General features: G+C 67.2%; 49 protein-coding genes (2 of these 49 running past the window's edge). 16 read left to right on the top strand and 33 right to left on the bottom strand.

What is annotated here, in order from left to right; genetic code table 11:
- Window positions 1–1,347, top strand: the 3' portion of a protein-coding gene (locus tag SNE35_RS24335) for a hybrid sensor histidine kinase/response regulator (RefSeq protein ID WP_320425612.1). The gene continues 222 nt to the left of window position 1, outside the view; 1,347 of the gene's 1,569 nt are visible here — the last part of the coding sequence; the start codon falls outside the window, past its left edge; it ends in the stop codon at window positions 1,345–1,347.
- A 155-nt stretch (window positions 1,348–1,502) separates the two neighbouring features.
- On the opposite strand, the gene SNE35_RS24340 is transcribed toward SNE35_RS24335, so the two are convergent.
- The 20 genes from SNE35_RS24340 to SNE35_RS24435 all read right to left on the bottom strand — a co-directional run bounded on the left by SNE35_RS24340 (window position 1,503) and on the right by SNE35_RS24435 (window position 24,166).
- Complete coding sequence (locus SNE35_RS24340) at window positions 1,503–2,123, bottom strand: hemerythrin domain-containing protein (RefSeq protein WP_320425613.1); 621 nt, start codon at window positions 2,121–2,123, stop codon at window positions 1,503–1,505.
- 239 nt (window positions 2,124–2,362) lie between these two features.
- On the bottom strand, window positions 2,363–3,433 hold the full coding sequence (locus tag SNE35_RS24345; RefSeq protein WP_320425614.1) for a sigma-54 interaction domain-containing protein: 1,071 nt from the start codon (window positions 3,431–3,433) through the stop codon (window positions 2,363–2,365).
- Window positions 3,430–4,440 (bottom strand): sigma-54 interaction domain-containing protein, encoded by a 1,011-nt coding sequence (locus tag SNE35_RS24350; RefSeq protein ID WP_320425615.1) that lies wholly within the window; start codon window positions 4,438–4,440, stop codon window positions 3,430–3,432. The genes SNE35_RS24345 and SNE35_RS24350 overlap by 4 nt, the downstream gene beginning before the upstream one ends.
- Entirely contained in the window at window positions 4,437–5,570 is a 1,134-nt protein-coding gene (locus tag SNE35_RS24355) for an LLM class flavin-dependent oxidoreductase (RefSeq protein WP_320425616.1), read from the bottom strand. The genes SNE35_RS24350 and SNE35_RS24355 overlap by 4 nt, the downstream gene beginning before the upstream one ends.
- Window positions 5,567–6,412: an LLM class flavin-dependent oxidoreductase gene (locus SNE35_RS24360; RefSeq protein ID WP_320425617.1), complete on the bottom strand. Its 846-nt coding sequence runs from the start codon at window positions 6,410–6,412 to the stop codon at window positions 5,567–5,569. Before SNE35_RS24360 ends, SNE35_RS24355 begins: the two co-directional genes overlap by 4 nt.
- A 15-nt stretch (window positions 6,413–6,427) precedes the next feature.
- Window positions 6,428–7,477, bottom strand: coding sequence for an aldo/keto reductase (locus tag SNE35_RS24365; protein ID WP_320425757.1), 1,050 nt, complete (start codon window positions 7,475–7,477; stop codon window positions 6,428–6,430).
- 44 nt (window positions 7,478–7,521) lie between these two features.
- A complete protein-coding gene (locus SNE35_RS24370) occupies window positions 7,522–8,595 on the bottom strand; it encodes an ABC transporter substrate-binding protein (RefSeq protein WP_320425618.1) in 1,074 nt (357 codons plus the stop codon).
- A 31-nt stretch (window positions 8,596–8,626) separates the two neighbouring features.
- Complete coding sequence (locus tag SNE35_RS24375) at window positions 8,627–9,727, bottom strand: LLM class flavin-dependent oxidoreductase (RefSeq protein ID WP_320425619.1); 1,101 nt, start codon at window positions 9,725–9,727, stop codon at window positions 8,627–8,629.
- The gene (locus tag SNE35_RS24380; protein ID WP_320425620.1) at window positions 9,717–10,109 is read right to left on the bottom strand and encodes a 2Fe-2S iron-sulfur cluster-binding protein; all 393 of its coding nucleotides are present in this window, start codon (window positions 10,107–10,109) and stop codon (window positions 9,717–9,719) included. Before SNE35_RS24380 ends, SNE35_RS24375 begins: the two co-directional genes overlap by 11 nt.
- On the bottom strand, window positions 10,103–11,833 hold the full coding sequence (locus SNE35_RS24385; RefSeq protein WP_320425621.1) for an FAD-dependent oxidoreductase: 1,731 nt from the start codon (window positions 11,831–11,833) through the stop codon (window positions 10,103–10,105). Before SNE35_RS24385 ends, SNE35_RS24380 begins: the two co-directional genes overlap by 7 nt.
- Window positions 11,830–13,560, bottom strand: a complete 1,731-nt coding sequence (locus tag SNE35_RS24390; protein WP_320425622.1) for an ABC transporter ATP-binding protein — start codon at window positions 13,558–13,560, stop codon at window positions 11,830–11,832. The genes SNE35_RS24385 and SNE35_RS24390 overlap by 4 nt, the downstream gene beginning before the upstream one ends.
- Entirely contained in the window at window positions 13,557–14,516 is a 960-nt protein-coding gene (locus SNE35_RS24395) for an ABC transporter permease (protein ID WP_431312784.1), read from the bottom strand. Before SNE35_RS24395 ends, SNE35_RS24390 begins: the two co-directional genes overlap by 4 nt.
- A gap of 2 nt (window positions 14,517–14,518) precedes the next feature.
- Window positions 14,519–15,496, bottom strand: coding sequence for an ABC transporter permease (locus SNE35_RS24400; protein ID WP_320425623.1), 978 nt, complete (start codon window positions 15,494–15,496; stop codon window positions 14,519–14,521).
- Between the two features lie 140 nt (window positions 15,497–15,636).
- Window positions 15,637–17,232 (bottom strand): ABC transporter substrate-binding protein, encoded by a 1,596-nt coding sequence (locus SNE35_RS24405; protein WP_320425624.1) that lies wholly within the window; start codon window positions 17,230–17,232, stop codon window positions 15,637–15,639.
- Between the two features lie 17 nt (window positions 17,233–17,249).
- Window positions 17,250–18,368 (bottom strand): rhodanese-like domain-containing protein, encoded by a 1,119-nt coding sequence (locus SNE35_RS24410; protein ID WP_320425625.1) that lies wholly within the window; start codon window positions 18,366–18,368, stop codon window positions 17,250–17,252.
- A 27-nt stretch (window positions 18,369–18,395) separates the two neighbouring features.
- Window positions 18,396–19,571, bottom strand: a complete 1,176-nt coding sequence (locus SNE35_RS24415) for an LLM class flavin-dependent oxidoreductase (protein ID WP_320425626.1) — start codon at window positions 19,569–19,571, stop codon at window positions 18,396–18,398.
- 25 nt (window positions 19,572–19,596) lie between these two features.
- Window positions 19,597–22,119, bottom strand: coding sequence for a TonB-dependent receptor plug domain-containing protein (locus SNE35_RS24420; RefSeq protein WP_320425627.1), 2,523 nt, complete (start codon window positions 22,117–22,119; stop codon window positions 19,597–19,599).
- A gap of 67 nt (window positions 22,120–22,186) precedes the next feature.
- Complete coding sequence (locus tag SNE35_RS24425) at window positions 22,187–22,618, bottom strand: ExbD/TolR family protein (protein WP_320425628.1); 432 nt, start codon at window positions 22,616–22,618, stop codon at window positions 22,187–22,189.
- Window position 22,619: 1 nt separating this feature from the next.
- Window positions 22,620–23,399, bottom strand: coding sequence for a MotA/TolQ/ExbB proton channel family protein (locus tag SNE35_RS24430; protein WP_320425629.1), 780 nt, complete (start codon window positions 23,397–23,399; stop codon window positions 22,620–22,622).
- A 26-nt stretch (window positions 23,400–23,425) separates the two neighbouring features.
- Window positions 23,426–24,166 carry a TonB family protein gene (locus SNE35_RS24435; RefSeq protein WP_320425630.1) on the bottom strand — a complete coding sequence of 247 codons (741 nt, stop codon included), beginning with the start codon at window positions 24,164–24,166 and terminating at the stop codon, window positions 23,426–23,428.
- Window positions 24,167–24,540: 374 nt separating this feature from the next.
- Here SNE35_RS24435 and SNE35_RS24440 point away from each other — a divergent pair, with 374 nt between their 5' ends.
- From SNE35_RS24440 to SNE35_RS24460, 5 genes are all read left to right on the top strand, one after another.
- Window positions 24,541–25,749: a JmjC domain-containing protein gene (locus tag SNE35_RS24440; protein WP_320425631.1), complete on the top strand. Its 1,209-nt coding sequence runs from the start codon at window positions 24,541–24,543 to the stop codon at window positions 25,747–25,749.
- Window positions 25,750–25,927: 178 nt separating this feature from the next.
- Window positions 25,928–27,493, top strand: coding sequence for an ABC transporter substrate-binding protein (locus SNE35_RS24445; RefSeq protein WP_320425632.1), 1,566 nt, complete (start codon window positions 25,928–25,930; stop codon window positions 27,491–27,493).
- A complete protein-coding gene (locus tag SNE35_RS24450) occupies window positions 27,490–28,785 on the top strand; it encodes an FAD-dependent oxidoreductase (RefSeq protein WP_320425633.1) in 1,296 nt (431 codons plus the stop codon). The genes SNE35_RS24445 and SNE35_RS24450 overlap by 4 nt, the downstream gene beginning before the upstream one ends.
- A complete protein-coding gene (locus SNE35_RS24455; RefSeq protein ID WP_320425634.1) occupies window positions 28,782–30,050 on the top strand; it encodes an MFS transporter in 1,269 nt (422 codons plus the stop codon). Before SNE35_RS24450 ends, SNE35_RS24455 begins: the two co-directional genes overlap by 4 nt.
- Before the next feature lie 19 nt (window positions 30,051–30,069).
- Window positions 30,070–31,332: an acyl-CoA dehydrogenase family protein gene (locus SNE35_RS24460; protein ID WP_320425635.1), complete on the top strand. Its 1,263-nt coding sequence runs from the start codon at window positions 30,070–30,072 to the stop codon at window positions 31,330–31,332.
- A 15-nt stretch (window positions 31,333–31,347) separates the two neighbouring features.
- Here SNE35_RS24460 and SNE35_RS24465 read toward each other — a convergent pair whose 3' ends face one another.
- The gene (locus SNE35_RS24465; RefSeq protein WP_320425636.1) at window positions 31,348–33,108 is read right to left on the bottom strand and encodes an ABC transporter ATP-binding protein; all 1,761 of its coding nucleotides are present in this window, start codon (window positions 33,106–33,108) and stop codon (window positions 31,348–31,350) included.
- A complete protein-coding gene (locus SNE35_RS24470; RefSeq protein ID WP_320425637.1) occupies window positions 33,105–34,961 on the bottom strand; it encodes an ABC transporter ATP-binding protein in 1,857 nt (618 codons plus the stop codon). Before SNE35_RS24470 ends, SNE35_RS24465 begins: the two co-directional genes overlap by 4 nt.
- A gap of 213 nt (window positions 34,962–35,174) precedes the next feature.
- Here SNE35_RS24470 and SNE35_RS24475 point away from each other — a divergent pair, with 213 nt between their 5' ends.
- Window positions 35,175–35,753, top strand: coding sequence for an NAD(P)H-dependent oxidoreductase (locus tag SNE35_RS24475; protein ID WP_320425638.1), 579 nt, complete (start codon window positions 35,175–35,177; stop codon window positions 35,751–35,753).
- 573 nt (window positions 35,754–36,326) lie between these two features.
- Here SNE35_RS24475 and SNE35_RS24480 read toward each other — a convergent pair.
- Window positions 36,327–37,181 (bottom strand): LysR family transcriptional regulator, encoded by an 855-nt coding sequence (locus SNE35_RS24480; RefSeq protein ID WP_320425639.1) that lies wholly within the window; start codon window positions 37,179–37,181, stop codon window positions 36,327–36,329.
- A gap of 108 nt (window positions 37,182–37,289) precedes the next feature.
- Here SNE35_RS24480 and SNE35_RS24485 point away from each other — a divergent pair, with 108 nt between their 5' ends.
- The gene (locus tag SNE35_RS24485; RefSeq protein ID WP_320425640.1) at window positions 37,290–37,874 is read left to right on the top strand and encodes a DUF4865 family protein; all 585 of its coding nucleotides are present in this window, start codon (window positions 37,290–37,292) and stop codon (window positions 37,872–37,874) included.
- A 361-nt stretch (window positions 37,875–38,235) separates the two neighbouring features.
- Here SNE35_RS24485 and SNE35_RS24490 read toward each other — a convergent pair whose 3' ends face one another.
- On the bottom strand, window positions 38,236–39,216 hold the full coding sequence (locus SNE35_RS24490; protein ID WP_320425641.1) for a PEP-CTERM sorting domain-containing protein: 981 nt from the start codon (window positions 39,214–39,216) through the stop codon (window positions 38,236–38,238).
- Window positions 39,217–39,278: 62 nt separating this feature from the next.
- Window positions 39,279–39,461: a PEP-CTERM sorting domain-containing protein gene (locus tag SNE35_RS32125; RefSeq protein ID WP_431312789.1), complete on the bottom strand. Its 183-nt coding sequence runs from the start codon at window positions 39,459–39,461 to the stop codon at window positions 39,279–39,281.
- A gap of 413 nt (window positions 39,462–39,874) precedes the next feature.
- Between SNE35_RS32125 and SNE35_RS24495 the strand changes: the two genes are divergently transcribed.
- From SNE35_RS24495 to SNE35_RS24520, 6 genes are all read left to right on the top strand, one after another.
- The gene (locus SNE35_RS24495; RefSeq protein ID WP_320425642.1) at window positions 39,875–41,230 is read left to right on the top strand and encodes a CapA family protein; all 1,356 of its coding nucleotides are present in this window, start codon (window positions 39,875–39,877) and stop codon (window positions 41,228–41,230) included.
- 352 nt (window positions 41,231–41,582) lie between these two features.
- The gene (locus SNE35_RS24500; RefSeq protein ID WP_320425643.1) at window positions 41,583–42,137 is read left to right on the top strand and encodes an ECF-type sigma factor; all 555 of its coding nucleotides are present in this window, start codon (window positions 41,583–41,585) and stop codon (window positions 42,135–42,137) included.
- Between the two features lie 66 nt (window positions 42,138–42,203).
- A complete protein-coding gene (locus SNE35_RS24505) occupies window positions 42,204–45,080 on the top strand; it encodes a protein kinase domain-containing protein (RefSeq protein ID WP_320425644.1) in 2,877 nt (958 codons plus the stop codon).
- A gap of 214 nt (window positions 45,081–45,294) precedes the next feature.
- A complete protein-coding gene (locus tag SNE35_RS24510; RefSeq protein WP_320425645.1) occupies window positions 45,295–45,861 on the top strand; it encodes a hypothetical protein in 567 nt (188 codons plus the stop codon).
- A 287-nt stretch (window positions 45,862–46,148) separates the two neighbouring features.
- Entirely contained in the window at window positions 46,149–46,643 is a 495-nt protein-coding gene (locus tag SNE35_RS24515; protein WP_320425646.1) for a VOC family protein, read from the top strand.
- Window positions 46,644–46,895: 252 nt separating this feature from the next.
- Complete coding sequence (locus SNE35_RS24520) at window positions 46,896–47,045, top strand: hypothetical protein (protein ID WP_320425647.1); 150 nt, start codon at window positions 46,896–46,898, stop codon at window positions 47,043–47,045.
- A gap of 15 nt (window positions 47,046–47,060) precedes the next feature.
- On the opposite strand, the gene SNE35_RS24525 is transcribed toward SNE35_RS24520, so the two are convergent.
- Window positions 47,061–47,462 (bottom strand): SRPBCC family protein, encoded by a 402-nt coding sequence (locus tag SNE35_RS24525; RefSeq protein WP_320425648.1) that lies wholly within the window; start codon window positions 47,460–47,462, stop codon window positions 47,061–47,063.
- An 811-nt stretch (window positions 47,463–48,273) separates the two neighbouring features.
- Between SNE35_RS24525 and SNE35_RS24530 the strand changes: the two genes are divergently transcribed.
- Complete coding sequence (locus SNE35_RS24530; protein WP_320425649.1) at window positions 48,274–51,312, top strand: hybrid sensor histidine kinase/response regulator; 3,039 nt, start codon at window positions 48,274–48,276, stop codon at window positions 51,310–51,312.
- 85 nt (window positions 51,313–51,397) lie between these two features.
- Here the strand turns inward: SNE35_RS24530 and SNE35_RS24535 are convergent, their stop codons facing one another.
- The 3 genes from SNE35_RS24535 to SNE35_RS32130 all read right to left on the bottom strand — a co-directional run bounded on the left by SNE35_RS24535 (window position 51,398) and on the right by SNE35_RS32130 (window position 52,661).
- Window positions 51,398–51,817 carry a VOC family protein gene (locus SNE35_RS24535; protein ID WP_320425650.1) on the bottom strand — a complete coding sequence of 140 codons (420 nt, stop codon included), beginning with the start codon at window positions 51,815–51,817 and terminating at the stop codon, window positions 51,398–51,400.
- A gap of 143 nt (window positions 51,818–51,960) precedes the next feature.
- The gene (locus SNE35_RS24540; RefSeq protein WP_320425651.1) at window positions 51,961–52,191 is read right to left on the bottom strand and encodes a hypothetical protein; all 231 of its coding nucleotides are present in this window, start codon (window positions 52,189–52,191) and stop codon (window positions 51,961–51,963) included.
- Window positions 52,146–52,661, bottom strand: coding sequence for a HipA N-terminal domain-containing protein (locus SNE35_RS32130; RefSeq protein WP_431312790.1), 516 nt, complete (start codon window positions 52,659–52,661; stop codon window positions 52,146–52,148). Before SNE35_RS32130 ends, SNE35_RS24540 begins: the two co-directional genes overlap by 46 nt.
- 354 nt (window positions 52,662–53,015) lie before the next feature.
- Between SNE35_RS32130 and SNE35_RS24545 the strand changes: the two genes are divergently transcribed.
- On the top strand, window positions 53,016–53,168 hold the full coding sequence (locus SNE35_RS24545) for a hypothetical protein (protein ID WP_320425652.1): 153 nt from the start codon (window positions 53,016–53,018) through the stop codon (window positions 53,166–53,168).
- Window positions 53,169–53,560: 392 nt separating this feature from the next.
- On the opposite strand, the gene SNE35_RS24550 is transcribed toward SNE35_RS24545, so the two are convergent.
- The 4 genes from SNE35_RS24550 to SNE35_RS24565 all read right to left on the bottom strand — a co-directional run.
- Window positions 53,561–54,628: a GGDEF domain-containing protein gene (locus tag SNE35_RS24550; protein WP_320425653.1), complete on the bottom strand. Its 1,068-nt coding sequence runs from the start codon at window positions 54,626–54,628 to the stop codon at window positions 53,561–53,563.
- A gap of 395 nt (window positions 54,629–55,023) precedes the next feature.
- Entirely contained in the window at window positions 55,024–55,332 is a 309-nt protein-coding gene (locus SNE35_RS24555; RefSeq protein WP_320425654.1) for a Fic family protein, read from the bottom strand.
- 90 nt (window positions 55,333–55,422) lie between these two features.
- Window positions 55,423–56,202, bottom strand: a complete 780-nt coding sequence (locus SNE35_RS24560) for a Fic family protein (protein WP_320425655.1) — start codon at window positions 56,200–56,202, stop codon at window positions 55,423–55,425.
- A gap of 580 nt (window positions 56,203–56,782) precedes the next feature.
- Window positions 56,783–57,069: the final stretch of a lactonase family protein gene (locus tag SNE35_RS24565; RefSeq protein ID WP_320425656.1), read on the bottom strand. It continues 904 nt past the right edge of the window; the window shows 287 of its 1,191 coding nt (coding positions 905–1,191); the start codon falls outside the window, past its right edge; it ends in the stop codon at window positions 56,783–56,785.

Below are 57,069 nucleotides of genomic sequence, written 5' to 3' on the forward strand. Positions count from 1 at the left end.
CAACTGCAAGGCTCGGTCGCTGAGGTGAAGCTGGACGTCCGGCACAGGGACGGCCGCGTCCTGCCGATGCTGTTCAACGCCGTGCGCAGAATCGACGGTAACGTCACCTGCGATCACATCGCCGTCATGGTCGTCACGGACCGCGAGAAATACGAGGCTGAACTGGTGCGCGCCAGAACAAGGGCCGAGGCGGCACAGGCCCAGCTCGCGCATTCCGATCGACAGAAGGACGAGTTCCTGGCGACGCTGAGTCATGAGCTGCGCAACCCGCTCACGCCGATGCGCAATGTGACGGAGATCCTGAAGCGAAAAGATCTGACCGACCCGCAGTTGATCTGGGCACGTGACGTCCTGGGTCGACAAGTCGACCATCTGAGCCACCTCGTCAACGACCTGCTGGAAGTCTCCCGGTTCAGCCAGGGCAAGATCACGCTCCGACGACAAGTCATGGATCTGGCAGATGCGGTCCACGCCGCCGTCGAAGCCGTCGGACCGCTCATGCAGGCCGCCGCCCAGGAGCTCAGGGTGACGCTACCTGCCGAGCCGGTCCGCATCGATGCCGACCCGGTGCGAATGGCTCAGGTCATGCAGAACCTGCTGAACAACGCTTCCAAGTACACGCCCGACGGTGGCCGCATCTGGCTGGAGGTCGGCGCCGAGGGTGACGAGGCCGTGGCGCGCGTGCGCGATGGCGGCATCGGGATTCCGCCTGATCAGGTCGACCATGTGTTCGACATGTTTTCGCAATTGGAGCCGGCGCTCAAGCGGGCCCAAGGGGGACTGGGTATCGGGCTGTCCTTGGTGCGCTCGTTGCTTCAACTGCACGGCGGAACCGTCACCGCTCGAAGCGATGGATCCGGCCAGGGCAGCGAGTTCACGGTCCGCCTGCCGCTGTGCCGCCAGGCCATCCCCGATCCCCCGCTCGACGTCGCGCCGTCAGGTGGCCCGTCAGGGTGCCGGAGGATCCTGATCGTCGACGACAACGTCGATTCGGCCGAGACGCTGAGCGAGCTTCTCGATTTCTCTGGGCACCAGACTTCCACGGCTCACAACGGACCTGACGCCATCGAGCGTGCCCGACAGACCTTGCCGGATGCCATCGTCATGGATATCGGGCTGCCGGGCATGAGCGGGTATGAGGCGGCCGCGCGCATTCGTCAGGAGCCCTGGGGCAAGCAAATCCTACTGATCGCCCTCACCGGCTGGGGGCAGCCGCAAGACAAGCGGGCTGCGGAGGATGCCGGCTTCGATCACCATCTGACAAAGCCGCTTGACATTGAGGCCCTGGAAGTGCTCCTTAACGCGGCGAGCAACGGCAGCGATTCCGCGGCCGAACAGGATGGCTGAGACGAACGTTCCGCGACCAGCGGCTCTGCGCGCAGACCGCCCCTCAGATGTTGGCAGATCGCTAAGCAGTCAATTGCTCGATGAGCCGTTCCAACCGCCTTGGCAAACGGGTTGCGCGCTGCGTGAATTCGCGTCCAGCCGGCACGAACCTTTGGTTAAAGGGTGCGGCGCGGCTTGCTCCTACCGCGCAACGTAGCGCCAGCGTCGGCGCTGCCCCTGGCCGCAGGCTTGTTGGCCTCGGGCTTCGCGGGCTTGACCAAGCCGCTGGCCAAACTCACCGCGACGCTCTGGAATTCGGCTGCGTAGTGCTTGCGCATTCGCACGATCTCTTTGGCGTATCTCCGTCCAAGCTGTTCCTTCTTCATGTCCGACAACAGACGGCCGGCCACCTGAAAGAACTTCGATTCCTCTTCCTTCAGATGATGGCGCACCTTGAAGCTCAACAGCTTCGCCGTGCCAATCCAGCCGTCCTGCTTCTTGTCGCGCACCGACAACTCGTCCAGCAGCTCGTCGACTTCATGATGTTCATGAAGCGCATGGCGCGAGGCGTCGAGACCGCCATCCTCCATCAGCAGATGGACGTACAGGAATCGTTCTTCCGCCGCCGCATGCGCCATCAACTCGACTTTCAGTTGCAGGAACAGAAGTTCGCGCGCAGCCATATCGCTGCGCGACGCAGTGAGCTTGCGGCACAGGTCGCGCTGCAGGTCGTGGCTTTCACGAATCGCGTCGAAGATCAATCGAGTGGCTCCGAATGGCTGAAGGAAGGTGTTCAAGGCGTTCCTCTGTGACTGTCTGAGCACCGTGCCGCTCATGAACACAGAAAAGCGCCCGGTTCGACGTAGGACGACGGCGCGAAAGCATCTAGGTAGTCGCACCCAACCCCAGCCGTGTCCTTCAAATGCCCCAACGCAGTGAAGCGGGACGCATAAGGTTCCCCTCCCCCCAGCCGCCCGTTGCCCCCGCCCAGCCGGCGCAAATGCAAAGCGCTGCGCGAGCGCTCGTACTGATTGGGTTAGTCGACTTCGATGACCAGCCGCTCGCCCAGCAAGCCGAACCGCTTCAGCTGCGCCCGCAGGACGTTCCGCGACAGGCCCAGCTCGCGAGCCGTGCGCACTTGATTGCTGCCGCAGTGTTCGAAGGCCGTGCGCACGATCAGTTCTTCCAACGTTTCATGTAGCTGAGGGTGCCGCTGGTCCAACAACTGGCGCAGCGCCTGGGCAATCAGGTCCAGCCCGGCCGCAGGCGGCTGCTGGGCACCTGCTGGCGGCTGCGGGAGGCGCAGGTCCTGGCGCTGCACGACGTCGCCGCGACAGACGATCAGCGCGTAGTGGACGACGTTCTCTAACTCGCGTATGTTGCCCGGCCAGCCGTGCGCCAGCAGCGCCTGTTCCGCAGCCGGGGCCAGTGCGATCGAGTCGAGCCCGAGTCGGCGCCGGTAGGTGTCGGCGAAGTGGTGTGCCAGCGGCAGGATGTCGCCGGGTCGCTCGCGCAAGGGTGGCAGGTGCAGCACGGCCACGTGCAGCCGGTAGAAGAGGTCGGCGCGGAAGCGCCCGGCCTGCACCGCCTTGGCGAGGTCCACGTTGGTCGCCGCGATCAGCCGCACGTCGACCGGTATCGGGTGCCGCGCGCCGAGGCGGATCACCTGGCGCTCCTGTAGCACGCGCAGCAGCTTCACCTGCAGGTGCATCGGCATGTCGCCAATCTCGTCCAGGAATAGCGTGCCGCCATTGGCCGCCTCAAACCATCCGGCCCGCGCCTGACTCGCGCCGGTGAAGGCGCCGGCCTCGTGACCGAACAACTCGGCATCCACCAGCGATTCGCTGAAAGCGCCACAGTTGACGGCCACGAAGGGGCCGGCACGCTGGCTGCAGGCATGGATGTGCCGCGCCACCAGCTCCTTGCCGGTGCCCGTCTCGCCGATCAGTAGCGCCGTCGCGTGGCTCGGGCCGATCTGCTCGACCTGCTGCAGCAGCTGTACGGACTGCGGGTCGTTGAAGACCAGCGCCTTGGCGCGGATCGACAGCGCCAGCGTGTCGGGGTTGGGCAGCGTGAGGATCTTCGTGGGAGGACTGTGGTGGCTCATCGGCGTGTTGTCGACGTAGTGCCCAGGTCAAAGCGGCGCAGAAGCGTGCGCATCGTGTTGCGGGTGATGCCCAGCAGCTGGGCCGCCCGTACCTGGTTGCCACGGCATTGCTCGAAGGCCGTGCGCACCACCAACGCCTCAATCCGCTGGAAGGCCTGCGGCGTACGTGCCTCCAACATCGCGCCGATCGCGTCGGCCAGCTCGCGCGGCGCCGCCGCTTCGGCCACTTGCGCTGCAGCGGGCCTCGCCTGCTCGCCGGAATCGTCCGGCGGCACTGGTTCCTCGTTCAGCTCAATCAGTCGAAGGTCGGCGGGCCGGATCTCTCCGCCCTTGCACACAATCAGGGCGAACTGGATCACGTTCTCCAGCTCGCGGATATTGCCGGGCCAGCGGTGCGCCTCCAGCAGCGCACGAGCCTCCGCGCTGATCGCCACAGGAACGCGGTCCGGCGCATGCCGCTCAATGAAGGTGCTGGCCAGCGGGATGATCTCGGCGCCTCGCTCGCGCAGCGGCAGCAAGGCGATCGGCGCAACGTTCAGGCGATAGAACAGGTCGGCACGGAAGCGCCCGTCCGCCACCGCGGCGGCCAGGTCCACGTTGGTAGCCGCGATCAACCGTGCATTGACCGTCACAGGCCGGCGCGAGCCGAGGCGCACGACCTGCCCCTCCTGCAGCACCCGCAGCAGCTTGACCTGCAGGGCCAGCGGCATGTCTCCGATCTCGTCGAGGAAGAGCGTGCCGCCCTGCGCAGCCTCGAACCAGCCTGCGCGCGCGCGGTCAGCACCGGTGAATGCCCCGGCCTCGTGACCGAACAGCTCGGCATCGATCAAGGTCTCGCTGAAGGCGCCGCAATTGACGGCGACGAAGGGCCCGCGGCGGCCGCTCATGGCGTGGATGGCGCGGGCAGTCTGCTCTTTCCCGGTGCCTGTCTCGCCGGTCAACAGCACCGGCGCCTCGCTGCGTGCGATGCCTGCCGTTCGCTCCTCCGCTTTCAATGTTCGGCTCATGGCACTACTCCTTGCGTGGCAATGTAGGCATCCACGGCCGGGAGAGGAACGACGATTTCCTTCTGTGAATATCTGCTTAAACGCGGCAACACCTGTTCACCGACGCGCCTCAGCGCGTCGAGGTTGGGCACCCCCGACAGCACGAAGCTGCGCAGCCCCAGCGCCGCGTATTCGGCCAGTCGTTCGGCCACATGCTCGTAGGAGCCGACCAAGGTCGTTGTGCCGCGTACCAACGCGCTGCCGGCCCACAGGTTGGGCGACACCTCCAACTCGCGCAGCCCACGCAGCCTGCCCTGCCGATGCAGCGCCCGGATGCGGGCCAGTCCCACCGAACCCGACCGCCCGAACTCGCGCTGCGCCTGCTCGATCGCGCCGTCGGGAATGCCGGCCAGCAGGCGCCCCGCCTCCTCCCAGGCCTCATCCTCGGTCTCCCGCGCCAGTATGGCCACTCGCAAGCCCAGACGCAGTTCGCGCCCGCCCTGGGTCGCCAGCGCCAGCGTGCGCTGCACCCGCTGCGCGACCAGTGTTGGCGGCTCGGCCCACATCATGTGGACGTCGGCATGCCGGGCAACGAGATCGCTCGCGGCGTCGGACGCACCAAAGGCAAACACCTCCGGCTGCATATCAAGCGACCGGCCGCCGTCACGACGGTCAAGCAGGTAATGCGGGCTCGCGTGTTGCACCGGCTCGCCGCGCCACAGCGCCGTGGCGATCGAGAGGAACTCGTCAGCGCGGCGGTAGGCCTCGTCGTGCTCGATGAAGTCGCCGTAACTCTGCTGCTCGGTCTCGAAGCCGTTGAACAGGCAGACCTGGATGCGCGGCCCGCACAGCTGTTGCAGCGTCGCAATGCGCTGCGCGAAATGCGCCGGCAGCTCGGGCCCAGCGCGGAAAGACACCATCAGCTTCAACCGATCGGTGCGCGCGGCCAGCGCCGCGGCCAGCAACGCACCATCCTCGGTGGCCACGCCGGTCGGCAGCATCACGCCGTCGAAGCCCAGCTCCTCGGCGACGCAGGCGATGTGCAGCAGGTAGTCCAGATCACCACGCCGCTGCGGCCCGCGGCCCCCGATCAGTTGCGGCCCGTCCCCGCTGGTGGGCACCTGCCAATAAAAACTGAGGTTCCCCGTCATGAGCGGACTCCCTCGGTGAAGGCCGCCGTGCTGCGCAGGCGCGATACCGACCGGCGTCGCGCGAGCAGCCTCCGCTCCACGTCCAGCGGGTCGGCCTCGGACGACACCAGCATGAAGCTGTCGATGCCGGCCGCCTCGCAGTCGTCCAGTTGGCGGGCGAAGGTTTCCGGCGGCAAGCCGTCCAGCTGGATGCGGCAGCCGAAGCGCAGGCTGCGACCCTGCTGCAACGCGAGGATGCGCTGCCTCGCTATGCGCCCGACCAGCTCCCCAGCGGGCACCGGGCCGTGGAAGAGCACCTGGCCATGCTGGGCAGCGAGCCGCTCGGCGGCTGGCGTGGCGCCGCCGACGTACAGAAGCGGCGGTTCGGCGGGCGGCCGGTGCAACCCGCCGCCCTCGACGCGGTAGTACTCGCCGGAGACTGAGATGCCCACGCCGGCCGCGCCCCGCCCCTTGCCCAGTTGCCGCAGCAACTGCAGGAATTCAAAGGCCCGGACATGGCGATCGTCGTGGTTCAGCGGATCGCCGTCATGGCGAGCCGCCGCAGCGTCGACGTCGGTTGACAGGCACAGGACGAGCCGATGACCGCACAGCTGCTGCAAAGTGGCGGCGCGCTGCGCCGTGACCGCCGGCAACTCCAGCCCCGGGCGGAGGTCGACGAGGAAGCGGATGCGCTGGAGCTCCATCGCCAGCCTCGCCGCCAGCAGCCAGCCGTCGGGCCGGCCTGGCCCACTGGCCAGGCGCAGCATCTGGAAGCCCGCCAGCTCGGCCGCGCGCGCCTCGTTCACCCAGCGCCGAACATCACCGGCCTCGGTCCGCAGGGTCCAGATGAACTCGCTCGCCATCGCGCGACCGTCCGCTCAGGCGCCCACCAACGGTTCCGCCGGCGCGCCCACCCGACTGCGCGGCTGGCGACCGAAGAACGGGTGGCTCGGATCGTTGTAGCCCGGCGTGGACGAGTGCCCCGTCGTGACCAGGCTGTCGATGAAGGCCTCGTCCTCCGCCGTGAAGCGGTACTGCAGCGCCGGCAGGTAGTCGTCCCACTGCGCCTCGGTGCGCGGCCCGGCGATGGCCGAGGTGATCAACCTGTTGTTCAACACCCAGGCCAGCGCGAACTGGCCGGCGCTGATGCGGCGCCCTTCCGCGTGGTTCTTGATCTGCTGCGCCAGGTCCAGCGACTCGGGCCGCCACTCGGTCTGCAGGATGCGCTTGTCGCTGCGGCCGGCCCGCGTGTCGGCGCCGGGTTCCTTGTGCGGGTCGTACTTGGCCGTCAGCACGCCGCGGGCCAACGGGCTGTACGAGACCACGCCGATGCCGAAGTACTCCGCCGCCGGCAGGTGCTCGTTCTCGATCTGGCGATTGGCCAGGTTGTACAAGGGCTGGCTGGCCGCCGGGCGGTCCACGCCCAGCGCATCGGCCGTGCGGCTGAACTCGGCCAGCTTCCAGGCCCGATGGTTGGATAGGCCGTAGCTGCGGATCTTGCCGGCGCGGATCAACTCGCCCAGTGCGCGCACGGTCTCGGCGATCGGCGTGTTGTGGTCCTCGCGATGCAGGTACAGCAGGTCGATGTAGTCGGTGCCCAGGCGCTTCAGGCTCGCCTCGACCGACTGGATCACGTTGTGACGCGAGGCGCCGCGGTCATTCGGGCCACTGGCGCCCGGGTTCGGATTGACGAACTTCGTCGACAGCACCCACTGGCTGCGGCGCGGCGCGATCAGCCGGCCGACGACTTCCTCGGAAGCGCCCTTGGCATAGCCATTGGCGGTGTCGATGAAGTTGACGCCCTGCTCGAAGGCCTTGTCGGCGATGCGCTTCGATGTGGCCTCGTCGGTCTGGGCGCCAAACATCATCGTGCCCAGCGTGAGGGGCGAGACCTTAATGCCGTTGCGGCCGAGATTGCGGTATTCGATCGTGCTCATGGTGATGTCTTCGGTTGGAAAAGGAATAAACGGAGTCAGGCCTTCAGCTCGACCTGGCTCACCAGTTCGCGGGCGCGCACCAGGGGACGCGGGTCGATCCAGGCGTCGACGTCGAAGTCCTGCGGAATGAAGCCTTCGGCCAGCAGGAAGTCTTTCTGGTCGTGCAGGGCCTGCACGTAGACCGGGCTCAGCTGCGGCTCGAAGGCGAGGTGCAGCTTCGGGCCGAAGGCCTGGCGGACGGCGGCCTCGGCGGCACCGGTCTCGGCGGCGATCACGCGCACCACCTCGTCCGGGTCGCCAGCCGCCCATTGCGCCGTCTTCAGCAGCACGGCGAGGTACTGATCGACCAGCTCGGGGTGGTCCTGCAGGGTCTGGCGGTCGACGGTGACGGGCCGCGGCGAGCCGGCGCTGACGCGGTCCAGCGGGTTCGACTGCTCGTTGATGTCGAAGATCGCGCGCAGGCCGCGTTGCAGCGCGATGGCGCTGCCGGCGCCCTTGACGAAGATTGCGTCCACGCGACCATCCAGCAGCGCCTCGGTCGGGATGTGCTTGCGTTGATCAGCGGGCGTGCGATCCTCGCGCAGTTCCCATTCGGCCGAAGGCAGGTCCACCCACTGCACCTCGTCGCGCCCGACGCCGTTGAGCCGCAGCGCGGTCAGCAAGCCACGCAGGCCCTCGGCGCGGCCGACGTCCACCAGCTCGGTGCCCTGCTTCTTCACCAGGCCCAGGCGCTTCCCACGCAGCTCGGCCACGTTGCGGATCCCGCTGCCTTCGGGCACCAGCACCAATTGCTGCTCGTCCACCCAGGTGATCGCCAGCACCACCGTGTCCTGGCCGCGCGAACGGGTCCAAATCGGCGGCACATTGCCACCCTCGCGGAAGCTGCCGGGCAGCGAATGGCGGAAGTGCGACTCGCGCACCGCCCTGTCTTGCGAGGCGCGGATCGATTCGAGCCGGATGCCTTGGCGCGCAAAGGCGCCATGCAGCCAACGCTGGTGCTGCGCGATGCCGCTGGCGGTCGGCACCGGGCAGCGCGTGTACCAGAGCTCGGTCGGCTGGGAGGGCTTGGAAGTGGCGGCGTTGGAACGGGGTTCAAGTACGGCGGACATGGTGGATCTCTCCTCGGTGGATCGCCCGGATTCAGGCGGACAGTGCAGGTTCGAGAGCGCGTGCCGCCAGCGCGGCGCGCACCCGGGGAATGACCTCGCGGCCGAACAGCGGCGTATCGCGCAGCGGGTCGAAACAACGGATCAGGAAGCTGGTGACGCCCAGCGCGTGGTAGTCCAGCAGTGCGTCGGCGACCTGGTCGGCGGTACCGACCAGTGCGGTGGAGTTGCCGGATGCCCCGGTGGCGCCGGCCAGTTCGGTCCACAGCCGCTTGTCCAGTACCTTGCCGCGCGCGGCGGCTTGGCGCAGGCGCTGCGAACCGACGTTCATCGGCAGCGACGAGTTGCGCCCGCCGCCATGCACGGGCCGGTTCGGCTGCCTGACGATCTCCAGCAGCTCGCGGGTGCGGGCCCAGGCGGCCTCCTCGGTGTCCTCGACGACGGGACGGAACGCGAGCACGAAGCGCACCCTGCCCTCGCGGCCATGACGCGCGGCGGAGGCGCGCACGCGAGCGATCGTCTCGGCCGTCTGGTCCAGCGGCTCGCCCCATAGCGCGTAGACATCCGCGTGCTTGCCTGCGACCTCGATGGCCGCGTCAGACGAGCCGCCGAAGTAGACCGGGATGCCTTGCGGCTGCAGCGGCTTGACCACCGAGAACGCGCCCTTGGCCCGGTAGAAGCGGCCCTCATGGTCGAACGGACCGGCGCTGGTCCAGACACGGCGGACCACGTCCAGGTATTCGTCGGTGCGGGCGTAGCGTTCGTCGTGCTCGAGGAAGTCGCCGTCGCGTTGCTGGTCCTCGTCGGTGCCGCCACTGATGATGTGCACGCCCAGGCGACCGTCGGCAAAGTGGTCCAGCGTAGCCAATTGCCGCGCAGCCATCGTCGGCGCGACGAAGCCGGTGCGATGCGCCAGCATCACGCCCAGGCGCGTCGTCTCGTGCAGCACGAAGGCGGCGATCTGGTTGTTGTCGGGCGTGGTCGAGAACGAGCCGATCAGCAAACGGTCGAAATTGCTGCGCTCGGCCGACTGCGCCAGCTCGCGAATGTAGGCCTTGTCGACGACGGGGCCGCGGGGCGGGATGACGTCGGAGCCGCTGCGGGCGCCGACGTGGCCGATGAATTCAAGCGTCATGGGGCGATGGCTCCGGAATCAGTGAAGTTGAGTTGGAGGAAGCGATGCGGGCGCTGCGCACGAGGCTCAGCTCGACGACCGTGTCCAGCAGCGCGAGGCTGGGCTTGGCCGGCGCGATGCGGATGCCCTCATGCAGCGGCACGGTGCAGGCGGTCTGCACCTCGCCGTCGATGCGCATCGCGCAGACCTTGCACAGGCCGCGCCGGCACGAGAGCGCATAGCCGAGCTGCGGGTCCAGCGTGCGCTGCAGCACCTGCAGCGCGGTGCTGACGCTGGCGCCGCTCCAGTCAGACAGACCCAGGCCCGCTTCGGCGGCCGGCGGCAGCGTCAGATCCAAGGTCCGCTCGGCGCCGTCGCGGTAGAGGGTCAGGTGGATCAGCATGGTGCCCGCATCAAGGTGTGAGCGACCGCCGCGTGGCGCAGCACCAGCGCATCGCCGTCCTGCGCGACGAGGCTGTGCTGCAGCGGTCCGGCGGCGTGGTGGCCGCGCATGTCGTGGCGTTGGTGCGCGCCGATGGAGGCCGTGCGGCCGAGCGCGCCCAGCAGCGCGGCTTCGAGCACCGGTATGGCCGCGCGACACTCCAGCGCGTCGCTCCAGTCACGGTTCCAGATCCGCTCACGGTTGCGCGGCGCGAGCCGCGGCAGCGCGTCGCGCCGAAGCGCGCGCAGCGTCTCCAGCGCCTGCTGCAGCACCGGCCCGCTGCGCGCCGCGCCGAGCGCCGACTCCGCCAGTTGCGTCAGACTGTCCTTCAGTTCGAACGGCACCAGCGCCTGATCGCGGCCATGCGCGGCCAGTGGCGCCGCGATCGCGGCCAGCGCGTCATCTTTGTTCACGGCACGGGCAGTGGCACGCCCGCGGCCCGCGTGGCGAGCCGCGGCGAGCCCCGCGGCCCGACCCTGCGCCAGCATCTGAGCGCCGGCATTCCCGGATAGCCGGTTCGCGCCATGCACCGCGCCGGTAGCCTCGCCGCAGGCGTACAGGCCCGGTACGCGGGTGGCGCCCTGCGCGTCAACGCGGATGCCACCCAGCGAGAAATGCGCCGCCGGCATCACCTCGACCGCATAGCCCTCGCGAATCCGCTCGATCAGCGGGCTCATGTCGAAGCCTTGCCAGCGCCAGTCCGCGGTGACCGAGCGCGACCAGGTCACGTAGTCATCGATGATGTTCTTCGGCAGGTGGGCCCACGAGAGGTACACCGCGCCGTTCGGGCTCCCGCGACCCTCGACGACCTCCGCGGCGCAGGCGGCCGAGACGACGTCGCGCGTGGCCAGCTCCATCCGCTCAGGATCCCAGCGGGCCATGAAGCGCTCGCCGTAGCGGTTCAGCAGCCAGGCCCTCAGCCCGCCCTGCGGGCCGAGCGTCCAGGGGAACTGCAGGCCCCGCCACAGCGCCGGCGCCGCCAGGCAGCAGGGCAGGAACTGCAGCATCTCCATCTCGATCAGCTCGGCGCCGGCCGCCAACGCCATCGCATGCCCCTCGCCGGACAGTTCCTCGGGCGCGGTGCGCAGGTGCCAGTTCGAGGTAGTGCCTCCGGTGGCCAGCACGACCGCACGGCCGAACATCGCATCGGCCTCGCCGCTGCGCTTGTCCAGGCCGGCGATGCCGACGACCACGCCGTCCGCGTCGCGCAGCAGCTCGGTGGACTGGAAGTCCTCACGGAACTGCGCGCCGGCGGCGACGGCCTGGTTCGTCACCGCCTTCTGCATCTCCGGGCCCTTGATGTGGATGCCGCGCCCGCTGCTGTGGCCGGGTGCCTTCTTCGTCACGTGGTACTTGACCCCTGACGCGATCAGGCGCTTCAGCTCCGGGCCGACGCCGCTGACCATAGCCGCGGCGAGCTGCTGGTCATTGAGCCAGGAGCCGGCCTGCAGCGTGTCGCGCAGGAACACCTCCTCGGTGTCCGCCGCATCGCCCGGCAGGCCCAGCGCCAGCAGCGTGCTGCCAGCCGCCGAGACGCCGCCACCCGAGGTGATCGTGGCCCCGCTGCGGCCCACCAGGCCCTTGTTGACGACCAGCACCGAGGCGCCCCGCTGCCGCGCATGCCAGGCCGCGACCAGCCCGGCCGCCCCGGCGCCAACCACAATCACGTCGAAGCCGGCGCTCATGCGGCCACCCTCGAGGACATGGCGTCGAAGCGAGGGCTCGGCACCGCGCGAATCAGCGTCCGCGTGTATGGATGCTGCGGCCGCTCCCACAAGGACTGCCCATCGCCCTCCTCCACGATCTTGCCGCCGTGCATCACCAGCACGCGATCGGCCATGTACTTGACGACCGACAGGTCGTGCGAGATGAACAGGGTCGCAAGCTGGAACTCGTCCTTCAGCTCGGCCAGCAGGTTGAGGATCTGCGCGCGCACCGACACGTCCAGCGAGGACACCGGCTCGTCGCAGATCACCAGCCGCGGCCGCAGCACCAGCGCGCGGGCTAGGCCGATGCGCTGGCGCTGGCCGCCGGAGAACTCGTGCGCGTAGCGCTGGACTGCGCCGGCCGGCAGGCCGACGCGGTCGATGATGGCGACGATGCGGCGGCGGCGTTCGTCGTGGCTGTCTACGCCATGCACGCGCAGCGCCGCGTCGAGCATGTCGAACACCGTGTGCCGCGGGTTCAGCGATCCGTAGGGGTCCTGGAACACCATCTGGATGCGGCCGCGGTACGGGCGCAGCGCGCGCTCGTCGAGTGCGGCGATGTCGGTGCCGTCCAGCACGATGCGGCCCGAGGCGGGCTTGAGCAGCCGCAGCAAGGTCTTGCTGAGCGTGGACTTGCCGCAGCCCGATTCGCCGACCAGGCCCAGCGTCTCGCCAGGGCGGATGTCGAAGCTGACGCCGTCGACGGCCGCCACCTCGCTGCCACCGTGCGCACCGCGGTAGACGGTGCGCAGCTCCTGCACCGACAGCAGCGGAGGCTGCGCGGCGTCCGGCAGTGGCGCGGGCGTGGCGCCCAGCGCCCGCGTCTCCAGAAGGTAGCGCTGTTGCCCGCCGGCACCGGCGACGACGCGCACCTCGGGCAGGCGCGCGCTGCGGCAGTGCAAGGTGCTGTCCAGCCGCAGCGAGGCACCCAGCAGGCCGCGCGTGTAGTCGTGCCGCGGCGCCGAGAAGATCTGGCCGGTCGGCGCGGATTCGACGATCTCGCCACCGACCATCACGGCGACCCGGTCCGCCCACTGGCCGACCACGCCCAGGTCGTGCGTGATCAGCAGCAGGCTTGTGGAGAACTCGCGACCCAGCTCGCGCAGCAGCTCGAGGATCTGCGCCTGCACGGTCACGTCCAGTGCCGTCGTCGGCTCGTCGGCGATCAGGAGCCGCGGCTGGCAGGCCATCGCGATGGCGATCATCACGCGCTGGCGCTGACCGCCGGAGAGCTGGTGTGGGAAGTCGTCGATGCGGCGCTGCGGCTCGGGGATGCGCACCCGATCCAGCAGCTGGATCGCCCGCGCCCGCGCCGTCCAGCGATTCAGGCCCTGGTGGCGGCGCAGCACCTCGGTGATCTGCTCGCCGATGCTGAGCACCGGGTTCAGCGAGGTCATCGGTTCCTGGAAGATCATCGAGATCTCGTTGCCGCGTACGCCGCGCAGCGCGGTCTCGTCCAGCGACTGCAGCTCGCGCCCGCCGAAGCGGATGCGCCCGCTCACCCGCGCCTGCGTCGGCAGCAGGTGCAGCAGCGACAGCGCCGTCGTCGACTTGCCGCAGCCCGATTCGCCGACCAGCGCCAAGGTCTCGCCCGGCGCCACCGAGAAGCTCACGCCCCGGACCGCGCGATGCGCGCCGAAGGACACTTGCAGGTCCTCGACCTCCAGCAGCGGCGCCGCCGCGGCCGGTTGCAGCACCGCGCTCATGGCACCACCCTTCCCCGCAGCCGCGGGTTCATCGCCTCGATCAGCGCATCGCCGATCAGATTCAGGCTGAACACGGTGGTCACCAGCGCGAGGCCGGGAATCACCGTCAGGTACCAGGCGCTGCGCAGCATGTCGCGCCCGCCGCCGATCATGCTGCCCCAGCTCACCTTATTCGGATCGCCGACGCCGAGGAAGGCCAGCGAGGATTCCATCAGGATGGCGCTGGCCACCATCACCGAGGCGGTAACGACGACCGGTGGCAGCGCGTTCGGCAGGATCTCCCGCACGATGATCCAGCGATGGCCGAAGCCGATGCTGCGCGCCGCGAACACGAAGTCACTGGACAGCAGGGCCCGGAACTGCGCGCGGATCAGCCGCGCCACCGTCTCCCAGGTCGTCAGGCCGATGACCACCGCAATCACCTCCAGCGAGGACTGCGTGATCGACACGATCACGACGACCAGCAGGAAGCTCGGCGTCGTCTGGAAGATCTCGATCAGCCAGTTCAACACCGCATCGACACGGCCACCGAAATAGCCCGCCGTGGCGCCGATCAGGGTGCCGAGCGAAACGCCCACGCCCGCGGCCGTCAGGCCCACCAGCAGCGACACGCGCGCGCCGTGCACCAGGCCGGCGGCGATGTCCCGGCCCAGTTGGTCGGTGCCCAGCGGATAGGCCGGATCGGTGAAAGGCCGCAGCAGCGGTGCGGCGACGATGTCCAGCGGGTCGCCAGGGCGGATCCAGTCGGCGGCGAGCGCCACGCCCACAAAGGCCAGCAGCAGCATGACGCCGACGACGGCGGCCGGATCGCGCAGCAAGGCTCGCAGCACGGGCCAGTTGGCGGTCGACGGCACCGAACCACGGCCGCGCAGCAGGTGGCGGCGCAGGAGAGAGCGCCAGGTCGGCGCCGCGGCGTCGCCCAGGCTGTCGGAATCGAAGGGCGGAACGAAGGACATGGTCAGGTGGCCCGGATGCGGGGATCGAGCCTGGCGTGCAGCAGGTCGATCAGGACGTTGGCAACGATCACCAACAGCGAAGACAACAGCAGCACGCCGAGCAGCACGCGGTACTCGCGGGCCTGTACGGCCTCCAGCGTCAGCCGGCCGATGCCGGACCAGCTGAACACCGTCTCGGTGACGGCCGCGCCGCCCAGCAGGCCACCGAGGTGCGTGCCGGCCACCGTCGTCACCGGCAGCAGCGCATTGCGCAGGATGTGGCGCAGGCGCACGCGCACCGGATGCAGGCCCTTGGCCCGGGCCGTGCGCACGTAGTCCTGCGTCTGCACCTCCAGGATCGCGGCGCGGGTCAGCCGGGCGTAGACGGCGACGAAGAAGCTCGCCAGAGTGCAGGCCGGCAGCACCGCGTGGCGCAGCGTGTCGGTGAAACGCTCCCAGCCGTGCAGCTCGGCACCGACGGTGCCGTCGCCGCCGCTGGGCAGCCAGCCGAGCTGCACGGCGAACAGCACGATCGCCATCAGCCCGACCCAAAAGCCCGGCGTCGAGTACATCAGGAAGGCCAGCGAGGACAGCAGCCGGTCCGGCCAGCGCCGCGCCCAGGTCGCCATCACCGTACCCAGCGCGACACCCAAGGTCAGCGAGATGACGAGCGCCGCGCCCATCAGCAGCAGCGTGTTCGGCAGCCGCGCCAGGAGCAGGTCCAGCACCGGCATGTCGTAGCGCGGCGAGTAGCCCAGGCTCAGGTGAAGCAGGTGCTGCAGGTAGTCGCCGAGCTGGTGCCAAGACGACTGGTCCAGCCCATAGCGCTCGCGTAGCAGCGCCGTCGTTTCGGCGGTTGCCGAGCCAGCCTCGGCGACCAGCGCGTCCACCGCATCGCCGGGTACGAGCTGCAGCAGCGCGAAGTTCAGCAGCACGACGCCCAGCGCGGTCGGCAGCGCGCGCAGCAGCGGGCGGCGCAGCGCACCGAGCCAGATCCCCACGTTTAGGGCCGAGCGCCGGGCCGCCCCAAGCCGGCCTGGCTGGCGATGTGCTTGCGGCTCGATGCCGCAAGCATCGCGGTCCCCTCGGGGGACCGACCGATCGAGCCCGGGTTCAGCGAGGCGAGATTGGGCGAGGGGCATCATGCTTCCAGCCATGCGGTGGAGAAATTGCCGCTGGAGCCTTCGGCAGTCGTAATGAAGTCGCGCAGCTTCTTCTGCGCCACGACCACCGTCTCGCTGCTGATCAGCGGGATCTTCGGCAGGTCGGTCTCCGCCACCTGCTGGAAGCGCACGTACAGCGCGCGGCGCTTGGCCGGATCGGTCTCGACCTGCGCAGCCTCGAGTAGCCGGTCCGCCTCGGCGCTGCGATACGCCGCGCCGTTGGAGAAAGCCACGCCGGGCTGGATGTTCTTGGACCAGTAAAAGCGCTGCGTGCCGATCGCCGGATCGGGGCCGGCGCTCGCGCTGTAGATCGTGGTGTCGAAATCGCGCCGGGTGTAGACACGGTTGACGAACTCGCCGAAGTCCTGCTGCCTCACTTCCATGCGCACGCCAATGCGCGCCAGGTTGCTGCGCAGCACTTGCGCCGTCTGGCTCAGCATCACGCCGGTCGCGTTCGGGTCGTTGGTGAAGCTGAAGCGGATGCCGTTGGGCTTGCGCTTGTAGCCGGCCTCGTCGAGCAGGGCCTCGGCGCGCTTCAGGTCGAAGGGGTAGGTCGGTACGTCGTCGGTGTGGAACTCGGCCAGCGGCTTGGGGATCGGGGCCTGCGCGATCGTGCCGTAGCCGTACCAGACGTTCTTCAGCAGGAAGTCGCGATCCACCGCGTGAGCGATGGCGCGGCGCACGCGCACGTCCTGGAACAGCGGGCGCTCCAGGTTGAACTCGAAGCCGGTGATGCCCGAGCCCGCACTGGCAGTGCGCCGGTGCACCGCGAGGTTCGGCTTGGCGGCGATGCCGGCGAGGTCCGACAGCGGCAGCTCGGAGGACAGGTGCACCGCGCCGGTCTCCAGCGCCGCCGCGGCCGCCGCCGGATCGGGCAACTGGCGGAACACGATGCGGTCCAGGTAGGGCTTGCCGGCGTCCCAGTAGTCCAGGTTGCGCTCCAGCACGAGTTGGCGCCCGCGCTCCCAGCGCACGAAGCGGAAGGGGCCGGTGCCGATCGGCGCGTTGTTGTGCGGATTGGCCAGCAGGTCGCTGCCCGCGTACAGGTGCCGCGGGATCACCTGCGATTCGACCGAGGACAGCGCCCGCAGGATGTAGGGCGCGGGCTTGGACAGCCGCAGCACCGCGACCAGCGGATCCGGCGTGTCCACCCGCTCCACGTTGGAGAAGGTGGCCCGGCCGCGCGCGTTGTACTTCTTCCAGGCCTCCATCACCGAGAAGGCGACGTCGGCCGAGGTGAAGTGCTGGCCGTCGTGCCACTTGACCCCGGGGCGCAGCTGGAAGCTGATGGCCAGGCCGTCGGCGCTGGTCTCCCAGCGGGTAGCCAACTGCGGCCGCGGGCTCAGGTCCACGTCGTAGCTGAGCAGGCCGTCGAAGACCTTGCCTGAGACGGTCTGCGTCGGTCCGGCGGTGGTGAGTGCGCTGGTCAGCAAAGTCGGCTCGCGGCCGACGCCGATGACGAGCGTGCCGCCCCGCACGGGCGATGCGGCAGGCACGGCAGGCGCAGCAGCTTCAGCCGCCGGCCAGGCCAGCGCCGCGGGCAGCGCGAGGAGATGTCGACGCGAGACGGTCATGGCGTGCTTCGATCGGGTCAGGCGGCGGCCGCCACGGCAGCGGAAGCCTCGACAGGCGCGGCGCTGCCCGCCACCGGCACTTGGTGCCACCACACCTCCCAGCCGCGCTGGCGCAGCCAGTGGGCCGTCGTCGTTGCGCGCACGCCGTGGTCGTCCAGCAGCACGAGGCGCGCGCCGCGAGCGGCGGCGAAGCGGTGCGCATTGAGCTGCAGCTGGCCACCCGGCGCGTGGATGGCGCCCTCGACATGGCTGGCCGCGAATTCCTCGGCGGTGCGCACGTCCAGCAGGTAGGTCGTGCGCTCGCTGTCCTGCTGCCAGACGTCGATCTGCGCGGCGTCGACATAGGGCACGGCCGAGCTCTGGCGCAGCTTCGCCGCGCGCTCACGCGCCACCGCCACGGCCGCCTCGCTGACCGGGCCAAAGCTGCGCGTAGCGCCCTCCTCCAGCGCCCAGCCCTCGCGCTGCCAGCCCTTGGTGCCGTCGTCCAGCAGCGAGACGTGGTTGGGCACGCCCGCGTCGATCAGCACCTGTGCACCGATCACCGCGCGCGGCAGGCCAGCGCAGGACGTCAGCACCACCGTGTCCGGCGAGGGAACCAGGTCGGCAAAGCGGTAGACCAGCTCGGCACCCGGCACGCTGATCGCGCCCGGCACATGGCCGCGGGCGAATTCCTCTGGTGTGCGCGTGTCGAGCACGACGACGTCTCGGCCCTCGGCGCGCAGCCGTGCCAGGTCTTGTGCGGTGCTGACCGGCGTGGCCCGATCGCGGCTGAGCTGTTGCGTAAAGTGGCGCGGCTGCTGGTGCAGCGAGGCCGCGCGGCGCGATTCGGCCCAGGCCGCCAGGCCGCCCCTGAGCACATGCAGGTCGCGGTAACCGAGCGCCACCAGGCGCTGGGCTGCGGCCTCGGAGCGGCTGCCGTCCTCGTCGACCAGCACCGTGCGCGTGCCCCGGCGCGGCAGCACCTGCACGACCTTGGTTTCCAGTTGCGCCAGTGGCACATTGGTGCCGGTCAGCGGCTCGCCGTAGCCGTAGGCGGCCTCGTCGCGCAGGTCCAGCACGGCGATCTCGCGCGCCGAGGAATTGCCGTTGATCCATTCGGCCAGCGTGTCGGCGGGGATGAAGTTGATGAATGCCATGTGTGGTTCTCCCATGAGGTGTTCAGGTCACAGACGAAGTCCCGCGCTCTTGAGCAGCGGCAGGATGCTGGCGCCGAAATGCGCCAGGTCTTTCTCGAAATCGAAGAAGCCGATCTGGATGCCGTCGATGCCCGCGGCCTTCAGCGCGATGAGCTGCTCGACGACCTGCTCCGGCGTGCCGACGATCTCGATGTTTCCGCCGAGGCCCCGGCCGACGTTGCGCGTGCCGTCCTTGCGGCCGCGCCAGGCATGGGCATCGCTGTCGTACTGGCGGTTGCCGGGCTGCACGCCCGTCTTGCCGGCGACGATCGCATCCGCATAGGCCTCGGTCTCGGCCTCGGTGTCGCGGCTGACGATCACCGGGTTGATCAGCGTGCGCACGGTGCGGCCGGCCTTGCCGGCCGCCGCGCGGATCTGCGCCGTGTGGTCCGGCAGCGTGGCCAGCGCCGCGTCGATGCCGGAGCCACCGGGGCTGGTGACGAAGATGATGTCCGAGTAGCGGGCGGCGAAGTCGATGCCGGCGTCCGAGCCGGTGGCGTTCACCAGCACCGGGCGGCCGTATAGCGGCTTGGGCGTGATGAAGCCGCGGTTCACCGCCCAGCCCTGGCGGCCCCGGTGCCAGAAGTCCTCGTCGCTGGACCACAGGCTCTCGACGACGTCGAACAGCTCGGCGCTCAGCGCGTAGCGCTGGTCATGCTCGATGCGCTGCCAGCCGAACATCTCGTGCTCGATCGCGCGGTGGCCGGTCACGATGTTGATGCCCCAGCGGCCCTTGGCGATGTGGTCCAGCGTGGCGCCGTACTTGGCGATGTGCAGCGGATGCAGCGGGCCGTAGAGCACATGCATCGTCGAGATCAGCATGATGCGGCTGGTGGCCGCCGCCATCGCCCCGAGCGCGATGAAGGAGTCCAGCGAGGCCTCGCCGTCGTAGCCGCCCTTGGGCAGCCATTGCGTGCGGCTGAAGGCCAGCTCGAAGCCCAGCGCCTCCCCCTGCTGGACGATGCGGGTGTTGTAGTCGAAGGTCCAGGTGTTCGACGTCGGCAACGCGGTGCGCTGGATGTCCTGCAGGTTCAGGAACAGGCCCAGCATCAGCGGCTGCTTGAAGGCCTGGCTCAGCGGGCTGTCGGGGAACTCGCTCGGCGCGCGGGCGCGCTGGATCGGGCTCTGCTGGGTCGGGACGATCGTTTCGATCACGGCACTCATGGCGTCATGTCTCCTTCTTGCCTGCTCACCAGGTGATGTCGGCGCGGGCGTAGTAGTAGCCGCCGTCGACGCCATAGGGCGAGAACCAGCTGTAGTTGGGCCGGCCGACCGGGAAGCTGTAGTACTTGACCGCCTCGTCGTTCAGCTGCTCGGGCCGCTTGTTGAACAGGTTGTTGGCGCCGACGGTCAGCTTCAGGTTGCTGCGCACCCAGTAGCCCACGCTGGCGTCGACGATGAAGGCCGGCTTCACGTATTCGTCGCGGTTCGCCGCCACCGCGTTGCGGCCGATGACGCCCGAGTAGTGGGTGACCTTGACGTTGCTTTCCCAATCGCCGAGCGTCCAGTTGGCCGAGCCGGCGATCGTGTTCTTCGGATAGGCATCGGTCAGCCGGCCGATGACCGAGCGGCCGATCAAGGTGGCGCCAGTGCCAGCGAGCTGAGCCGGATCGGCCACGATGCTGTCCACGCTGGTCTTGATGTGATTGGCCAGCAGCGTCCACTTGATGCGGCCGTACTCCTGCAGCCGCGTCACGTGGTCGACGACGATGTCCAGGCCGCGCGTCGTCGTGTCGCCGCCGTTGAGGTAGAAGGTGACGTTCTGGTTGGCGCTGAGGCCCGCCGCAGTCAGCACCTTGCCGACCTGCACCGACTGCAGCGTGTTGGACAGCAGGATCCGGTCGCGGATCTTGATCTGGTAGGCGTCGGCGGAGATCGTCGTGTCGGCGGCCGGCTTCCAGACCGCGCCCAGGCTGATGTTGTTGGAGCGCTCCGGCGTGAGCGGCTGCGCTCCGAGCGCCTTGGCCGCCGCGTCATAGGCCGGCACCGAGCGGCTGAAGCTCTGAGTCAGCGCACCGGTGATCGAGTTCGTCGAGTAGGCGCCCAGGACGTTGGTGAAGTACTTCTGCTGCAAGGTGGGCGCGCTGAAGCCGTTGTTGACGGTGCCGCGCAGCGCCAGCGTCTCGGTGAGCTGGTAGCGGGTGGAGAGCTTGCCGCTGGTGGTGCTGCCGACGTCGCTGTACTTCTCGTAGCGGATCGCACCGCTCACGTCCCAGGCCGCCGTCAGCGCCTGCGACACGTCGACCCAGACCGACTTGTTAGTGCGCGCATAGGTACCGCTGACATCTGGCGAGTAGCCCGCGAAGCCCGCCGCGCCCGGGTTGGGCTTGATCCCGGCCCAGGGGCTGCCGGCCGGGTAGACCCAGCTGCCGTCGGCATAGGACTCGTACTGCCCCGGCGTCTGCTTGAACACCGTGCGGCGGTACTCGGTGCCCGCCGAAACGATCAGCGGCTTGGCGAAGACGCCGGTAGCGAACTTGCGCGTCACGTCGAGGTTGCTGGTCCACTCGTTGTAGATCAGGTGGCCGAGGTCGAAGTTGTGCGGGCTGTCCGGGCCCAGGGTCGGGTTGATCGTGTCCTCGTTGCGCGAGTTGGCGTCATCGTGGGCATAGGAGCTGCTCAGGTCCCAGTCCCAGCCGGCCACGTCGGTGCCCTTGACGCCGAAGGTGCTCTGGTAGTCCTTGTCGTTGACGATGAACTTGGGCAGGAAGCCATCGGGGTAGACGCTCTCGATGTTCTGCTGCGCATTGGCCGTGCGGAAGGTGCCCCAGCCGTTGGCGTGCCGGTTGCTCACGGTCGAGAAGGAGTACAGCGTGACCTTGTCGCTGACCGGCAGCTCGGCGTTGTAGGCCAGGTTCAAGGTCTCCTGGCGCGGCCGGCCGAGGATCTGGCGGAAGCGCGACTTTCTGGTCTCGCGCGGGTCCGGAGCGCCGTTGACCGGGAAGTAGATGCTGCGCGAGCCGGGGTCGCTGCCGTAGGGCACGGCGCCGGCGACGTTGGTGGCGTCCTGGTGCACGTAGGACAGACTCAGCGAGGCGAAGCCGCCGTTCGAGCCGAGCTTCAGCCCCTGGTTCAGGAACACGTCGCGGGTGTCGCCGTACAAGCCCTGGTCGCCCACGGTGCTCATGTAGCGGCCGCCCAGCACCGCGGCCGAGCCGCCGCTGTCGTTGCGCTTCAGGATCACGTTGATGACGCCGGCGATCGCGTCGGAGCCGTACTGCGCGGCCGCGCCGTCGCGCAGGATCTCGACGCGCTCGATCGCGCTGACCGGGATCAGGTCCAGGTCGGTGCCGGCCGGGCCGAGACCCGAGATGATGGCCGCCGAGATGTGGCGGCGCTTGCCGTTGACGAGCACCAGCACATTGGTGCCGCCCAGGCCCCGCAGCGTGGCGGTGCTGACGGCCAGGCCGATCTGGCCCTTGAAGCCTGCGGTCTCGGTATAGGACGGCGCCAGCGCTTCCAGCGCCTCGCGCAGATTCTGCTTGCCGACGCTGGCAAGCGCCTCGGCGCCGATGACGTCGATCGGCGACAGGCTCTCAGCCACCGCGCGGGCCTCGCCGCGCGCGCCGGTGGTGACGACGACGTCCTGCACCTTGGCGCTGGCGGCATCGCCCTGCGCCTGTGCCGGCGTGGCGGCACTCAGTGCGAGTCCCAGGCCCGCCGCGAGCATGGCAGCGGCTGCGGCGACGGGGGAATGACGGAATTCAGGCATGAAGGTCCCTCTCGCGTCCGCTTGCGCGGCGCGTTCCTCTGTTTTTTGGGTGAGATGAAGTAACTGTTCAGTTCGGTGGTGTCTCGGACACCAGTGCGATGCGCGAGTAGCCGGCATCGGTCACCTGCCCCATCGTCTTGACGACGAGGCCGTAACTGAGCTTCTGGTCGCCGCGCAGGTGCACACGCCGTTCCTTGTCGCCACCGGTATGGCGGGCCAGCGCGGCGACGAGACTGCCGCCGTCCACTGCGTCCTGGTTCACGTAGACCTGGCCCTGCGCGTCGATCGTGACGACGACCGGCGGCAGCGGCTCGGTCAGCGGCTTCGCGTTGGATTTCGGCAGGTCCACCTTGACGCCGCTGGCGGCCAGTTGCGAGGCCACCATGAAGACGATCAACAGGACCAGCATCACGTCCACCAGCGGCGTCACATTGATGTCGCTGACGACCGGCGGCGCGGCGCCGGGCACGCCGCCGCGGCTGTTGATGTTGACGGCCATGTCAGGCTCCTTGCGCGGCGAGCGCTACCGGAGCGCTGCGGTGCGCACGGACCGGCGACGGCTGTTCGGCCAGCGACACATGCTCGCCCGACTCCAGCGCGCGCGACAGGTGCACTTCCAGAAGCCCGATCAGCGTGGCCAATTGGCTGGCGTAGGAACCCAGGCCGCGCGATGCGCGGTTGTACGAGACCACCGCCGGGATCGCGGCGATCAGGCCCAGCGCTGTGGCGAACAGCGCTTCCGCGATACCGGGTGCGACGACGGTGAGGCTTGTGTCGTTGGAGGCCGCAATGCCCTGGAAGGAATTCATGATCCCCCACACGGTGCCGAACAGGCCGATGAACGGCGCCACCGAGCCGATCGTCGCCAGCACCAACAGGCCGCGCTGCAGGTGCTCCACCTCGACGCCGCTGGCGATCTGCGCGATGCGCGCGAGCCGCTCTTTGATGCCGTTGCGGCCGGACTCGCTCTGGTGCAGGCGCTGCTCGTGCGAGGTCTTCCACTCGCCCAGCACGGCGTCGTGCACGCGGGCGATCGGATCCTTGTCACGCTCGGCCTGTTGCGCAAAAGCCTCCAGCGACTTGCGGCTGCCGGCGGCGGCCAGCCAGTGGCCGGCCAGTCGGCGCAGGCGGCGGAACTGCAGCAGCTTGTCGGCGGTGACGGCCCAGCTCGCCAGCGAGGCCAGCCCCAGGCCGACGATGATCGTCTTGACGATCGGGTCGGCATGCAGGAACAGCTCCCACGGGGCCAGCGAGGCGGCGACGTTCGGTACGGTACTCATCGGTGATTCTCCTGAAGATCGATCGATCAAGTGATGCGGAAGACGATGGCGCCGGACAGCAGGTAGAGGCTGCCGCCCAGCTCGGGCAATCGGGGGAACGGCGCGGCCGCCTTGATGGCCTCGCGAGCTGCCTCGTCCAGCGCCGGCGTGCCGGAGGGGACGATCTCGAAGTGGACCAACTGGCCGTTCTGGCTCAAGGTCAGCAGGTAGCCGACACGGCCTTCCTGGCGGCGGCGCTTGGCCGCCTCGGGATAGGCGGTGCTGCGGTTGATCTGCGCGAAGACCTGGTTCAGGTACTCGGCCGGGATCTGCGCGGACTCGATCACCTTCGGCGGCGCCGGCGCGGCCGGAGCCTGGGCCACCGGCGGCGGAGCTGGCGGCGGCAGCACCGGCGTGGCGGGCGGCGCGGGCGGTGGGGTGTAGGTCTCGGCTTGCGCGGCGGGTGCGTCCACCGTCTTGGGCTGAGGCTGCGGCGGAGTCGGTGCGGGCTTGGGCGGCACCGGTGTATCGACCAGGCGCTTGACCGGCGGCGGCGGTGGTGGCTCGACCGGTTTGGGTTCGGGCGGGCGCTCGATCGTCAGCTCGATCGTCCGCGCCTTCTCCAGTACAGGGCGCACCTGATGGGCCAGCGAGATCAGACCGATGGCCAGCAGCACATGGACGCCGATGGAAGCCAGGCCGCCGGGGCTGCGCAAGAGGCTGCGCGGCCGGGCGGAGGCCGGGTGGAACCAGGCTGGCGCGATCGGAGGGCTTGTGAGGGCGGTCATGGTGATGGGTTTGTCGGCGTGCTTTCCTGCCATCGAAATAGCAGCAGCCGTGCCACCCTGAAACGGTCTTCACGCCGGATGCGCCGCGCTCCGCTGCTGCTGCAGCAGCAGGCGCGCGAATCAACCACCGGCGGTGCGCACGCAGCAATGCGGCGCGTGAATCGGGGCGCGCCGATGCCGCTTGCCGTAGCCAGCGAATATCGATGCGCGCTGGACGCATGAAGGCGTGCTGCTGCGGGCCACCGCTGCGCTGCGTGCATGCGCGCTGCGGGCCAGCACGACTGCTTCGTTTGCAGCAGCCGTGCTCCGCTCAAGCCAGCAGGCGAGCGGGGTCGCCATGCACCGATTGGCACGATCGTCGCTACCGCCAGGGCATGACGACCAACGCTCCCTCGCCCGCCACCCTGCTCGCCGGGCTCGATGCCAACGCGCTGTGGGCCCGCGGCTGGCCGCAGCGCCACTTCCTTGTGGAAGACGCGCTGACGCGCCTGCCCGCGCTGCTGCAGGACTTCGCCGCACAGCCGATCCAGGCGCTGTTCGACCGCTACCGCGGCCGGCTCTCGTTCGGCCGCGGCGCGCGCAGCGTGCAGTCGCTGGACAGCGCGGCCCACCCGGCCCATCTGTTCGCGATGGGCCTCACCGTCTACCTGCACGACCTGACGCCGTGGTTCGCGGAGTTGCCCGCACTGCTGCTGCAAATGGAGCAGCAGTTGCTGCTGCCCAAAGGCAGCGCGCGCATCACCGCATTCGCCTCGCCGCAGGGCGACGGCCTGCCGGCCCACTTCGATGGCGAGGACGTCATATCGATCCAGCTGCAGGGCAGGAAGCGATTCCGCGTGGCGCCGGTAGCCGGCCTGCCCGCGCCGCTGGGCCCGCAGTTCGGACCCGGCATGCTGCCGGCGGACGAGCTGTACCCGCAGTGCCCCGAGGGCTTCCCCAACGACATCCCGGCCGATGCCGAGGTGATCACGATGCGGCCGGGCTCGATCCTCTTCCTGCCACGCGGCATCTGGCACCAGACGCTGGCGCTGGAGGACAGCCTGTCGCTGAGCCTCGTGCTGCGCACGCCGACGCTGGCCGACGCCTTGCTGCGCGAGCTGCGGCCGCTGTTGCTGGCGGACCCGGCTTGGCGCCGCCCTCTGCACGGCGCGACCGCGCCCGACAGTGCGCAGGGCAGCGATCTGCTGAAGCAGGCCGGCGCGCTGCTGGACCGGCTGCCGGCGCTGGCGGCGCAGCTCTCGGCCGCGGCGCTGCTGCGGACCGATGACGAGCAGCGCCTGCAGCAGATCGACGCCCGTACGCGCTTCCAGCGCATCCCCGGCGCCAGCCTGGACCTGGAGCCAGCGGCGCCGGGCGCGCTGACCCTGACCGTGCGCGCACGCGATGCGGACTGGATCGAGCGCACGACGCTGCAACGGCCGGTAGGCGCCGCGCTGGCGCCGGCACTGCGCTGGCTCTCGGCGCGCGACGCAGCATTCGACCTGGCGACCCTGCAACGCGAGGTGCCCGGGCTGCGCGCCGACAGCGGGCCGCCGCTGCTCGCGGGCCTGGTGCAGGCGGGGCTCCTGAAGCTGTTGAGCTAGAGGCAGGCTGCTGCAATCGCAGCAGCACGCTGACCGCCGCTTTCCAGGCCTGCTGCTGCATCACAAGCGAAGGCGCGGCGCAAGTGCTCGAAAGCGGGCACCTGCCGTGCGCCGCTGCTGGCCGCGCAGCAGCAACCGCCTTGGCACGATGGCTGCAAGTCGAAGCCGCATGAGCTCGATGAACCGAAGGCAATTCACCGCCGCACTCGCCGCCCTGCCCGCCTGGTCCGCGCACGGAGTTGCCGCCAGCGGCACCGGCACCTTGGTGATGGCCCAGGCCTCGGAGCCGCAGTCGCTGACCAACGCGCTGTCCACCGAGGGCAATATCTACGCGATCTCCAGCAAGCTGTTCGACGGGCTGCTGAGCTTCGGTGCGGACGGCAAGCCGCAGCCGCGCTTGGCGACCCACTGGGAGCAGAGCGCCGACGGCCTGCGCCTGACGCTGAAGCTGCGGCCGGGCGTGCGCTGGCACGATGGCAAGCCCTTCGGCGCGGCGGACGTGGCCTGGTCTGTCGACGAGGTCTGGAAGAAGTACAACGCGCGCGGCCGCACGACCTTCGCCACCGTCGAGCGCGTCGACGTGCCCGACCCGCTGACGGCCGTGCTGCGGCTGTCAAAGCCCGCGCCCTACCTGCTCAGCGCGCTCAGCTCGATCGAATCGCAGGTGCTGCCGCGCCACCTGTACGAGGGCAGCAACCCGCTCCTGAACCCGCGCAATGCCGCGCCCATCGGCAACGGGCCGTTCCGCTTCGTCAGCCGGCAGCGTGGCAGCCAGATCGTGCTGGAGCGCAATCCGGACTACTGGGACGCCGGCCGCCCGCAGATCTCGCGGCTGGTGTTCCGCACGGTGCCCGACGCGGCGAGCGTCGCAGCGGCGCTGGAGACCGGCGAGGTGCAGCTCGGCGCCGTCGCGCTGGCCGACGTGGCGCGCCTGAAGGCCAACCCGGCGCTGCAGGTGACCGAGATCGACGAGCCCTACACCTGCTCCGTCAACGCGCTGGAGTTCAACCTCGACCGGCCCGTCTTCCGAGACCCGCGGGTGCGCCAGGCCTTCGCCCATGCGATCGACCGCGGCTTCATCCTAAAGAACATCTATCACGGCCACGGCGCGGTCGCGGACTCGCCGATCCCGCCGGCACTGCGCGAGTTCTACAGCCGCGACGTGCCGCTCTACGCCTTCGACCCGGCGCGTGCCGATGCGCTGCTCGACGCCGCCGGCCTGCCTCGCAACGCTCAGGGCACGCGGCTGACCTTGAAGCTCGACCCGACGCCGGCGGCCGAGAGTGTTCAAGTGGCGCAGTACATCCGCAGCGCGCTGGCGCGGGTGGGCGTCAAGCTCGAAGTGCGCAACCAGGACTTCGCCGAGTTCGTCAACCGCATCTACACGCGGCGCGATTTCGACACGGCCGTGATCGGTGGCAACTCGGGGCCCGACCCGGCCATCGGCACCCAGCGCTGGTACTGGTCGCGCAACTACCAGCCGGGCGTGGCTTTCTCCAACGGCACGCACTACGCCAGCGCCGAGATGGATCGCGCGCTCGAAGGCGCGCAGACGGAGCTTGACCCGGCCCGCCGCCGCCAGCTCTACCTGCAGTTCCAGCGCCTGGCGCAGACGGACCTGCCGCGCATCCCGCTGATCGCGGCCACGCGCGTCGTCGTCAGCAACCGGCGGCTGCGCAACTTCATCAACTCGGCCGAAGGGCTGTACGGCAATTTCGCCGACGCAACGATCCAGCCGGCATGAGTAAGACGAGATCCCTGCGCATCGCCATCGTCGGCGGCGGTCCCGGCGGGCTGACGCTCGCACAAGGCCTGCTACGGCAGGGCCTGGCCGTCACCGTCTACGAGAAGTCCGCGGTACGTGACGACTATGTGCAGGGCTTTCGCCTGCGCATCCGCGAGCGCGGCATCCAGGCGCTGCGCCAGTGCCTGCCGTCGCCGCTGTACGACGCCTTCGAGGCGACCGTCGGCCGCTCGCCGAAAGCCTCCGTGCAGCTCGACGAGCAATTGCGTCCGCTTGAGAACACGGCATCCCCGCCGCCGCTGCCCGGCGACGTGGACGATGCGCACACCGGCAAGTCGGTGAGCCGCATCACGCTGCGCCAGGTGCTGCTCAGCGGGCTCGGCGAGGCGCAGCTGCGCATCGGTGCCGAGTTCAGCTCGTATGCGCACCAGCCCGACGGCAGCGTGCGCCTGCACTTCGTCGATGGCACCACGGCCGAGGCGGACGTGCTCGTCGGCGCCGACGGCGCCGGCTCCCGCGTGCGCCAGCAACTGCTGCCGCAGGCCCGCCTGTTCGACACCGGCGGGCGCCGGCTGGCCGGCAAGATCAGTCTGCAGCAGGCCGATGCGCTGGGGCTGCCGCCGCTGTTCTTTGAGAAGCAGATCGGCATCCGCCCGCGCAACGGACACGGCCACGGCCTGTCGATCAGCGCGCACCGCGTGGACGCCGCGGCCCAGCGCGCGCACGGCCTGATCGGTGCCGACGACGCGAGCCATGCAGGTATCGGCGGCCTCCACTTCAGCAACACGACCAGCTACCTGTGGTGGAACACCGCCTTCCGCAAGGACGAGCTGGCACCGGACGAGGTGCTGGAGCGCGCGTCGCCGCACCGGCTGCTGGAGCTGCTGGAGAGCCACCTGCGCGGTTGGCACCCCGACCTGCTGACCTTGCTGCGGCACAGCCACCCATCGACGGTGGCACTGCTGAAGGTACGTTCGTCGGAGCCGCCCGAGCCTTGGACCACCGGACCGGTCACCTTGCTCGGCGATGCGATCCACGCGATGACCTATTCCCGCGCGCTGGGCGGCAACACGGCGATCCAGGATGCCGGCGTACTGGCCCGCGAGCTGGGCCTGGCGCAGCGCGGCGACAAGCCGCTGCTGCAGGCCTTGGCTGACTACGAGCGGGAGATGCGCGACTACGGCTACGCCGCGGTGCGGCTCTCGCTGCAGGCGCTGGAGCGCAGCCTCGGTCGCAGCCTGGAGCCGGTGCCGCGCGCGACCTGGCGGCTGCCCGCCGCGCTGCAGTCATGAGCCGCGGCCTGCTGGCGATCTGGCGCGCCAACTTCACGCCGCTGCGCGAGCGGCCGGTCCGCATCTACCTGTCCGGCCAGGCGGTGTCGATGGTGGGCACCTTCCTGCAGTCGACGGCGCTGGGCCTGACGGTCTACCGCCTCTCCGGCGGCGTGGCCTCGTCGCTGGGCCTGCTGTCGATCTGCCTGGCGCTGCCAGTGCTGTTGCTGAGCCCGTTCAGCGGCGTGCTGGCAGACCGCTTCGCGCGCCGCCGCCTGCTGCTGGGCTGCCATGCGGTGCAGATGGGCGTGGCGCTCGCGCTGGCGCTGCTGAGCCACACCGGCACGCTGGCGCTGTGGCAGATCTACAGCCTCGCGCTGCTGCTCGGCTGCACGCAGTCGGTGTACTTCCCGGCGCAGCAGGCGCTGCTGTTCGACCTGGCCGGCCGCGGCGAGATCCGCAAGCTGATCGCAATCAACTCGATGGTGCTGAACATCGCGCGCACCAGCGGGCCGGCGCTGGCCGCCTGGATGATCGCGCGCTGGGGCGTGGCGATGGCCTTCCTGCAGAACGGCCTGTCCTTTCTCGCGGTGATGGCCTCGTTGCTGGCGTTGTCGAGCCTGCGCTCCTCGGCCCACGAGGCAGGTCCGGAAACGCTCGGCGCAGCCCAGGCATTGCGTCGCGTGGCCGGCGACGTACGGCTGCGCAACCTGTTCCTGACTGTTGCGATCCTGCAGATGTTCGGGCTGGCGATGCTGCAGCTGGTGCCGGCGCTGACCGGCGGCGATGCGCGCGCGACCGGACTGATCCTCGCCTCGGCCGGGGCGGGCTCGCTCTGCTACGCCTTCCTGCTGTCGCCCTTTGTCACGCGGCTCTCGCGGATCGCGCCGCTGCTGTCGCTGTCGCTCGTGTGGATGGGCGGCTGGCTGCTGGCCATGGCGCAGAGCGGCGCCCTGCCGGTGCGCATGCTGGCGATGTTCATGGCGGGCCTCGCCACCTCGCTGGCGATGGTGGGCAGCACCGGGACCATGCAGTTCGTCGTGCCGGCGGGCATGCGCGGGCGGCTGATGGGCCTCTTCAATGTCGTCGGCATGGGCCTGCAGCCGTTCGCGGTGATGGCCGTGAGCGCGCTGGCGGACCGCATCGGTGCCACATCGGCGGTCTCGCTGGCGGGCATCGCCGCGATGCTGTTGCCGCTGCTGATGCTGACCGACCGCCGCTGGTCGCTGTGGGAGCTGGAGCCCGCCACGGCAGCACCGGCGACTGCCGCTCTTTCGAATACCTGACCGAACCCGGGAACCCAAGATGTCCGTCCAATTTGCCGAATCGTTTCCAGCCGCCAACGATGCCGTTGCGCCCCCGCCGCGCCGCAGCCGCGAGGAGATCCTGGCCGGCCTGCCCGCCATCGCAGCCGAGATCGCCGCAGGCGCGGTGCAGCGCGAGCTGAACCGAGAATTGCCCTTCGAGGTGTTCCGCCGCCTGCGCGAGACCGGCCTGACCTGGCTGCGCGTGCCCCGCTCGCTCGGCGGCCCGGGCGGCACGCTGGCCGACCAGGTCGAGATCACCTGCACGCTGGCCGCGGCCGACTCGAACGTGGCCCATGCGCTGCGCGGGCATTTCGGCTTCATCGAGTCGATCGCCCTCGATCCGCAGGCGCCGGCCAGCCGCAAATGGGTCGACGAGGTGCTGGCGGGCAAGCTGTTCGGCGGCGCGAATATGGAGATCGGCACGCCGCGCCCGAACATGCTGCGCACGACCTTGCTGAAGGACGGCGACCGCTACCGCCTGAACGGCCGCAAGTGGTACGCCACCGGCGCGATCTATGCCGACTACACAAGCTTCAGCGCGCTCGACGAAGACGGGCAAATGACCGGCTGCCTGGTGCCGGCCGACCGCGCCGGCGTGCGCATCAATGACGACTGGGACGGTATGGGCCAGCGGCTCACCGCCAGCGGCGGGGTGGAGCTGGACAACGTCGAGGTCTGGCCGCACGAGGTCAGCGTGCGCCGCAGCACCAATCCCTTCATGCGCCGCCATGGCGCGGCGCGCGCGCAACTGCACCTGGTGGCGGTGATCGGCGGCATCGTCCGCAACGTGCTGGCCGACGCGACCGCCTACGTGCAGCGGAGCGCCCGCTCGGCCAAGCACAGCGCTTCGGAGACCGCGGCGGGCGACCACTTCGTGCAGCAGGCGGTCGGCGACATCGCCGCCGCCTCGCATGCGATCGACACGCTGATCGCCGATGCGGCCCGCAACCTGGACGTTTCCGCCGCCGCCATCACCGCCGGCGTGCTGGACCACGCGGCGCTGGACGCGCTGGTGATGCGCAGTGCGCTGGCCCAGTCGAAGACGCAGATCATCGTCGGCCGCATGGCGATCCAGGCGGCCGAGCAGATGTTCGACACTGGCGGCGGTTCGGCCACCGCGCGCAAGTACGACTTCGACCGGCACTGGCGCAACATCCGCACGATCCTGAACCACAACCCGATCAAGCTGCGCGGGCGGGTGATCGGGGACTACGTGCTGAACGGCGCGCGCGCGGACTTCGACGAAGGCCGCGTCTTCTAGGCACCAGCCCGCAGATCAGTGCCCCGCGACCATGCGGGCGTACCGCCCGCCGCGCGTCATCAGCTCGGCGTGGCTGCCGGACTCCAGCACCCGGCCCTGGCCCAGCACGAATATCCTGTCCGCCTCGCGCACCGTCGACAGGCGGTGCGCAACGATGATCGTCGTGCGCCCGGCGCTGAGCACGCGCAGCGCGTGCTGGATGTCCTGCTCGGTGAAGCTGTCGATATTGGCCGTCGCCTCGTCGAGGATCAGCACGGCCGGGTCGGCGAGCAGCGTGCGGGCGAAGCTGAGCAGCTGACGCTGGCCGATCGACAGGTTGCGGCCGCGTTGGCCGAGCTGCGTGTCGTAGCCCTGCGGCAGCCGGCTGATGAAGTCGTGCGCCCTCACCTGCCGCGCCACCTGCTCGATCTGCTCGCGCGTGGCACCGGGCAGGCCGTAGCCGATGTTGTCGGCCACGCTGCCGCTGAACAGGAAGGGCTCCTGCTGCACCATGCCGATCGCGCGGCCGAGCGTCGCCGACGAGAGCTCGCGCACGTCGCAGCCGCCCAGCAGGACCTGACCCACCTGCACGTCGTGGAAGCGGCGGATCAGTGAGGTGATGCTGGTCTTGCCGGAGCCGGTGGGGCCGACCAGCGCGATCGTCTGGCCCGCTTCGATACGCAGGTCGAGATCGCGCAACACATCGTGCCCCTCGCGGTAGCCGAAACGCACGCCGCGCAGTTCGATCGACGGCTCCAGCGCCTGTGGATCCAGCGTGCCGCTGCCATGCGCCAGGCCGCCGGGCATGTCCAGCACCTCGAAGATGCGCTGGCCGGCGGCCATCGCCCGCTGCATCACCGTGTACTGCATCGACAGCGTGCGGATCGGCTCGAAGAAGCGCTGCACGTAGAAGATGAAGGCCACCATCACGCCGACGCCCAGGCTCCCCTGCAGCACGTGCGCTCCCCCCAGCACGACGACCAGGGCCAGCGCCAGGCCGGTCAGCACATCCACCGCCGGCACCATCAACTGCGAGGCGCGCGACGAGGCCAGTTGCGCCTGCAGGTGCTCCTCCGCCAGCCCGCCATAACGCGCCAGGTTGACGGACTCGCGCCGCGTCTCCTGCACCGTGCGTATGCCGTTGATGTTCTCGGCCAGCGCGGCGTTGACGGTGGAAGAGGCCTCGCGCGCCCGCGCAAAAACGCGGCGAGCCCAGGGCATCCAGCGGGCGCGGATCAGCACCAGCGCCGGCAGCACCGCCAGGGTCATCAGGCCCAGCTGCCAATCCATGCACAGCAGCACGATCACGATGCCCAGCAACAGGAACAGGTCGCCGATGGCCGACACCGAGTTCTCGAGGAAGTCCTGCAGCGCGCCGACGTCGCCCTGCAGCCGTGCCATCAGCTTGCCGACCTGCGAGTCCTCCAGCCGCGCCAGCGGCACGTCCTGCAGGTGCGCGTACATCGCGCGGCGCAGCTCGAAGATCACGCGTTGCGCCAGCCGCGCCGCCGTCCATTCCTGCAGGAAGCCGAACACCGCGTTGGCGCCGAGCAGCAGCAGGAAGACGGCCATCACCACCGGCAGCCGCGCCGGCGCGCCAAGCGCGCTGTCCACGGCCGCGCGGACCGCCGCTGGTATCGCCACCTGCGCGGCGGTGTAGAGGCCGATGCACAGCAGCGCCCACCAGGCCGCACTGCGGTGGCGGGCGAGCAGGCCCAGCAGTCGCGAGGCGGTATTGCCGTCGAAGCTCGCGAACACATGGTCGCGCTCGGTCATCGAAACCGTACCGGCGCTCATGCCGCCACCTCGTCAATCGTCTTCGCATCGCCGCTCTGCTGCATCGCCCACAGCGCCGCATAGGCGCCGCCGCGGTTCAGCAGCCCGGCATGGCTGCCGCGTTCGGCGATGCGGCCGCGCTCCAGCACCAGGATCTCGTCGGCATGGGCCAGCGCCGCCAGCCGGTGCGCGATGACGACCACGCCGCAGCCGCGCAGCGATTCACGCAGCGATTCGCGCAGGCGCAGCTCGGTCAAGGTGTCGATGGCCGAGCTGGCGTCGTCGAGCACCAGGATCTTCGGCTTGGCCGCGAGCGCGCGGGCGATCGTCACCCGCTGGCGCTGGCCGCCGGACAGCGCCGCGCCGCGCTCTCCGACGCGGCTGCCGTAGCCGCCCGGCAATTGCTCGATCTGCTCATGCACCTGCGCTGTGGCCGCGGCGCCGCGGGCGCGGCCGCTGCAGGCCTGCGGATCGGCGTAGACGATGTTGTCGTGCACCGAGCCGTCGAACAGGAAGGCCTCCTGCTGCACCAGCGCCACCTGGCGGCGCAGCGAGGCGAGCGTCAGGCCGCGCAGGTCGTGGCCATCGATCGTGATGCGGCCGGCGGCCGGATCGTGCAGCCGCGGAATGAGCTGCGCCAGCGTGGACTTGCCGCTGCCCGGCGCGCCGACGATGCCCAGCACGCGGCCCGGCCGCAGCTCGAAGCTGATGCCGACGAGCCGGGCCGGCCCGCCGTCCGGCGCGAAGCTGACGTTCTCGAAGCGCAGTACGCCCGGGCCCGGGGCCAAGTCTTGCGCGCCCGGTGCGTCGCGCACCGCCGGCTCGGCGTCGAGCACGGCGAAGAGCCGCGCGCCGGCGCCGCTGGCCCGCGCGCTGGCGTTGACGATCATGCCCACCTGGCGGACCGGCTGCTGCAGCAAGGTCATGAAGGCCAGGCATTCGCTGAGCATGCCCACGCTGAGCGAGCCCGCCGCCACCCGCTGCCCGCCGACCCACAGCACCGCGGCCATCGCGAGATAAAAGGCCAGGTTCATCTGGCTCATCGCCGACATGCGCAGCGTGATCCGCTGGTTCGAGAGCCGCAGCGCCGCGTCGGCATCGCGGTCGAAGCGCGTCAGCTCCTGCGCGCGGGCGTCGAACGCACGCACGACGCGCTGCCCCTGCAGGTTCTCCTCCATCGACAGCGTCAGCGCCGACATCATCTGCTGCAGCTTCTGCCAGCTCAGGCGCAGCAGGATGCCCATGCGCGCCGCGCGCCAGACGACGAAAGGCGTGAAGCTCAGCGCCAGCAGCCCCAGCTCCAGATCGCTGCCCAGCAGGCGCCACACGCCCAGGCCCAGCAGCAGGCTCAGCGAGATCACCCGCAGCGCGCCGGTCTCCAGGAAGCCGCGCACGCCCTCCAGGTCCAGCATGCCGCGGGTGATCAGGTCACCCGAATGGTTGGCATCGTGGAAGGCGGCGCTAAGCTGCTGCAGCTTGTCGAAGAAGGCCAGCCGCAGGTCATTGCCGACACGGTGCGCGATCGCCTCGCCGAAATAGCCCTGCAGCCCGGTCAAGGTGCCGCGCGCCGCCGCCGCGCCGACCAGCAGCCCCGCCAGCGGCCACAGCGAGGGCGCCGCGGCCGAACCGACGCGCAGGTGGTTGACCTGATCGACCGCGCGGCCCAGCAGCATCGGCAGCAGCAGGTTCAGCGCCGCCGAGCCGAACGCGCAGGCGACCGCCGCGGCGCACAGCCGGCGGTAGCGCAGCGCCAAGCCGGCGAGCCGCGCCAGGATGCGCGGCATCGCGCGGAAATCGAGCCGGCCGAGCGACTGGGCGCTGAGCGAATGGGGGACGGGGCGGGAGGCGGAATGGGCGGCTGTCGTGGTGTTCATCGGTGACGGGCAGTGCAAGCGGCATGCCACGGGCGGCAGCCTACGCTGCCGGGGTCAAGCCTCCATTGCCGTGCTGTTGCGCCAGCAGCAGCGCGGCGATCACAGCATCGGTTGCCTGTTCCGCAGCAACAGGAACCACCATGTGCCCGGCGCAAGGGCCTGGCACGGTCCCTGCGAAGTCCGCCTGGTCATCGCATCCGCCGGAGCCCTCCCATGACCCGCATCGTCGCCCTCAGTGGCAGCCTGAGCCGTCCCTCGCGCACCCGCGCCCTGGTCGAACTGATCGCCGGACACGCCGCCGCCGGCCTGCCGGCGCAGGTCGAGGTGATCGACATCGCCGAGCTGGCGCCAGCGCTCGGCAATGCACTGGTGCCCGGCGACCTGCCGCCCGCCGTGGCTGCCGCACAGCGCACGCTGGCCGCGGCCGACCTGATCATCATCGGCTCGCCGGTCTACAAGGGCTCGTACAGCGGCCTGCTGAAGCACTTCCTCGACCTGGTCGATCCGGGCCTGTTGTCGGGCAAGGTGGCCATCCTCGCCGCCACCGGCGGCAGCGACCGCCACGCGCTGGTGCTCGATCACCAGTGGCGGCCGCTGGCGAGCTTCTTCGAGCTGGTGACGGCGCCCTCTGGCTTGTTCGTCAAGGACAGCGATTTCGTCCAGTACCAACTGCCCTCCGACCACCACGAGGTGTTGGCACGCGTCAACCTGGTCGTCGCTCAGGCACATCGCCTGCTGCGTGTGACACCGACAACGCGCAAGGTGACGGCCACAGTCGCACTGGCAGCGTAGCTATTGAACCGACGTTATCGCCGTGTGAGTCCATGAGCACATCCCAATCGATGATCGGGGGAAGGCGCTCATAAGCATCAGCGGAATGCTTCGTTGGGGCCACACGACTTGGCAGGTATCGTTCACGTCACGAGTTCCACAGCCGCAGACGTAGTGCGGCTCGGAGCGGGTAGTTTGTCTCCTACCTTCAACGGTAATTTGCGCCTTCACGGGGTATCCCCGCGAAGGCGTTTTTTTGCGCGCGCACCAAGCTCGCAAAGGCACCAGTATCCGGGCGCCATCGCATTCGCTGGCTATCAACAAGCTTGACCGTCCATTCGAGTGGTGGACTGTCTGAACAACATGCCACACAGGGCGACTTGGTGCTCAAGATGCAACAGCCGGCATCAGCTCTTGCTCTGAAACCGGACCCTGAACTGCGTCATCTCACAAAAGCTCACCTGCTGCTCTCAGGAGCCATCGAATAGAGGTCGTCTCAGCGCAGCGCGCTCCTCATTCAATCCGGTGATGCGACCGAGAATGCCGGCGGCATCGTGCACAGATGCGGGCGCGTGGGACGAGAGGCTTTTAGACTTAGCGCCCCCCGGTCGCTCGAATCGCGGACACGAGCGCTCGAATGGCCCTGCGGGTGTGCTTATCGGTCAGATGGGTGTGCATCACGATACTCCTGGTGGGCAGCGATGGAAGTCCCAGGCGAGGCCCCACGTCGATCGCTCCGGCAGGTGCCACGCGACGCCCCAGGGCCGCAACAGCCAATCCGGCCAGAACTGCAGCGCCGATTGTCGCCACTCCTCCCCCGCCGAAAGCCTCGATCCAGGGCACTCCAGCGGCATCGAGTGCTCCGACCGCCATGGCTCGGATGCTGCATGGTGGGGGCTGGACAGCGAGGCGCAGCGCCTCCCCGCTTCGAAGTTCGAATTCTGGCAAGGCAAACCAACCAAAGGCCTCCTCGAGAACGACGTCGCCGTCCTCGCGCCGCATGTCGTGTCGCAGCACGATCGCCACATCCAGAGCGTTCTCGTCGAAGGCCTGAAGCAATTCGCGAGACGATGCGATGCGCACGTCCAGAGCCAAGGCCGGTTCGGTATGGCCAACGCTGCGCAACAGTTGAGGCAATTCGGCGCCCACCACATGGTGGCTGATGCCGATCAGAAGCCGCTGGCGTTTGGGCGCGAATGAGTCCAATGCGGCCTGGTGGGCGGTCAGCAGAGCACGGGCGGAGCCCAGTAGTGCAGCTCCGTCGGCAGACAGCCTCACGTGTCGCGGCGTGCGTTCCAGCAGTTTGCGACCAAGGCCGTCTTCAAGGCGCTTGATCCTCAGACTCACCGCCGGCTGCGTCGTGCCTAGCAGTTCCGCTGCTCGCGTGAAGCTCTGGAACTCGGAGGTCACAACGAAGGCATGCACTGCCTCAATGTCCAAGAACTTCATGCCGCCAACCATTTCAAGATCGAATTACTGAAATGTGTTTGATTCTATTTTCCAATCATAGACGCTTGTCTATCGTGACCGCACCGACACCAACGATGAGCTCGAGCGATGCTTCTTGTGCACTATCTCCACCGATTGCCGACCGACTATGAACTGAGCATCCTCCGCAAGCGAGCCAAAGAACGTGGCCCCGTTTGGGATGCAGCTCCCGACCTCTACTTCAAGGCGTTTTTGCTGCGCACTTCCGGCCAGCATGGCGCCCGCGAAACCAGCTATTCGTCGCTCTATCTCTGGCGCGGCGATCAAGCCTTCGCAAACTTTCTGCTGAGCGGTCGCTACGGCCACGTCACCCGAAGTTTCGGGCGGGCAGGCATCGACGCCCACGTCGTGCTGGCCGCTCGCCCAGGCCGTGGACACGGCGCGCGCTTCTTGATCGAAGAGACGGTCCACATTGGTGGTGACGTCGATCTGGAAAGGGTTCTTGCGCAAGAACCGGAACTCACTCGCGCAGCAGCTGCGCTACCTGGGACCGTCGCTGCTGTCAGCGCAGTTGATACGCAGCGCTGGTGTCTCAAGCGATACCGGCTCGCCGAGGATCTGGAGGTGCCGCAAGAGACCGGAGCGCTCGTGTACGAAGTGGCGCACCTATCCCAGCCCCTTCTTCATAGCCTGCAGGTGGAGGGCTTGACGTGAGCCGCGCCACATTCGCCTGCTGCCACCTGGCAGCTGTGCTGATTCTTGCGATAGCGGTAGGCACACTGGCTGCCGAACTCGCTTTGTTGCTGAGCCGCTTCAACCCATGATTGAGACGCCCGTGGCGCCTTATTCACGACCGCGAAGGCCTCGTGCCCGAACACCCGGACGGAGTGTGCGCGCCCCTCCAGATCGACATCTGTTGCGGCCACGCGGTGCCCCCAGGCCTCCAGAAAATCAACTACCCAGTCATCTTTGGAGACCTTCCTGCACGCATGCCCGCCTCTCTGCCAGACTACCTAATTACTTGGTGAGACACGTCCGCCTCCGCACCTCCGCGCCGTCCGAATCCTCCGACGCGTCAATTGGGTTCGAGTTCCATCCTTCGCCTGATGAACAATGCCGCGATACCAAGCCCGGCTAGCGCCAGGGTCCCGGGTTCAGGCACGGGGTCCGCCGCCAGCGGATAGATCGTCCCCGACTCAGCAGAAATGGTGATGTTCGGAATGAGCTTGCCAGTCATGTCATAGGCTTGAATCGAAGTCAGTACCGCGGTGTTGGCGAAGTTGGCCAACGCGCTTCCCGTGTACGTCGTCTCAGAATAGGCCGCCGAAATCCCTGTGGCCGCATACACGTTGGTGATGAATTGGAGATCCAGCGGCCTGTCGAAATAAAAAGGCAGCGTGCCAGCCAAGGTCACAATCCGTGAGCCGAACACTTGGTCGCTGACAGCCCTGCCGGTCTCGGTGTCGTCCCCATCAGGATGCGCGAATGAATTCACCTCGGTGGTGAGCCACGCGTTGCTGCTGTAGTTGGGACCGCTGCCACTCACGGTAGTCAAGCCATCGACCGTGAACGTCAATTGCAGATTCGCTCTGCCAACGCCGCCTCCGATGGTCAAGGTGTCTACTGCAATGCCCGTGGCACCGGCCGACGTATTGAAGCCGGCCGTGTTGTAGGCATATGCCCCAGCGATCAGGACCTGCGCAGAGCCGTGAAACACGCCGTAGCCCTGAATCACCGAGGCGCGATTGGCCGAGCCGTCGGGGAAATGCGCCTCAGCTCCAGCTTCACCCACGCTGCTGCTGTTGTCTTGATTGAAGCATCGCGATGACCCCTGTCCCGCCCCATCGTAGTGGCAGACGGACGCGGCAGCCGACAAGGCTGGCATAGCGCTGGCGTAGGGCGCCATCCAAAGACTGGCGCAGATAAGGGTGGTTCCAGCAAATGATCGATCCAATTTTCGATGGTGAAGTGACATGGTTGAAGCTCCTGGGAAAATCAAGGTTGGCAGGCTGCCCGCTCGTTTGTCGATCAAGCAGACACCGTCGATACCGCCCATGCGGTACGCGCGAGCGACGCGGCACTCGCTACTTGTTGAACGACGTTCAGGGCCTCGAACGGTCAACGCCGCGATCTGCCTGAAGTGCGGCGACGCAGGTTCACATCGAGCACTGCAAGGCCGCTGAAAAGCAACGCATAGGTCGCAGGCTCGGGGACGGCCTGCACGCTGGGCGTTGAGATGGATGGACAAGAATTTCTCCTTGAATGTGAAAGGGTGATCTGCCACCGGCCCGTACTCGACATCCCGCGTCGGCTGACGCAGCGCGGGAATGCCACCTTCTGCCCTACTGCACGACTTCCTTGGAGAAATCTGGACAGTTGCAAGCGTCCGCTTCAGGATTTCTTTTGGTCTGCACATCTCTAGGCGTTGCCTCAGCGACGGACTGAAACCGAAGAACCGGCACGCAGATAAATTCCTGGGCCCCTGTCCGGCGTACGCGTCGTACGTCGTTCATTGAGGTATCCGCCGCTGAGCGTGCTCAGCAGGATCACTTCATAACGGGGATGTCATGCTCGATCCAGTCTGCCTTGCAGCGCCTTCCCAAGATTTGCGGATTCGCCGTCTCTTCCCCGCTCGCAACCGGATGAGGTTGCGGCAGGCCGTCTGCTGGGCTGTTCTCTGCTCGGCACCGACAGGCGTGTTGGCAACGCAGGCAGTGAAGACCGAGTTGTTGTGCAGCCTGCGCACGGGCGAGTCAGTGGCAACGCTGCGCGTCACTGCCGGTACGGACCCGCTCGCAGCGTCAGCCGTCCAGTTGGGCGAAAGCTTCGAACTGCGCGCAGTAGCCTTGACCGGAGACAGCGGTGCTGGAAAGGTGGGCCGGTTCGTTGTAACCGTGCTGGACCTCGACGGTCAGAGACACCCGGTCGTACTGACGCAGAGCCGTCGATCGACCGCGGGGCACGAACCGCTCGGCGAGCAGGCGACTTGGTGGCCGAACCTGTCCGGCTGGGAACGCGTCTACTCACCACGGCTTGGACGCGAGTTGGCCTGGGGCTGCGCCCTGGTGCGCGAGGGTGCAGCACCTGATGGATGGGACCGCGCGGACGCGACCGGCGACGGCGCTTACCCGGCTGAGCCTAGGGCCGGCCCGATCAAGACTGGCCTGGCCACCGCCACCGTTCGCTTGGCGTGGATGGGCGACATCATGCTGGCCGACGGACCGGGTCGCGACGTCGCGCGCGGGCGCGATCCGTTTCGCGGTGTCGCGACGGCGCTGCGGGACGCGGACCTGCGCATCGCCAACCTCGAATGCGTTGTCGCCACCGGCGGTAGACGGGAAGACAAGCCTTGGACCTTTCGCGCACACCCGCGCGTACTGGACGTCCTGCGCCGCCATGTCGACGTCGTCTCATTGGCCAACAACCATTCAGGTGACTTCGGCCCGCAGGCGTTTGACCAGATGCTGGGGCGGCTTGAACGGGCCGGCCTGCCGTACTTCGGCGGTGGCCCGAACCTGCGGGCCGCGCATCAGCCGGCCATCGTCGTGCGTCAGGGGCTGCGTATCGCCTTGCTCGGCTACGACGAGATGTTCCCTCGCCGCTTCGAAGCCGGGCCGGACAGCCCGGGCATTGCCTGGGCCGATGAAGAGCAGGTCGTCGCCGACATCCGTGCCGCCCGTTTGCAAGCCGACATCGTCATTCCCTACATGCACTGGGGGCAGGAACACAGCGAAGCCTCACACGCCCGGCAGCACGCGCTGGCTCGCCTGATGATCCGAGCCGGCGCAGACGCCGTCGTCGGTGCTCACCCCCACATCCGCCAGGACGTCGAGCTGATCGATGGCAAGCCGGTCATCTACAGCCTCGGCAACTTCGTCTTCGACGGCTTCAGCGATACAGACAACAACACGGGGTCCGTCTTGTGGATGACGGTGAGCGCCGAGGGTGTGGTGGACTGGCAGTTGCAGGCGGTGCACATCGATCGATCGGGCAGCCCGCACATGGCGCCTCGCCCGGAAACCCATGGCCTGGAAGCTCAGGTGGCGCCGTTGCCGCCGATGTCCCGTTGAGCCGTGCGCTCCATGTCCATCCATGGCCGGCGATCTCGTTCATCCAGTCGACGGCGCCCAGTCGGTCCGCACCACCCGCAAGGAAGAGCCATGGAATCGCTGTTCAAGGACCTTCTGACACCCTGCAGCGTGACGCTTGCGACGGTTGCCTGCGGCATGGCGCGCGTTGCCCCGCCGTGTGCCAGCGCGTGCAGGCTGTGCGAGCTGGATCGCTGCCGCTTGCGACCTGCGACCCGCCCCAGTGACGAGATGAGACAGACCCTGCCCTACGAGGTGAGGAATAACGGTCAGATCCCCGGGAAGCCCCGGTTACCATCCCCCGCAGGAAGCTTCTTTGGGATGGAACCACGACATGGGGGAAGTCACGCTGCTGATTGGAGCGGCCCGCGCGGGCGATCGTGGAGCCTTCGACAAGATCTTCGAGTTGCTCTATCCAGAGCTCCGGCAGGTGGCCCGCCGACGCCTGGCGCACGGCTCCCGCGACGGCGCGATGGAGACGACCGCGCTGGTCAACGAGTGCTACATGAAGCTCCTCAAACAGGAGAGCCTGACGCCCGCCGACCGCGCCCACTTCCTGGCCTATGCAGCCACGGTCATGCGCTCGATCATAGTCGACGCCGTGCGCTTCGCGAAGACGGATCGCCGCGGAGGCGATGCAGAGCAGGTCACGCTCAACTCCGAACTGATCGGCACCTTGCCGGCGGAATCCGATGAAGTGCTGGATGTGCACGCCGCGCTCGAGGAACTCAGCCACATCGACGAACGACTCGCACGAGTCGCGGAGATGCGCTATTTCGGCGGCCTGGAAGATGAAGAGATCGGCGAGGTGCTCGGCGTTTCAGGCCGCACCGTGCGCCGCTATTGGGAAAAGGCTCGACTGCTGCTGGCGCATGCGCTGCGCAACTGACGACGCTGCCGGTGGCATCGGTGCCTGCATCGCTGGTGTTGACGCTGGCATTGTCAGGATGACGTCATGAAGCCGCTCCTGCAATTTCAGGCTGATTGGCCTGTCATCAGCGCTTTGCTCGATGAGGCGCTGAACCTGCCCACGTCCGAGCACGCGGCCTGGCTCAATGGCCTCAACGACGAACAGGCCACTTACCGCGAGGCGCTGCGCAGCTTGCTCGCGCATCAGGCCGGTATTGAGACCGATGACTTCCTGAACCGGTTGCCCGTACTGGAGCTCGATGAGTTGCCGCATTCGGCAGATGGTGTCCGTCCGGGGAGCTACATCGGCGCCTACCGCCTGATCTCGGAAATTGCGCGCGGCGGCATGGGCACCGTATGGCTCGCCGAGCGGTCCGACGGCCTGATGAAACGCCGCGTCGCGCTCAAGCTACCGCGCGTGGTGTGGGGCGACACCTTCGCCGAACGCCTCGGGCGCGAAAGGGAAATCCTGGCGGGTCTGGAACATCAGCACATCGCACGCCTGTACGACGCAGGGGTCGATGCCCAGGGGCGCCCTTTCCTGGCCATGGAGTACGTCGAAGGCCAATCGATCGATGCCTACTGCCAGGTGCATTCACCGAGCGTGCGCGAACGGATCGAACTGCTGCTGCAGGTGATGGCCGCCGTTGCGCACGCGCACGCGCGCCTGGTGGTACATCGCGACCTGAAGCCGGCCAACATCCTCGTCACGCCAACAGGCGAAGTGCGGTTGCTCGACTTCGGCATCGCCAAGCTCATGGAAGCGGGCCGCACGAACGCAACTGCGTTGACCGAACTCGACGGCCGTGCCCTGACCCTCGACTACGCGAGCCCCGAGCAGATCCGCGGCGAGTCGCTGGGCACGGCGAGCGACATCTACAGCATGGCCGTGGTCGCCTACGAGGTCCTATCGGGCACACGGCCCTATCGCTTGAAGCGGGCGAGCGCCGCCGAACTGGAGGAAGCCATTGCGAGCATCGAGCCCCCGCTGGCGAGCAGCAGCGCAACGGACCCGAGGGTCGCGCGCCATCTGCGCGGCGACCTCGACTCGATCCTCAACAGGGCGCTCAAGAAGGCGCCCGGCGAGCGCTACCTGACGATGGACGCCTTCGCGCAGGATCTTCAGCATTTCCTGCGTGGAGAGCCCGTCGAGGCCCGTCCAGATCGATGGGGATACCGCGCCTCCAAGTTCGTACGGCGCCACCGCCTGCAGATGGCCGCCGGAACGGTGGTGGTGGCTGCGCTGGTCGCAGGAACATCGGTCGCGCTGTGGCAAGCCCGCGTCGCGCGCCGGTCCGCCGAGCAGGCGCGCACCGAGGCACACCGGGCCGAGGTCGAAGCCGCCACTGCAAAGGCCGTGCAGGGATTCATCGAATCGGTCTTCAACGCCAATTCGAGGAACGAAGCCGATCCTGAGGCGTCGCGCTCGACCACCGCGCGCGAACTGCTGGATCGCGGCGCCGAGCGGATAGACAAGGATCTCGCTTCGGCGCCCGAGGCTCAGTTGCGCCTCTACAGTCTGTTGGCGGAGATGTATGTAGGCATGGGACTCCAGGAGCGTGCGCTAGGACTCGAACGCCGCGGACTCGCGTTGGCAATCCGCCTTCACGGTCCAGAGAGCGCGGTCGCATTGAGCGCCGCATCCGACCTAGGCCAGACGCTGGACGACATGGGGCAACGTGACGAGGCACTGGCAACCCTGTTGCGCGCCGACGAGGCGGCCCGTGGCCGTCATGACGACCGTGACTCCGCCCGCATGATGATCGACACCGGCCTGGCACGTGTCTACTCGTTCACCGAACTTCCCAAGGCGCTCGAGCGCGCACGCCGCGCGGCGGAGATTGCGCGAAGCCTCGGCCCTTCGCAGGATGGCATCGGTGCGCTGGCGATGCTGGCCATCATGGCGCGCAAGTCCGGGTACCTGGAGGAGGCACGACAGGCACTGATGGACGAAGCGGCCTGGATCGACCAGCAGGGCGACACAGGCATCCTGGGCGATCTGTTCGGCGTGTTGGGCGAACTTCAGAGCGACCTCGGGCAGTTTGCATTGGCGGAGACGACCCTGAATCGCTCGATCACGCTGGCCGAGAACACACGTAACCCGCAAAACTTGCATACCGCCCGCTACCGCTTGGCTCGGTTCCAGTACGAAAACCGGTTGTTGAACGACGCGCTCAAGACGGCTGACCCCGAAGTTCAATGGGTTCACACATTGGGGCGCCAGCACGAATTTGGGGATCTGCCCACCCTGGTGATGTTCAACTTCGGCCGGACACTGGCTGCATATGGCGACGCCGCGCGAGGCCTTGCTGCGATTGACGAGGCTCGCGCGCTGCTGCCACCGCAACAAGCCGCGGATCGGCTGGGAATGCTTCTCGCAGCGAGGGCGGAAGCCTTGCTCGAACTGCAACGCCCCGACGAAGCCCACGCCGACCTTGAACGCGCGGTCGAGATGACGTCCGCCGCTGGGGGGCCGCGTGCAGAGCAAGTGCGCATCATCCGCCGCCGCTACCTGGTCGCGGTGGGCAAGGCGGACGAAGCGCTTGAGGATTTTTCTGCAAACCCGCTGAAGGCCGGCACGCCGGCAAACACCCTCACGACGCTGCGGCGCGAGGCCGAGCACGCGACGCTGCTGCTCGCCGCCGGCCAGGACGACATGGCGCGTACCACGGCCGAGCGCGTTCGGGCAGCCATCGAACGCTTGCCTGAGCGACGCTTCGCACTCAATACCGAAGCCCGCATGTCGGCTCTCGTCGGCGAAGCGCTGCTGCGCGACGGACATGCGGCCGAAGCGGCGCCGGCGCTGCAGAAGGCGCTCGCGATGTACGTCGAGCAGTACGACCCGGTCCGCAATCCGGCAGTCACGGCGCTGCGGCGCCTTCTCGCGCAAGCCCAACGCGATACCAAGCATGAGGGAATGTAGTTGGCATGCCGGCTGTCCGGGGCCCGCTGCTGTAGCGGGGCGGGACCTCACGCCGGCTGCCAAACACCCCGCTTGTCCAAAATCCGGACCTCTTCTCGTGATCAAGGGTAGGACGGCCGGTAGCGACGCTATGCCCGCCTCCGGACGTCCACCTTGCTGAATCTCGCTGATCCCATTTGGCCCAAGGTTCGCATCATTGAGAGGAAACGACGCAATGCCGATCTACTTCATTACATTCCTTGCGCTGCTTGGCATGGCGGCGCTTCTCTACGTCGGTGCGCTATTCATAGCAACGTTCATGCGCCAGCCACCGCCTTTGCTCATCAACGGGAACACAGTTCATGCACTGAAAGCCCTGCATCTCGCGATTGCCTGGGCAAACGTCGGCGTCGGCTGGCTGCTGTACTTCAATGTCTACCCCATCCACGCGGACATGGCGGCCCTAGGCAACACCGCATTCCAGGCTTTTGCTCGCGGCTACACGACAAGACTGCCGATCGTCGTACTTCCCTACGGCGCCGGCGCGCTAGCAGCCACGTTATCCCTGTGGGCAGCAGAGCCCGGGCGCCTGTCGCGCCGTGCGCGGTGGGGCATAGCGAGCCTGTGGATGCTGTCCATCGCCGCCACGCCCTGGGCCGCAGGCGCGCAAGGCGATATGCAGGACGACGGCTTCAGCGACGCAGCCTTCCAGCAACTCCAGACATCCCATCTCGCCCGCTCACTGTGCCTCACTGTGGCTGCCGTATGGGCGCTGCTTCAGTGCCGCCCCTCACGAGATTGATCCAGTCTGGCGAAGAGCATGCGCCGACGGTTGCTTTCCCGTCAATTGAATCGACTGAGCGGCGCGCTGCCTACGCGGCGCCGGCGCTCGTTCCAAGTCCTGCTGCTTCAACCGTGCTTGCCTCTTTGGGAGACCTGAGCTGACACCTTCTCCTGGCCCCAAAACCCAACTCGGTAAGTCGCATAAGGTTATGCCACTAGTACAGGCTATACCGGCCATCCTTGCAAGCATGGCTCGCTATTGAGAAGCGATGCCAGCGCGGGTCTTTCCAACATCTCGGAGACGCTATGCGAAACCTTTTCCACTCGATCCTTGTGGTGGCCTTCATTCTGGCAGGCTGTTCCACGGGAGCGAATGCTCCAACGGCGCACCGGGCGTCCGACGTGCAATCAAGGATGGATCATGTTGCCATCAGCGTCGCAAACGCCAGAGCAAGCGCCGCGTTCTACCGGGCCGCCTTCGGCTTCAAGGAACTGAGGACTCCGTTTGGAGATGCCGCTGACGTTGTATGGCTAGACGTCGGAGGTGGCATTGCTTTGCATGTCTTTGGTGGCCGTGCAGCGACTATTGCGAACGAACAGGAGCGGCATCTCGCTTTCGCTGTCGCTGATCTCGCCAGCGTGACCGGATTTCTGACGGCGAGGGGCATCGCGTGGCAAAGCTTCGATGGCGTCCAGGGGGCACTGCAAACCCGTCCTGACGGTGTGCACCAGATGTTTTTCCGCGATCCAGATGGCTACTGGGTCGAGGTAAATGATGCTTTGAAGGAAAACACTCGCTGAGCCGCTCATACAACCGGCAGCATGCGACGCCCATACACCTGACACGTAAAGCGTAAAAGCGCGCGCACCATCAAGGCCGCATGACGACGGTCGCATGTTGATCGTGGGCGGCTAACCACCAGCCATCGGAGGTGGCACGTAGGGAAGTTCGCAGACTGTCACTGGGATCTCTGGCAGCGGCTCGGCCGCGTCCTACAGACGCCGCGGTTGCCAAGTGCAAGACTAAAGTCCACCCACTCGGGAGCACCTGTCATGATTCGCAAGCTCAGCAGCGGCCAGTACCGCCTCTACTCACGCAAGCTCGATCCGAAAACCGGCAAGCGACGCAATCTCGGTACCTTCGATAGTCGCGAACAAGCCGAGAAGCACGAGCGCGAGGTTCAGTACTTCAAAAGGCACTGAACCGGCAACGCCGCGCTATCGCGGCTCCAGCAACCGCTTCAGCGCCAGCAGGTCGGCGGCAACGTGTGCGGCATCGCGCGTCAGATCGTCGGTACTCATACCCGGCGTCTGGAGCACGACGAAGGTCAACACACTGCCCTTGCCTGCCGGAGTTACGCGAAAGGCGTTGTGGACGATAGTGCCGTCCGGAAGCGTGACGTCGTGATCCAAGACCCGGAACTCATTCGCGGGCGCCATGTCCACCTTGACGCGTCCCATCGGCGACTGGGAATACCAATGGCTACCGTCGCGTTCAATACCCGAGGCGACACCGGACGCCCATTTCGGAAGGTTGTCCATCTCTCTCGCGAATTCGTAGACCGCGTCGGGATTTGCGGCAACGGTTTCGCAGACCACTTTGGCTCCAAGCACGTCCATGAGGGCCTCCATCGGCGCGTTTCGAAGGTCGCCAAGAGGGGCAGATGCCATGCCAAGTCGAATGGTGCGGCGCGTGAAACCACCATGGCGAGAGTTGCACAGAGCAGTCCAATCCGCCAGAGCCCGTCAGTCCATACGCTCGATCTTCTTACCTCGATACGCGGAAGCGTTGTCGATCGGCTCGATCAGAGCCTGTATTTATATCGAGCAGCGCACCGCAAGTGGTGCTCGAGCCCAGCGGCAACCGTATTCGGCCGAACCCCAATGCTGGCCAGCCCAGGCGATAGGCGTCCCGCGGTCACCGCCGAGCAAACGACGAATCGCCCCCTCGATTTTGAATGGCTTCCAGGCGATTTGCGTGTGCGACCAAAGTGTCATACGTTGCTTGGTGCGCTTCGGCGCCAAAAGTCTGAGCTTCGATGGCGGGCTTGGGCATCCTGACGACTGCCCGATGCTTGACGCGGCAACGTCCTACAGCGATCTGAGTCCGCCTGGTGCAAAGTTCGAGAGTTTGGCGTGCCAGGACGGGACGGCGCACTTGGATCGACAGATCCGGCTGTATCGCACGGACCTACTGTCGCTGGCGGCAAGAAACCCCGACACAACGAAGATGTCAGTCTCACCCATCTCCGGCGTCCTGCCTCCCCCGCAGTCCCCCGCGGCCGACGCGACACCTTGGCTTGCAGGAAGCAGCGACACTGGCGCCCGCATGCGGGCCATAGTCTGGGACGACACCGATCTCGGTGCCTTGCTGACTTGGCCACAGAGCCTACGCTCCGCCGTCAGCATCTGCCTGGGCTCCCGATTCCCAATGGTCGTTCTGTGGGGACCGCAGCTGACCATGCTCTACAACGACGCCTATGCGCCGCTGCTCGGCGACAAGCACCCATGGGCGCTGGGTCGCAGCATCCGGCAGGTCTGGGCCGAGATCGCTGATGTAATCGCTCCGCTGATGGAAGGCGTGCTGGCGACCGGCGAGGCAACTTGGATCCCCGATGGTTATCTGGCCCTGGAGCGGCATGGCGGGCCCGAGGAGACCTATTTCTCCTATTCCTTTGGACCGGTACGCATCGAGGACGGAACCGTAGGCGGCATCCTGGCCGTTACGATTGAGACGACACAGCGCATCGTCAGCGAGCGCCGGCTTGCTTTCCTGAAGGCACTCGCCGATGCGACAGCAGGTGCGGCCAGCGCGACCGAGGTCTGCGCGAACGCAATGGCCGAGATCGGACCCGGGACGCCTGACGTGCGGCACGCAGCCATCTACCTGCGCGATGCGGGCAATGGCAACACGATGGTCGCTGAGAGCGCATCGAACACGGTCGCGACATGGCCGCTCGTGCTGAGCGACTCGCACGACTTCGGTCCGCACACGCTCGCAGCGGACATCCGGACCTCCGAACGGTCGGAGCCGCTGGGAACACTGGTCGTTCTACTGAATCCGCAGCGGCCACTCGATGCGAACTACGGTGAATTCATCGCTCTGATCGGCCGCCAGATCGCGAGGTCGCTGTCCGACCTGAAGGCGCTTGAGGTCGAACGTTCGCGCGCCAACGCCGACCAGGAGTTGCGCCGAATCTTTGAGCAGGCGCCCAGCTTCGTCTGCATCATGAAGGGACCCGAACACGTGTTCGAGTTCGTCAACCGCGCTCACCTGGCACTGTTCAACAGCGCGTCTTGGATCGGCAAGCCTGCGCGCGAGGCCTTTCCGGATATTGCAAACCAGGGCTACTTCGAACGGCTAGACGAGGTCTACCGGACCGGTGAGCGCTTCATCGCCTCATCCGCGCCGGTGCGCTACCGCTTTGCACCACATAGCGCGGAAGAAGAGCGGCTGCTCGACTTCATCTATGCACCCATCCGCGATGACAGGGGTCGCATCGTCGGTGTCTTCTGCGAGGGCTTCGACGTGACCGCGCAGCGCCGCGCCGAAGCCAGCTTGCGGCGGCAGGAGGAGCGCCTGCGCGCGCTGATCAATTCCTCCTCCAACGTCATCTACAGCATGAGCGCAGACTGGTCAGAAATGCGCACGCTGGATGGCCGCGGTTTCCTGACCGATACCCGGACCCCTAGCAGCTCGTGGCTGGAGGCTTATGTACCCCGCGAGGGCCAGCCGATGGTGCTGGCGGCGATCCGAGAGGCGGTAAGCGCCAAGAGCCCTTTCCAGCTGGAGCACCCGGTGCACGCCGCGGACGGCTCGATCGGCTGGGCCTTCTCGCGCGCCGTGCCCATCCTGGATCCCGATGGCGAAATCGTCGAGTGGTTCGGCGCGGCAAGCGATATCACGGCACGCAAGACGATGGAGACCGAGCTGGAGGCGGCCCGACAGCTGACCGAAGGACAGCGGCGCCTGTACGAGGCCATCCTCACCAACACCCCCGACCTCGCCTACGTGTTCGATCTATCGCACCGCTTCGTCTACGCCAACGACATCCTGCTGCGCATGTGGGGCAAGTCCTGGGACGAAGCGATCGGGAAGAACTGCCTTGAATTGGGATACGAGCCCTGGCATGCCGAGATGCATGGCCGGGAGATCGATCAGGTTGTTCAAACCCGCCAGCCGATCCGCGGCGAGGTCCCGTTCGCCGGCACCTTCGGCCGTCGCATCTATGACTACATCTTGGTGCCCGTGTTCGACAAGAGCGGCGACGTGATCGCCGTGGCCGGGACGACGCGCGACATCACCGACATCAAGGAGATGGAGGAGACACTGCGCACTCAGGCGGAGCTGCTACGTGAAGGTGATCGGCGCAAGGACGAGTTCCTCGGCATGCTGGCGCACGAACTGCGCAACCCGCTGGCACCGCTGCGCAACGGACTGGCCATCATCCGCCGCCTCGGCACGACCGACCCGGCGCGGATCCAGCAGGTCCGCGACATGATGGATCGACAAGTCGTGCAGATGGTGCGGCTCATCGACGACCTGCTGGACATCACGCGGATCTCCAGCGGCAAGATCCGCATCAATCGGGAACGGATCGCGTTGGCGGACGTTGTCAAGGCGGCCGCGGAAACCAGCCAGCCGCTGATCGACCATGCCGGTCACCAGTTGACCCTCGTGTTGCCCGGTCGCCCAGTGTTCGTCGACGCGGATACGACGCGTTTGGCTCAAGTGTTTTCGAACCTGCTCGCCAATGCCGCGAAGTTCACAGCCCCTGGCGGGCATATACGGATCAGCACGGAGCAGATCGGCAATGAGGTCGTGGTGACCGTGAGCGACAACGGCGAGGGCATCCCCCACGACATGCTCGTGCAGATCTTTGACATGTTCGTCCAGGTGGATCGCTCGCTGGAACGCGAGAAGAGCGGGCTGGGCCTCGGCTTGTGCCTGGCCCGCGGCCTGGTGGTACTCCATGGCGGCAGCATAGAAGCCCGCAGCGACGGTCCGGGACACGGCAGCCAGTTCATCGTGCGCCTTCCCGTCGCACCGGCGCCGGCGCGAACCGACGCCGATATGCACCAGAACGCAGATCTTGAAACGCTGGCCGGTCGCCGTGTATTGATCGCCGACGACAACGTCGATGCCGCGTCCAGCCTGGCGACCTTGCTGGAGCTCATGGGATCCGAAGCAAAGGTGGTGCACAACGGCCTCGATGCGCTTACTGAAGCGGAAGGCTTCCAGCCCGAACTCGTGTTCCTCGATATCGGCATGCCTGGGCTGAACGGCTATGAGGTCTGCGAGAAGCTCAAGGAGACGCCGTCGGGGCGTAGCACGGTCGTTGTAGCGCTCACGGGCTGGGGGCAGGACAAGGACCGCCAACGCGCACGAGAGGCGGGATTCGACGCCCATCTTGTGAAGCCCGTCAGTCCGGATGCGATCAGATCGCTCATCGCTGATCTCAAGCTGTGATGCAGCGTGATCGAGCGTCGCGACGCGGGTCGCCTGGGTTTGAAAGGTCCCGCAACCCGCTGGGTGGGGACCGCGGCACGGAGCGCTAGGCTTCCTGGCTGCCCGCTGGCGCTGCCGTCGCGTCCATCCAGAACGTGCTCCACAAGTGACCGTCTGGATCAGAGAAGTCTCGGCTGTACATGGTGCCATGGTCCCGAACAGGGTTCACGTCAGCCCTTCCGCCGCGCTGGGCTGCGATCTCGCTCATCTGGTCGACTGCTTCGCGGCTGTCAACGGAGAGCGACAGCATGAGCTTGGCTGAACCGGAAGGCGCCAGGGGCCGGTCGGTGATGCTCTGCCATTTCGTCCGAGTAAGCAACATGACCTGAATCGTGTTGCTCCACACCATGCACATCGTAGCGGTGTCGCTGAACTGCATGTTCATCTCAAACCCTAGCGCCTTGTAGAACCCGGTCGAGGCACCAAGGTCGGCAACCGGAAGGCTCACGATGATCATCTTTGTCATGGGATCTCCTGGTGACGTCAATGCAGCGATGGCACTCTGCTTGGTTGAGCTTACGGCCGTCGCGCCACGACTGGGAACAACACGCGGCCTCGGCTGACAGGCAGCTGGCCTATCCGCCGGCTCTCCACGTCACGACCTCGCCATCACGACAAACGAGAGCCTGAAAGCAAGAGACCCCAGACGGAAAGAGCATCCGCATTGAAACGAAGTGGGCGGCGCTCGCCAGACGGCGTGGTCCACCAGGTGCGATCTAAGCGCTCGACCACCCGGGGCTTGCCATCGTCGAATTGCATGGACTGGCAGGCGGCAGCAGGGAGACCGAACTCTTTCAGGATCTCGACGCACAGCCACTTGTTCTCGATCGAGTCGCGCATGTCGATCTTCGTGCGCCGATGAGGCCCTGCGGCAGCTTGGAGATAGACGTGGTGGGGGTGGCCCTCGAGGAAAGCACCACGGTCCGTCCTGCAGCAGCTGGTCGGTTTTCCTGGGCCCCGGCGATCGATATGCGCAAGTCGTCATCGTCGAATCCACAGACCATCGCGTTCGGGGTCGTCGCGCCGCCCAGGACCTTGGCGATCCGTGCCTCACTCAAGGGTTCGGCGGCCAGCGTATAAATGCTGGAGGAGTCCGAACCGTCGGGCAGGACCTCGAGCGCCCCGACACAATCCCGACCGATCTCGGCAAGCAACTCGAACGCGCCGGTCGATCCAATGTTGAAGCGTCGCGCCAGTCGGTCACGAATATCCGTGCTGTCGGGCAGCAAGTACTCGGAGTAGGCGCGGACTTTGTGGCCGCGATGCGGTGCATTGCTTGGCGTGAAAGGCAGGGACAGCGACAGCCGCAGCGCCTAGGTCCAGCGCACCGCAGGCCAGTTGCGTCAAGGTGACATCGTCCAGCACACCCAGCAGCCGCTCCTGCCGGCAGCGCAGCTCGCCCAGCGCCGCCGCCTGCCAGTCATGCCCTTGCAGCGCAGCCGGATCGTGAAGCGCGCCACATGGTTTGGCGCGCCACGTCGCTTGGTTTGATGTGCCAAACCATCGGTTCGGTTTGCAACTAACCACGGGTTTCCCCGAACCGACCCACGACCTTGAAACCAGCGACACAGCTCCTATAAAGTGAACTCGCATCGTGTTCAGCAAGGAGAAATTTGGCGATGGAGATGGGGAGCTTGGTACGTCCAATTGATGGCGGTTCGCTTATGAAGGTCGACTCAATCCAGCAGGGCGATGACGGCCCGGTGGCGGTCTGCGTTTGGTACGACAGCAATGGCGAGTATCTGCAGCGCGTGTTCCCGCTGGAACGCCTGGAAGAAGTCCACCCCGGCACCGAATCTCCGCCAATCGCAGGTTGATGCAGTACAGCAGGGCACCTTCCGCTGGCGCTTTTCGGAGCCGATGACGTCCGCCGCGTTCAATCAGACTGTTCGTCGGAATGAATCTGGGCCGTGCCATCGACAACCGACTCACCGGCCACTTGCTGGAAACGGCGTTTGCTGGCCGCCCGGGCCGACCAGCACCGCCATCGTTGACTCCCAAGCTGGCGCGGCTCTGCTCTTAGGGCTCACTCAGTTGCGCATCGTCGGCCCGAACCGAGCGCCGATGAGGTCCTAGGAAACCCGAATTCCTGGGGGTGAGAACCGCGAGCTCCAAGGCTCCAGGCGCGGAAGGCGCCAGCCGGACTGAAACGTGGCAGTCCGATCGCGCGATCTGGAGACGAGCGCCGATCTTTCGGACCTGACGTGCCTCAGACCCCGGCTTCAAGCGGCGAAGCCACTATTCGGTTCCGCCCGCCGGCTTTCGCTTCGTAAAGGGCCTGGTCTGCCCGGTGATAGAGCGCGTCCCAGCTCTCGTCGCCCACTGCGCCAGTGGCGAGGCCAGCGCTGATCGTGCAGCGAACGCCTAGAGTGCCCACCGCGAGCGGACGTGACTCTATCGCGTTCTTCAGGCGGCCCAGCAGCGCAGTGGCTGCCTCGCGTGGAATCCCGAGCATGACCAGGGCAAACTCCTCGCCGCCAAGGCGCGCCAGCAGGTCGACGTCGCGCAGGTTGCCTGAGAGCCGATCGGCCACTTCCTTGAGGACGCCATCGCCGGCGTCGTGCCCATGCAGATCGTTCACCATTTTGAAGTGGTCGATGTCGATGATGGCGAGGGTCAGCGAGGTGGGACTGCTTGCCAAACGCCAAGCCTCGCGCTCCATGAAGGACTCGAAGGTTCGACGGTTCGGCAAACCAGTGAGCATGTCAGTCTGGGCGTCTCGCTTCCATTGCGATTTGCTCAGGAAGATGACCGCCGAAGTCCGCTCACGCTGGGCGCAATTGACCCAGACAAGCAGGATGACGCTTGCAAACAGGCCCAACACGAAGAGCCACTGAGCAGTCGACGCTGCAGGCGGCAGCACCAGCGGCACGCTGATGCCAGCAAGGACGATGTTGACCCATGCATCTCGGGCATGCACGAACGCAAACACGCTGGCGAACATGATGACCAGCAGCCCGGGGAACTGGAGCAGCGTGTCGGAGCCGAACGTGCTGCCTGCAACCAGTTGCCATGCGTACATCACGAAGTACAGGCTCAGCGACTGGAGCCGAATCGAGGGGCTCCAGAGGCCGCGTATCAATCCAAGTAGTCCAAGGGCAATGCCCGCGCAAGCGACCCGCAGATTCGCGCCTAAGCCCCAGCCGCCTTCACGAGCTACATCCCATATTACGAAGGATGTCATGGCAGCGACAGCGAGCAGGAACGTGGGCACGACCAAGGGCTCGCGAAACGCCGTCTGCATCTGGCGAAACCCACCGAGCTCTGCCTCGCTCATCGCAGGGAGCCGAAGGCTGTCCCACAGAGAGCTTGCAACGCGGGTTGATGGATGAGAGCTCTTCATGAATTCGGCGACGTAGCTACCGCGATCGCAGGATTGTGGCCTGTATTGCGTTTAAAAAAGGGACGCGCCGTGTACGCTTAGGTACCCCAGGGCAGGAGCGAGGGGACCGTGACAGATGGCGTAGGGATCCGCGCGCTCATCCCTTTCCGGAGGTGCTTGCTACGTTACTGGCGTTAGCAGGCCGACGGATACCGGCACACCATCCGCCGTTGGTCGAAAGCACGGGCGACCAGTGGGGTCAAGGCCTCGCCAGCCGCGAATGGACCGAGTCGATAAGCCGCACCGACTCCACTATGAACTCACCTGTCGACACAGCGCCAGCTTGTCGCTCAGGCCACCCGGTCCGCGCCGTGAGACCATCCCGGCACGTTGGCGTGGTAGCGCACGGCCTTGCCCACGCCATCGGTCCACAGTAAACCTCTGGACACCATGTCGGAAAGATCTCGCGTCGCCGTCGACTTCGGCGCTCCGGTCATCTTCTGATACTTCTCCGATGTCAGGTCGCCAAGAAAGCCGCCGTCGCCATCCTCCACTAGCCGCTGCAGTACCTTGCGCTGGCGTGCGTTGAGATCGACAGCCGCCGGACGCTCCCAGAACCGCCGCTTCTCGAGCGCCTGGTCGACGACTGAGCTTGCCAAGGCGAATGCGGCTGTGCACTGTCGGACGAACCACTGCACCCACTCGGTAACGTCGCAAGAACCGCGCTGGGCTTTGTTCAGGGAATCGTACTAGGCAGCACGCGATGACAGCAGCTGTCGCGAGAGGCTGTACATCCGGATCGGCTGCTTCAGATGTTGGGCCACCGCCATATCGACAATGGCTCGGCCGAGCCGGCCGTTCCCGTCCTCAAAGGGGTGAATGCTCTCGAACCAGAGGTGGGCAATGGCCGCGCGCGCCAGGCCATCGATGACCGACTGTCCCGCCACGGTCGACTTCGCCGGCCTCGTGTTCTCGAACCACACCAAGAAATGACGCATCTCTTGAGGCACTTGCCCCGACGGTGGCGCCTGGAAGCGCACGACTTCCTTTCCAGGACGGCCACTCACGATTTGCATCGGGTCTTCGTGGACGCGATAGCGCCCCACAGCGATGCGCGATAGGCCGGAGGTCCCACCCGGGAAGAGCGCAGACTGCCATCGGCACAGGCGGTCATCGTCCAACTGAATCTCATAGCCTTCGGTCGCGTCGTTGAGCACAGCGACGAGGCCGTCAACATCGCGTTGGACAGGGCCATCGGAGTCGAGCCCCAGTCGCCGCATTACGGAAGACCTCACCGCGTCCATGGGAAGGCGCTCCCCTTCAATCGCGGCAGTGGCCTGCACTTCGTCGACCATGGCGTCGAGCGAAACTTGGCGCTCCTTCGTGAGCCCGATCGCCGCAGCCTTGCCTTCGATGATCCCCTTCATCCGGTGGGCTGCAGAGAGGTCTGCTGCAACGGTCTCATAAGAGAACGTGAGATTCGGCCAGCCAGACTGCTGCCAAGTCCACGGCAAGGGTTTTGAGCTCATGAGCCGCATTTCGGCATTTTCGGCTCAAAATTTGGTTCGTATATTCAACTTTGCGGCTTAACGGCGGATCGAGACCTGCCCACTTGGTGGATGACCTGCCGTCCCTTTTTCGTCCCAGAAGATCCTTCCTGTTCCCAGAATTTTTGGGGGTGACTTTGGGGGTAGCCTCAGTCGATGGCATCAGAAGCCGCATGAATACTAGACCCTGGGCGCACGCCTGCTCCGCTGAGTCTTCGATCGTGCACAACAGCTTGGCTTCGTCGGCCATCGTTGAGTTCGATATTTGGGGACCAACTGCGCCAACTTCAGCAGCGCTTGGCCAATGAGGACATTGAGTGGCAGGTCCAGTCGCTCGTCCTTCACGAGGACTAGCGACGCGGACGGCCGCTTGCGTTTCGCCCAAACGCAGAAAGCCTTAGCTACCGCTCTCTCAAGATCCGCCTTCTAGCGCCATGTGCCAGCGCAGAAATGCCGCTTGTGAGGAAGCTGATGCGGCGCATGGTCCATGCACGATCGAACCTCAGACCACACGGGGCGTCCACGACCGGCAGGCTCGGTCGTGTCAGCCCCGTGGCTTGCATCAGATACCTGCCAGACCCTGGATGCTGATGCCGGTCGACGTGCCGATCACCGTCTCGCCCAGCTTGGCGAGTGAGCCGTTCAGGCCGATCGAGTAGGCCACGACCTTGTCGTCGCCGAGATAGGCCGTGTAGAGGAACTTGCCGTCAGGGCTGACCCAGGAGTCCGCGGCGACCGAAGTGACGCCAGACTTCACGCCCGGCTCCGTCACGGCCGTGGCATTCAGAAGCGACAGGCCGGACGTGGGGCTGATCGAGTAGGTCGAGATCGCGCCAGAGCCGTTGCCGA

This window comes from Roseateles agri (genome assembly GCF_034043675.1).
Classification (GTDB): Bacteria; Pseudomonadota; Gammaproteobacteria; order Burkholderiales; family Burkholderiaceae_C; genus KK5.

What these genes read in the sequence shown, in the direction of transcription:
- SNE35_RS24380 (WP_320425620.1), bottom strand. Translation starts at nt 10,109, where the DNA reads ATGCTGATCCACCTGACCCTCTACCGCGACGGCGCCGAGCGGACCTTG.
- SNE35_RS24430 (WP_320425629.1), bottom strand. Translation starts at nt 23,399, where the DNA reads ATGAGTACCGTACCGAACGTCGCCGCCTCGCTGGCCCCGTGGGAGCTG.
- SNE35_RS24480 (WP_320425639.1), bottom strand. Translation starts at nt 37,181, where the DNA reads ATGAAGTTCTTGGACATTGAGGCAGTGCATGCCTTCGTTGTGACCTCC.
- SNE35_RS24520 (WP_320425647.1), top strand. Translation starts at nt 46,896, where the DNA reads ATGATTCGCAAGCTCAGCAGCGGCCAGTACCGCCTCTACTCACGCAAG.
- SNE35_RS24560 (WP_320425655.1), bottom strand. Translation starts at nt 56,202, where the DNA reads ATGAGCTCAAAACCCTTGCCGTGGACTTGGCAGCAGTCTGGCTGGCCG.
- SNE35_RS24475 (WP_320425638.1), top strand. Translation starts at nt 35,175, where the DNA reads ATGACCCGCATCGTCGCCCTCAGTGGCAGCCTGAGCCGTCCCTCGCGC.
- SNE35_RS24450 (WP_320425633.1), top strand. Translation starts at nt 27,490, where the DNA reads ATGAGTAAGACGAGATCCCTGCGCATCGCCATCGTCGGCGGCGGTCCC.
- SNE35_RS24440 (WP_320425631.1), top strand. Translation starts at nt 24,541, where the DNA reads ATGACGACCAACGCTCCCTCGCCCGCCACCCTGCTCGCCGGGCTCGAT.
- SNE35_RS24390 (WP_320425622.1), bottom strand. Translation starts at nt 13,560, where the DNA reads ATGAGCGCGGTGCTGCAACCGGCCGCGGCGGCGCCGCTGCTGGAGGTC.
- SNE35_RS24410 (WP_320425625.1), bottom strand. Translation starts at nt 18,368, where the DNA reads ATGGCATTCATCAACTTCATCCCCGCCGACACGCTGGCCGAATGGATC.
- SNE35_RS24470 (WP_320425637.1), bottom strand. Translation starts at nt 34,961, where the DNA reads ATGAACACCACGACAGCCGCCCATTCCGCCTCCCGCCCCGTCCCCCAT.
- SNE35_RS24385 (WP_320425621.1), bottom strand. Translation starts at nt 11,833, where the DNA reads ATGAGCGCCGGCTTCGACGTGATTGTGGTTGGCGCCGGGGCGGCCGGG.
- SNE35_RS24460 (WP_320425635.1), top strand. Translation starts at nt 30,070, where the DNA reads ATGTCCGTCCAATTTGCCGAATCGTTTCCAGCCGCCAACGATGCCGTT.
- SNE35_RS24420 (WP_320425627.1), bottom strand. Translation starts at nt 22,119, where the DNA reads ATGCCTGAATTCCGTCATTCCCCCGTCGCCGCAGCCGCTGCCATGCTC.
- SNE35_RS24500 (WP_320425643.1), top strand. Translation starts at nt 41,583, where the DNA reads ATGGGGGAAGTCACGCTGCTGATTGGAGCGGCCCGCGCGGGCGATCGT.
- SNE35_RS24395 (WP_431312784.1), bottom strand. Translation starts at nt 14,516, where the DNA reads ATGTCCTTCGTTCCGCCCTTCGATTCCGACAGCCTGGGCGACGCCGCG.
- SNE35_RS24525 (WP_320425648.1), bottom strand. Translation starts at nt 47,462, where the DNA reads ATGGACGTGCTTGGAGCCAAAGTGGTCTGCGAAACCGTTGCCGCAAAT.
- SNE35_RS24350 (WP_320425615.1), bottom strand. Translation starts at nt 4,440, where the DNA reads ATGAGCCGAACATTGAAAGCGGAGGAGCGAACGGCAGGCATCGCACGC.
- SNE35_RS24435 (WP_320425630.1), bottom strand. Translation starts at nt 24,166, where the DNA reads ATGACCGCCCTCACAAGCCCTCCGATCGCGCCAGCCTGGTTCCACCCG.
- SNE35_RS24455 (WP_320425634.1), top strand. Translation starts at nt 28,782, where the DNA reads ATGAGCCGCGGCCTGCTGGCGATCTGGCGCGCCAACTTCACGCCGCTG.
- SNE35_RS24405 (WP_320425624.1), bottom strand. Translation starts at nt 17,232, where the DNA reads ATGACCGTCTCGCGTCGACATCTCCTCGCGCTGCCCGCGGCGCTGGCC.
- SNE35_RS24510 (WP_320425645.1), top strand. Translation starts at nt 45,295, where the DNA reads ATGCCGATCTACTTCATTACATTCCTTGCGCTGCTTGGCATGGCGGCG.
- SNE35_RS24360 (WP_320425617.1), bottom strand. Translation starts at nt 6,412, where the DNA reads ATGGCGAGCGAGTTCATCTGGACCCTGCGGACCGAGGCCGGTGATGTT.
- SNE35_RS24370 (WP_320425618.1), bottom strand. Translation starts at nt 8,595, where the DNA reads ATGTCCGCCGTACTTGAACCCCGTTCCAACGCCGCCACTTCCAAGCCC.
- SNE35_RS24485 (WP_320425640.1), top strand. Translation starts at nt 37,290, where the DNA reads ATGCTTCTTGTGCACTATCTCCACCGATTGCCGACCGACTATGAACTG.
- SNE35_RS24550 (WP_320425653.1), bottom strand. Translation starts at nt 54,628, where the DNA reads ATGAGCGAGGCAGAGCTCGGTGGGTTTCGCCAGATGCAGACGGCGTTT.
- SNE35_RS24540 (WP_320425651.1), bottom strand. Translation starts at nt 52,191, where the DNA reads ATGCGCGACTCGATCGAGAACAAGTGGCTGTGCGTCGAGATCCTGAAA.
- SNE35_RS24445 (WP_320425632.1), top strand. Translation starts at nt 25,928, where the DNA reads ATGAACCGAAGGCAATTCACCGCCGCACTCGCCGCCCTGCCCGCCTGG.
- SNE35_RS24375 (WP_320425619.1), bottom strand. Translation starts at nt 9,727, where the DNA reads ATGACGCTTGAATTCATCGGCCACGTCGGCGCCCGCAGCGGCTCCGAC.
- SNE35_RS24465 (WP_320425636.1), bottom strand. Translation starts at nt 33,108, where the DNA reads ATGAGCGCCGGTACGGTTTCGATGACCGAGCGCGACCATGTGTTCGCG.
- SNE35_RS24425 (WP_320425628.1), bottom strand. Translation starts at nt 22,618, where the DNA reads ATGGCCGTCAACATCAACAGCCGCGGCGGCGTGCCCGGCGCCGCGCCG.
- SNE35_RS24505 (WP_320425644.1), top strand. Translation starts at nt 42,204, where the DNA reads ATGAAGCCGCTCCTGCAATTTCAGGCTGATTGGCCTGTCATCAGCGCT.
- SNE35_RS32125 (WP_431312789.1), bottom strand. Translation starts at nt 39,461, where the DNA reads ATGTCGAGTACGGGCCGGTGGCAGATCACCCTTTCACATTCAAGGAGA.
- SNE35_RS24515 (WP_320425646.1), top strand. Translation starts at nt 46,149, where the DNA reads ATGCGAAACCTTTTCCACTCGATCCTTGTGGTGGCCTTCATTCTGGCA.
- SNE35_RS24490 (WP_320425641.1), bottom strand. Translation starts at nt 39,216, where the DNA reads ATGGGCGGTATCGACGGTGTCTGCTTGATCGACAAACGAGCGGGCAGC.
- SNE35_RS24545 (WP_320425652.1), top strand. Translation starts at nt 53,016, where the DNA reads ATGAAGGTCGACTCAATCCAGCAGGGCGATGACGGCCCGGTGGCGGTC.
- SNE35_RS24345 (WP_320425614.1), bottom strand. Translation starts at nt 3,433, where the DNA reads ATGAGCCACCACAGTCCTCCCACGAAGATCCTCACGCTGCCCAACCCC.
- SNE35_RS24355 (WP_320425616.1), bottom strand. Translation starts at nt 5,570, where the DNA reads ATGACGGGGAACCTCAGTTTTTATTGGCAGGTGCCCACCAGCGGGGAC.
- SNE35_RS24535 (WP_320425650.1), bottom strand. Translation starts at nt 51,817, where the DNA reads ATGACAAAGATGATCATCGTGAGCCTTCCGGTTGCCGACCTTGGTGCC.
- SNE35_RS24415 (WP_320425626.1), bottom strand. Translation starts at nt 19,571, where the DNA reads ATGAGTGCCGTGATCGAAACGATCGTCCCGACCCAGCAGAGCCCGATC.
- SNE35_RS24530 (WP_320425649.1), top strand. Translation starts at nt 48,274, where the DNA reads ATGGTCGTTCTGTGGGGACCGCAGCTGACCATGCTCTACAACGACGCC.